The organism is uncultured Frigoribacterium sp. (genome assembly GCF_963515265.1).
Taxonomy (GTDB): domain Bacteria; phylum Actinomycetota; class Actinomycetes; order Actinomycetales; family Microbacteriaceae; genus Frigoribacterium.
In genome coordinates, this window is record NZ_CAUPYL010000004.1 from 1 (window position 1) to 55,704 (window position 55,704).

The 55,704-nt window shown below is 70.0% G+C and carries 46 protein-coding genes; 20 read left to right on the forward strand and 26 right to left on the reverse strand.

Annotated features, from left to right (window positions below; genetic code table 11):
• Window positions 1-1,436: DEAD/DEAH box helicase (locus tag RWM17_RS01015; RefSeq protein WP_314100682.1), on the forward strand; the 1,436-nt coding region annotated here is incomplete at its 5' end.
• A 144-nt stretch (window positions 1,437-1,580) separates the two neighbouring features.
• Here the strand turns inward: RWM17_RS01015 and RWM17_RS01020 are convergent.
• Together RWM17_RS01020 and RWM17_RS01025 are read right to left on the reverse strand one after the other, a co-directional pair.
• On the reverse strand, window positions 1,581-2,087 hold the full coding sequence (locus RWM17_RS01020; protein WP_314100683.1) for a mycothiol transferase: 507 nt from the start codon (window positions 2,085-2,087) through the stop codon (window positions 1,581-1,583).
• Between the two features lie 63 nt (window positions 2,088-2,150).
• Window positions 2,151-2,666 carry a MarR family transcriptional regulator gene (locus RWM17_RS01025; protein ID WP_314100684.1) on the reverse strand — a complete coding sequence of 172 codons (516 nt, stop codon included), beginning with the start codon at window positions 2,664-2,666 and terminating at the stop codon, window positions 2,151-2,153.
• A gap of 319 nt (window positions 2,667-2,985) precedes the next feature.
• Here RWM17_RS01025 and RWM17_RS01030 point away from each other — a divergent pair, with 319 nt between their 5' ends.
• The 3 genes from RWM17_RS01030 (at window position 2,986) to RWM17_RS01040 (ending at window position 6,613) form a co-directional block, all read left to right on the forward strand.
• Entirely contained in the window at window positions 2,986-3,603 is a 618-nt protein-coding gene (locus tag RWM17_RS01030) for a hypothetical protein (protein ID WP_123548784.1), read from the forward strand.
• Between the two features lie 327 nt (window positions 3,604-3,930).
• Window positions 3,931-5,571: a signal peptidase I gene (locus RWM17_RS01035; RefSeq protein WP_314100685.1), complete on the forward strand. Its 1,641-nt coding sequence runs from the start codon at window positions 3,931-3,933 to the stop codon at window positions 5,569-5,571.
• Between the two features lie 58 nt (window positions 5,572-5,629).
• Window positions 5,630-6,613, forward strand: a complete 984-nt coding sequence (locus RWM17_RS01040; RefSeq protein WP_314100686.1) for a magnesium and cobalt transport protein CorA — start codon at window positions 5,630-5,632, stop codon at window positions 6,611-6,613.
• 398 nt (window positions 6,614-7,011) lie between these two features.
• Here the strand turns inward: RWM17_RS01040 and RWM17_RS01045 are convergent, their stop codons facing one another.
• The 5 genes from RWM17_RS01045 to RWM17_RS01065 form a co-directional block, all read right to left on the reverse strand.
• Entirely contained in the window at window positions 7,012-8,679 is a 1,668-nt protein-coding gene (locus tag RWM17_RS01045; protein ID WP_314100687.1) for an alpha-glucosidase, read from the reverse strand.
• 95 nt (window positions 8,680-8,774) lie between these two features.
• The gene (locus tag RWM17_RS01050) at window positions 8,775-9,728 is read right to left on the reverse strand and encodes a carbohydrate ABC transporter permease (protein WP_314100688.1); all 954 of its coding nucleotides are present in this window, start codon (window positions 9,726-9,728) and stop codon (window positions 8,775-8,777) included.
• Window positions 9,728-10,681 (reverse strand): sugar ABC transporter permease, encoded by a 954-nt coding sequence (locus tag RWM17_RS01055; RefSeq protein WP_314100689.1) that lies wholly within the window; start codon window positions 10,679-10,681, stop codon window positions 9,728-9,730. Before RWM17_RS01055 ends, RWM17_RS01050 begins: the two co-directional genes overlap by 1 nt.
• Complete coding sequence (locus RWM17_RS01060) at window positions 10,681-12,072, reverse strand: extracellular solute-binding protein (RefSeq protein WP_314100690.1); 1,392 nt, start codon at window positions 12,070-12,072, stop codon at window positions 10,681-10,683. Before RWM17_RS01060 ends, RWM17_RS01055 begins: the two co-directional genes overlap by 1 nt.
• Before the next feature lie 200 nt (window positions 12,073-12,272).
• The gene (locus tag RWM17_RS01065) at window positions 12,273-14,591 is read right to left on the reverse strand and encodes an alpha-galactosidase (protein WP_314100691.1); all 2,319 of its coding nucleotides are present in this window, start codon (window positions 14,589-14,591) and stop codon (window positions 12,273-12,275) included.
• Window positions 14,592-14,688: 97 nt separating this feature from the next.
• Between RWM17_RS01065 and RWM17_RS01070 the strand changes: the two genes are divergently transcribed.
• Window positions 14,689-15,993 (forward strand): ROK family transcriptional regulator, encoded by a 1,305-nt coding sequence (locus RWM17_RS01070; RefSeq protein ID WP_314100692.1) that lies wholly within the window; start codon window positions 14,689-14,691, stop codon window positions 15,991-15,993.
• Window positions 15,994-16,074: 81 nt separating this feature from the next.
• Here RWM17_RS01070 and RWM17_RS01075 read toward each other — a convergent pair whose 3' ends face one another.
• Window positions 16,075-19,938 carry a P-loop NTPase fold protein gene (locus RWM17_RS01075; RefSeq protein WP_314100693.1) on the reverse strand — a complete coding sequence of 1,288 codons (3,864 nt, stop codon included), beginning with the start codon at window positions 19,936-19,938 and terminating at the stop codon, window positions 16,075-16,077.
• A 450-nt stretch (window positions 19,939-20,388) separates the two neighbouring features.
• Here RWM17_RS01075 and RWM17_RS01080 point away from each other — a divergent pair, with 450 nt between their 5' ends.
• Window positions 20,389-22,290, forward strand: a complete 1,902-nt coding sequence (locus RWM17_RS01080; protein WP_314100694.1) for an ABC transporter ATP-binding protein — start codon at window positions 20,389-20,391, stop codon at window positions 22,288-22,290.
• A 54-nt stretch (window positions 22,291-22,344) separates the two neighbouring features.
• Here RWM17_RS01080 and RWM17_RS01085 read toward each other — a convergent pair whose 3' ends face one another.
• From RWM17_RS01085 to RWM17_RS01120, 8 genes are all read right to left on the reverse strand, one after another.
• On the reverse strand, window positions 22,345-22,521 hold the full coding sequence (locus RWM17_RS01085) for a hypothetical protein (protein WP_314100695.1): 177 nt from the start codon (window positions 22,519-22,521) through the stop codon (window positions 22,345-22,347).
• 89 nt (window positions 22,522-22,610) lie between these two features.
• Window positions 22,611-22,859 (reverse strand): DUF4287 domain-containing protein, encoded by a 249-nt coding sequence (locus RWM17_RS01090; RefSeq protein WP_314100696.1) that lies wholly within the window; start codon window positions 22,857-22,859, stop codon window positions 22,611-22,613.
• 130 nt (window positions 22,860-22,989) lie between these two features.
• A complete protein-coding gene (locus RWM17_RS01095) occupies window positions 22,990-23,433 on the reverse strand; it encodes a hypothetical protein (protein WP_314100697.1) in 444 nt (147 codons plus the stop codon).
• A gap of 132 nt (window positions 23,434-23,565) precedes the next feature.
• Complete coding sequence (locus tag RWM17_RS01100; protein WP_314100698.1) at window positions 23,566-25,290, reverse strand: CBM35 domain-containing protein; 1,725 nt, start codon at window positions 25,288-25,290, stop codon at window positions 23,566-23,568.
• A gap of 142 nt (window positions 25,291-25,432) precedes the next feature.
• The gene (locus RWM17_RS01105) at window positions 25,433-27,406 is read right to left on the reverse strand and encodes a beta-L-arabinofuranosidase domain-containing protein (protein ID WP_314100699.1); all 1,974 of its coding nucleotides are present in this window, start codon (window positions 27,404-27,406) and stop codon (window positions 25,433-25,435) included.
• Between the two features lie 69 nt (window positions 27,407-27,475).
• A complete protein-coding gene (locus tag RWM17_RS01110) occupies window positions 27,476-28,237 on the reverse strand; it encodes a carbohydrate ABC transporter permease (protein ID WP_399539866.1) in 762 nt (253 codons plus the stop codon).
• A gap of 116 nt (window positions 28,238-28,353) precedes the next feature.
• Window positions 28,354-29,340: a sugar ABC transporter permease gene (locus tag RWM17_RS01115; RefSeq protein WP_314100701.1), complete on the reverse strand. Its 987-nt coding sequence runs from the start codon at window positions 29,338-29,340 to the stop codon at window positions 28,354-28,356.
• 68 nt (window positions 29,341-29,408) lie between these two features.
• Window positions 29,409-30,665 (reverse strand): extracellular solute-binding protein, encoded by a 1,257-nt coding sequence (locus RWM17_RS01120; RefSeq protein ID WP_314100702.1) that lies wholly within the window; start codon window positions 30,663-30,665, stop codon window positions 29,409-29,411.
• Between the two features lie 163 nt (window positions 30,666-30,828).
• On the opposite strand from RWM17_RS01120, the gene RWM17_RS01125 reads away from it, so the two are divergent.
• Window positions 30,829-31,848 (forward strand): LacI family DNA-binding transcriptional regulator, encoded by a 1,020-nt coding sequence (locus RWM17_RS01125; protein ID WP_314100703.1) that lies wholly within the window; start codon window positions 30,829-30,831, stop codon window positions 31,846-31,848.
• Between the two features lie 41 nt (window positions 31,849-31,889).
• Here the strand turns inward: RWM17_RS01125 and RWM17_RS01130 are convergent, their stop codons facing one another.
• The 8 genes from RWM17_RS01130 to RWM17_RS01160 form a co-directional block, all read right to left on the reverse strand.
• Window positions 31,890-32,606 (reverse strand): phenylalanine--tRNA ligase beta subunit-related protein, encoded by a 717-nt coding sequence (locus tag RWM17_RS01130; RefSeq protein ID WP_314100704.1) that lies wholly within the window; start codon window positions 32,604-32,606, stop codon window positions 31,890-31,892.
• Window positions 32,603-32,878: a helix-turn-helix domain-containing protein gene (locus tag RWM17_RS14050; RefSeq protein WP_399539858.1), complete on the reverse strand. Its 276-nt coding sequence runs from the start codon at window positions 32,876-32,878 to the stop codon at window positions 32,603-32,605. Before RWM17_RS14050 ends, RWM17_RS01130 begins: the two co-directional genes overlap by 4 nt.
• Before the next feature lie 26 nt (window positions 32,879-32,904).
• Entirely contained in the window at window positions 32,905-33,063 is a 159-nt protein-coding gene (locus tag RWM17_RS01135; RefSeq protein WP_314100705.1) for a Rid family hydrolase, read from the reverse strand.
• Complete coding sequence (locus RWM17_RS01140; protein WP_314100706.1) at window positions 33,060-34,124, reverse strand: LacI family DNA-binding transcriptional regulator; 1,065 nt, start codon at window positions 34,122-34,124, stop codon at window positions 33,060-33,062. Before RWM17_RS01140 ends, RWM17_RS01135 begins: the two co-directional genes overlap by 4 nt.
• Before the next feature lie 24 nt (window positions 34,125-34,148).
• On the reverse strand, window positions 34,149-36,104 hold the full coding sequence (locus RWM17_RS01145; protein WP_314100707.1) for a beta-L-arabinofuranosidase domain-containing protein: 1,956 nt from the start codon (window positions 36,102-36,104) through the stop codon (window positions 34,149-34,151).
• Between the two features lie 3 nt (window positions 36,105-36,107).
• Entirely contained in the window at window positions 36,108-36,929 is an 822-nt protein-coding gene (locus RWM17_RS01150; protein WP_314100708.1) for a carbohydrate ABC transporter permease, read from the reverse strand.
• A 10-nt stretch (window positions 36,930-36,939) separates the two neighbouring features.
• A complete protein-coding gene (locus RWM17_RS01155) occupies window positions 36,940-37,875 on the reverse strand; it encodes a sugar ABC transporter permease (RefSeq protein ID WP_314100709.1) in 936 nt (311 codons plus the stop codon).
• A gap of 77 nt (window positions 37,876-37,952) precedes the next feature.
• Window positions 37,953-39,245 carry a sugar ABC transporter substrate-binding protein gene (locus tag RWM17_RS01160; protein WP_314100710.1) on the reverse strand — a complete coding sequence of 431 codons (1,293 nt, stop codon included), beginning with the start codon at window positions 39,243-39,245 and terminating at the stop codon, window positions 37,953-37,955.
• Between the two features lie 121 nt (window positions 39,246-39,366).
• On the opposite strand from RWM17_RS01160, the gene RWM17_RS01165 reads away from it, so the two are divergent.
• From RWM17_RS01165 to RWM17_RS01220, 12 genes are all read left to right on the forward strand, one after another.
• The gene (locus RWM17_RS01165; RefSeq protein WP_314100711.1) at window positions 39,367-40,356 is read left to right on the forward strand and encodes a LacI family DNA-binding transcriptional regulator; all 990 of its coding nucleotides are present in this window, start codon (window positions 39,367-39,369) and stop codon (window positions 40,354-40,356) included.
• Between the two features lie 153 nt (window positions 40,357-40,509).
• Complete coding sequence (locus tag RWM17_RS01170) at window positions 40,510-41,955, forward strand: sugar porter family MFS transporter (RefSeq protein ID WP_314100712.1); 1,446 nt, start codon at window positions 40,510-40,512, stop codon at window positions 41,953-41,955.
• Entirely contained in the window at window positions 41,952-42,923 is a 972-nt protein-coding gene (gene iolC, locus RWM17_RS01175) for a 5-dehydro-2-deoxygluconokinase (protein WP_314100713.1), read from the forward strand. Before RWM17_RS01170 ends, iolC begins: the two co-directional genes overlap by 4 nt.
• The gene (locus RWM17_RS01180) at window positions 42,916-43,845 is read left to right on the forward strand and encodes a deoxyribose-phosphate aldolase (RefSeq protein ID WP_314100714.1); all 930 of its coding nucleotides are present in this window, start codon (window positions 42,916-42,918) and stop codon (window positions 43,843-43,845) included. The genes iolC and RWM17_RS01180 overlap by 8 nt, the downstream gene beginning before the upstream one ends.
• A gap of 35 nt (window positions 43,846-43,880) precedes the next feature.
• Window positions 43,881-45,422 carry a CoA-acylating methylmalonate-semialdehyde dehydrogenase gene (locus tag RWM17_RS01185; RefSeq protein WP_314100715.1) on the forward strand — a complete coding sequence of 514 codons (1,542 nt, stop codon included), beginning with the start codon at window positions 43,881-43,883 and terminating at the stop codon, window positions 45,420-45,422.
• Between the two features lie 75 nt (window positions 45,423-45,497).
• Entirely contained in the window at window positions 45,498-46,424 is a 927-nt protein-coding gene (gene iolB / locus RWM17_RS01190; RefSeq protein WP_314100716.1) for a 5-deoxy-glucuronate isomerase, read from the forward strand.
• On the forward strand, window positions 46,421-48,319 hold the full coding sequence (iolD, locus tag RWM17_RS01195; protein ID WP_314100717.1) for a 3D-(3,5/4)-trihydroxycyclohexane-1,2-dione acylhydrolase (decyclizing): 1,899 nt from the start codon (window positions 46,421-46,423) through the stop codon (window positions 48,317-48,319). The genes iolB and iolD overlap by 4 nt, the downstream gene beginning before the upstream one ends.
• Before the next feature lie 46 nt (window positions 48,320-48,365).
• The gene (locus RWM17_RS01200) at window positions 48,366-49,334 is read left to right on the forward strand and encodes a sugar phosphate isomerase/epimerase (RefSeq protein ID WP_314100718.1); all 969 of its coding nucleotides are present in this window, start codon (window positions 48,366-48,368) and stop codon (window positions 49,332-49,334) included.
• A gap of 28 nt (window positions 49,335-49,362) precedes the next feature.
• Window positions 49,363-50,424 (forward strand): Gfo/Idh/MocA family oxidoreductase, encoded by a 1,062-nt coding sequence (locus RWM17_RS01205; RefSeq protein ID WP_314100719.1) that lies wholly within the window; start codon window positions 49,363-49,365, stop codon window positions 50,422-50,424.
• A gap of 6 nt (window positions 50,425-50,430) precedes the next feature.
• Window positions 50,431-51,309: a sugar phosphate isomerase/epimerase family protein gene (locus RWM17_RS01210; protein WP_314100725.1), complete on the forward strand. Its 879-nt coding sequence runs from the start codon at window positions 50,431-50,433 to the stop codon at window positions 51,307-51,309.
• Between the two features lie 42 nt (window positions 51,310-51,351).
• Window positions 51,352-52,464 (forward strand): transaldolase family protein, encoded by a 1,113-nt coding sequence (locus RWM17_RS01215; protein ID WP_314100720.1) that lies wholly within the window; start codon window positions 51,352-51,354, stop codon window positions 52,462-52,464.
• Between the two features lie 130 nt (window positions 52,465-52,594).
• Window positions 52,595-53,014, forward strand: a complete 420-nt coding sequence (locus RWM17_RS01220) for a tautomerase family protein (RefSeq protein ID WP_314100721.1) — start codon at window positions 52,595-52,597, stop codon at window positions 53,012-53,014.
• A gap of 21 nt (window positions 53,015-53,035) precedes the next feature.
• Here the strand turns inward: RWM17_RS01220 and RWM17_RS01225 are convergent, their stop codons facing one another.
• Together RWM17_RS01225 and RWM17_RS01230 are read right to left on the reverse strand one after the other, a co-directional pair.
• Window positions 53,036-53,791: a GntR family transcriptional regulator gene (locus RWM17_RS01225; RefSeq protein ID WP_314100722.1), complete on the reverse strand. Its 756-nt coding sequence runs from the start codon at window positions 53,789-53,791 to the stop codon at window positions 53,036-53,038.
• Window positions 53,792-53,908: 117 nt separating this feature from the next.
• Complete coding sequence (locus RWM17_RS01230) at window positions 53,909-54,880, reverse strand: WYL domain-containing protein (RefSeq protein WP_314100723.1); 972 nt, start codon at window positions 54,878-54,880, stop codon at window positions 53,909-53,911.
• Window positions 54,881-54,989: 109 nt separating this feature from the next.
• On the opposite strand from RWM17_RS01230, the gene RWM17_RS01235 reads away from it, so the two are divergent.
• A complete protein-coding gene (locus RWM17_RS01235; protein ID WP_314100724.1) occupies window positions 54,990-55,415 on the forward strand; it encodes a VOC family protein in 426 nt (141 codons plus the stop codon).
• Window positions 55,416-55,704: the final 289 nt, after the last annotated feature.

Below are 55,704 nucleotides of genomic sequence, written 5' to 3' on the forward strand. Positions count from 1 at the left end.
GCTCGTACGACCGCGACGCCCGTGGCGGCCGCGACGATCGTGCGCCCCGCAGCTTCGACCGCGACAGCCGTGGCGGCCGCGACGATCGCGCCCCCCGCAGCTTCGACCGCGGCGACCGCGGCCCCGGCGCTGCCGAGCGCAACGATCGATCTGACTTCTACCCGAAGCGCGACCAGGGCACGCACTACTCGCCCGAGGACGACGTCAAGCTCGAGAAGCTCCAGGCGGAGGTGCTCACGGCGCAGGACGTCGAGGGCGTCAGCTTCGGCGACCTGGGCCTCGGCGACAACATCGAGCGCCAGCTGGCCTCGATGGGCGCCGCCGCCCCGTTCGCGATCCAGGCCGCGACGATCCCCGACGTGCTCGCGGGTCGTGACGTCCTCGGCCGCGGTCGCACCGGCTCCGGCAAGACCATCGCCTTCGGCGCGCCGCTCGTCGAGAAGCTGATGGAGAACAACGGCGCGAAGAACCGCAAGATGGGCCGTCGGCCCCGTGCGCTGATCCTCGCCCCGACGCGCGAGCTCGCGATGCAGATCGACCGCACCGTGCAGCCCATCGCCCGCTCGGTCGGCCTGTTCACCACGCAGGTCTACGGAGGCGTGCCCCAGGCCCGCCAGGTCGGCGCGCTGAACCGCGGCGTCGACATCGTGATCGGCACCCCCGGCCGCATCGAGGACCTGATCGACCAGGGCCGACTCGACCTCAGCGAGGTCGTCATCACCGTGCTCGACGAGGCCGACCACATGTGCGACCTCGGGTTCCTCGAGCCGGTGCAGCGCATCATCCGCGAGACCGCCCAGGTCAAGCCCAACGGCGACCGTGCCCAGAAGCTGCTCTTCAGCGCGACCCTCGACAAGGGCGTGGCGAAGCTCGTCGACGAGTTCCTCGTGAAGCCCGCCGTGCACGAGGTCGCCGGCGAGGACCAGGCCAGCTCGACGATCGACCACCGCGTGCTCGTCATCGAGCAGCGCGACAAGACGGCCGTCATCGAGCAGCTCGCGTCGGGCCCCGGCAAGACGCTCGTCTTCGCGCGCACCCGTGCGTTCGCCGAGCAGCTCACCGACCAGCTCGAGGACGCGGGCATCCGCGCCACCAGCCTGCACGGCGACCTGAACCAGGCCCGCCGCACGCGCAACCTCGGCCTGCTCACCAGCGGCAAGGTCAACGTGCTCGTCGCGACCGACGTCGCCGCGCGGGGCATCCACGTCGACGACATCGAGCTCGTCGTCCAGGCCGACATGCCCGACGAGTACAAGACGTACCTGCACCGCTCGGGCCGCACCGGCCGTGCCGGCAAGGAGGGCACCGTCGTCACGCTGATCACGCGTCCCCGTCGCCGCCGCATGGAGGAGCTGCTCGACCGCGCCGAGATCGAGGCCGAGATGATCGACGCCCGCTCGGGCGACGCCCTCGTCGACCAGCTGGCCGGCGTCTAGGCCGCACCGCACCTCCTTCGGGGCCCTGACGGGCGCTGAGCGACTCGACAGCGACGAACCTCCGTGGAACATCACGGAGGTTCGTCGCTTTCGCGTCGGTACGGGGCAGCCAGCCGCGCGGGCATGCGCGGACGTGCACGGGGGCTAGCGGCGGTCGAGCAGCCCGCGCACGTACGACGCCTGGCCGAGGTGCTGCATGCAGTCGCCGAGGATGCTCACGAGGCGCGAGCCAGCGGTGACGGGCGGGTCCCACGCGTCGTCGACGACGTCCGTGTACGAGGCGGCGTCCAGCCCCTCGAGGTAGCCGCGGGTGCGCAGCGTGACGGCCTCGAGGTAGGCGACGAGGAGGTGCGGCTCGGCACGCACCTCGCCCACCTCCGAGGGCGACTGGCCGTAGCCCATCTCGGCGTCGTCGAAGGGGAGCGCGAAGCGGTCGGCCCAGCCGTCGGTGGTCCACACCTGGTCGGAGGCGGCGAGGTCGGCGATCTGCACGTCCTGCCCGCGGGCGGTGTGCCAGACGAGCCAGGCGATGGTGTTCGCCTCGGAGTCCGGGCGCCAGGCCAGGTCGTCGACCGAGAGGCCGTCCACGGCGGCGGAGGCGATGGCGGGGAGGCGGTCGAACGCCTCGATGAGCACGTCGGAGGGAGTCATCGCGCCACCCTACGACCGGGCACGCGCAGGCGACCCAGATGAGGGCCGCGTACGGCCTGCCCGTCAGCTCGAGGCCTGCGCGCCCGTCGTGCCGTCGTCGACTGCCCGGCGCGTGAGGGAGTCGCCGATCGCACGCATCACCGACGCGAGGAAGTCGAGCTGGCGCGGGTCGATCGCGTCGCGGAAGGCGCTGCGGTAGAACTCACCCGTCTCGGCGACGGCGGCCTGGCCCTCGGGGGCCAGCTCGAGCACGACGCTGCGGCGGTCGGTGGGGTGCGCACGACGGGAGACGAAGCCGGCCTTCTCGAGCCGGTCGATGAGGCTGGTGGTCGCCCCGGTCGACAGCTCGAGCGCCTCGGCGGCGAGCTTCGGGGTGCTCTCGGGGTTGTTCGCGACGAAGACGAGGCAGGTGAGGTCGGTCGTCCCGATGCCGAAGTGGGTCGCGACGAGCCGCTCGACACGGGCGTTCTGCGCGAGGAGCGTCGAGAAGGCGCCGAGGACGTCGTCGACGTCGACGAGGCCGTCGTCGCCGAGGGGAGGAGCGGTGCCGGCGGCCGGCTGGGGAGAGATGTCGGTCATGCGTGCGCTCCAGAGGGGGAGGAGGTGCGGCGGAAGAAGAAGGGATCGCGTGCGGTCGGTGAGTCCGAGCGATGGTCGTCGCCTCACTATAGCTCGGTCGTCGAGCAACACGACAGAAAAGGTACCCCCCACCACTGGGGGCATCCCTCGGCTTGCAAGCTACTCGACACCCGAATAACTTGATTGTCGTACCACTTGGGCACCGAGCCACACGGACACCGAACCTCTCGACAACCGGGAAACACGGAGATCGAGATGCTCAGCCCCCACGAACTTCCCGAACTGACTCACCACCACTTCTCACCCCCTGGAGCCCACGATGTCCCGTCCCACCCCCCGCGCCGCTCGCCTCGCCGCCTGGATCGCCATCCCCGCCGCCCTCGTCGCCAGCGGCGTCGTCGTCTCGCAGGCTTCGTACTCGGCCTTCTCCTCGACCACGGTCAACCCGACCAGCAACTGGACCGCCGGCTCCGTCGCCCTGACCGACGACGACTCGAACACCGCGCTGTTCACGGCCACCAACCTCAAGCCCGGCTCGACCGGCACCAACTGCATCGCCGTCACCTCGACCGGCACGCTCGCCTCGACCGTCAAGCTCTACGGCACCGCCGCCGCGACGACGAACAACCTCGCCTCGAACATCACGCTCAGCGTCGTGCAGGGCACCGGCGGCGGCTTCGGCTCCTGCTCGGGCTTCACCCCCCTCGCCGCCGGCTCGTCGCTGTACAACGGCACGCTCGCCGGCTTCGGCACGAGCTACACGAACTTCAGCAACGGCGTCGGCAACTGGGCCCCCACGGGCACCACCGGCACCCAGACCACGACCTCGGAGACCCGCGTCTACCAGGTCTCGTACACGGTCTCGAACGCTGCGCCCAACACGACGCAGTCCGGCACCGCCTCGCTCGGCCTCACCTGGGAAGCCCAGAACAGCTAGAGCCGCCTCGACTCCCGTCGCCTCCCTCCCCCCGGGCGGCGACGGGGCACGACCCCGTCGCCGCCTTCCTCCCCCGTGGGCGTCGACGGGCCAGCTCCGCCGGCTTCCCGAACCCGCCGGCGGGCCACCTGCCCGGTCACCAGCCGGGCGCGCACCACGACGGCCCGGACCGTCGACGCAGGGGTCCGTGGGTCGCCCGATGACCCGCGGCCCCCTGGGGCGCAGCGCACCACCAGCCCCGCCAGCACCAGCCCAGCCCAGCCCCGCCAGCACCGCTCCCGCGCCCCACCAGCGCCGGCACCCGCACCGACCAGACAGGAGGACGCCATGACCACGTACGACGTCCCCCGTCACCCGGCCACCGCCTCCGTCGCGGCCGTCGGCGCCCGCGGCCACGAGACCAGCACCAGCGGCACCGCCAGCGCCCGCCTCGGCTGGCTCCGCATCGTCGTCGGCATCCTCTCGCGCACCGTGCTCGGCACCCTGGTCGGCCTGCTGCTCTGGGCCGCCGTCCCCGCCGTGATCGGCTGGACCCCCACCACCGTCATGACCGGCTCGATGGAGCCGCGCATCCACCCCGGGGACGTCGTCGTCGCCCGTCCGGTCGCGGAGTCGTCCATCCACCGCGGCCAGGTGCTCCTGTTCCAGGACCCCGACCACGCCGACCACCTTCGCCTGCACCGCTACGACGACAACGGCCAGGGCACGCAGATCGTCACCAAGGGCGACGCGAACCCCACCGCGGACTCGACCCCGATCGACCGCAGCGCCGTCGTCGGCGTCGGCTACCTCCGCGTGCCGTACATCGGCACCCCCTTCGTCTGGGCCGCCGGCCACCAGTGGGGCCACCTGCTCGTCACGGGCAGCGCGCTGATGCTCCTCGTGCTCGGCGCGCAGGCCGACCGCTCGCTGCGCCGCGAGCTGAAGGGCGAGGGCCGGGGCGAAGGAGGCGCCGCCAGCGCTCCCGAGGACGTGACCGGCACCTCCTCCGCGACCGGCACCTCCGGCGCCTCGGTCTCGGGCACCTCCACGGTCACCGTCTCCACGGGGCTCGTCCTCGCCTCCGTCGCTGCCGTCGACCCGGCCTCGCGTCGCAGCCTCCGCCTCGCCCACCGGCGTGAGCGCCACCTCCACCGCCTGCGCGGCGCCGCCGGCACCTTCGCCGTCGCCGGCCTCGTCGGCGGGCTCGCCCTCACGCTCGTCGTCTCGGGCGGGGCCGGTGCGGCCTTCTCGTCGCAGGCCGCGAACAAGACGAGCAGCTTCGCCGCGGCCTCGGCCTACGACTGCCTGATGCCCGCGGTCACCGACTCGCCCGTCTTCTCGTACGGCTACAACGAGGGATCCGGCACCGCCATCGTCGACAGCTCGTCCGCGGGCCGTGCCGGCACCCTGTCGGCCGGCGTCACCCGCGTCGCCGGAGCCTGCGGCTCCAGCCCCTACGTGACGCTGAACGGCACCTCCGGCCAGGTCACCACCAACGCCCCCGCCGTGCAGGCCCCGACCGCCTTCACCGTCGAGTCGTGGATCAACCTGCCCACGAACAGCACCGGCGGCAAGATCATCGGCTTCGGCAACCAGGCCAGCGGCCTGTCTGGCTCGTACGACCGCCAGCTGTGGGTCTCGGGCACCGGCGTGATCACCTTCGGCACCTACAACGGCGGCACCAAGACCGTCAGCACCACCAAGACCTACCGCGACGGAGCCTGGCACCACGTCGCCGGCACCGTCACCGCGGCGGGCGTGCTGACCCTCTACGTCGACGGCGCGGTCGTGGGCACCCTGTCGAACGCGCCGGGCGAGCCGAACACCGGCTACTGGCGCGTCGGCTACGACAACCTCGCCGGCTGGCCGAACATCCCCGCGAGCTCCGCGAACTACTTCTTCGGCGGCAGCCTCGACGACACGGCCGCGTACAACACGGCCCTTTCGGCCGCGACGATCGCGCAGCACGTCAAGAACGGCCGCTGAGCCGCCTCCGTCCCCTTCCCGTCCCGACCCCGGCCCGCCGGGCTGCGACACTGGCTGGATGCCCCTGCTGATCAACGACGTCTACGTCGACGGACGAGTCGCCGCGAGCCCCGACACGCTCGACGAGACCTACGCGGCGCTCGCCGAGACGCACGGCACCGCCTGGATGGTGCTGAGCGAGCCCGACGAGGCCGAGCTCGCCTCCTTGGCCGCCCGGTTCGACCTGCACGAGCTCGCCGTCGAGGACGCCGGCCACGGCCACCAGCGCGCCAAGCTCGAGCGCTACGGCACGACCCTGTTCGTCGTCGTGCGCCCGGCGGTGTACGTCGACGCCGAGGAGAGGGTCGCGTTCGGCGAGATCCACTTCTTCGTCGGGCCCGACTTCCTGATCGGCATCAACCACGTCTCGGACATCGACTCCCGGTACCTGGCGCGCAGCGTGTCGAGGCTGCGCGCCAAGCCCGACCTGCTGCGGGTGGGCCCGCAGGCGATCCTCTGGGCGGTGCTCGACGCGATCGTGGACGCGTACGCGCCGGTCGTCGAAGGGCTCGAGAACGACATCGACGAGATCGAGCAGCAGCTGTTCGCCGGTGAGGCCGGGGTCTCGCGCCGCATCTACGAGCTGTTCGGCGAGGTCGCGGACTTCCAGAAGGCCACCCGCCCGCTCGTCGGCATGCTCGACGGGCTGCTGCGCGGAGGCGAGAAGTACCAGGTCGGCACCGAGCTCGAGCGCCGGCTGCGCGACGTGCAGGACCACGTCATCCGCGTCGTCGACCGTGCCGACACGTTCCGCGCGGTGCTTCAGAACGCGCTGTCGCTGAACGCCACGCTCGTCGCCCAGGTGCAGAACGACGTCACCAAGCGCATCTCGGCCTGGGCCGCCATCCTCTTCGCCCCGACGCTGATCGGCGCGATCTACGGCATGAACTTCGACGTGATGCCCGAGCTGCACTGGGAGTACGGCTACCCGTTCGCCCTCGCGCTGATGGTGGGCATCGGCGGCGGGCTCTGGGGCGCGTTCAAGCTGAAGCGCTGGCTGTAGGCCGCGCCGCCGGAGCGCTGCTGTGGGAGGCGCGTCCGCGCTGGCGGCAGGCACTGCGACCGCGTCGCCGCGGGGTCGCACCCCTTCGAACCCGCGCGCACCCCGCTGCGCGCACGAGGGGGTCGCGCGACCCCTCGTGCACCCCACTGCGCGCACGAGGGATCGCGCGGCTTCGCCGGGTGCGGACGAGCTGCACCTCCGACCCGGCGCTGCCCCCTCGGAACGTGGGGTGCAGCGCTGGACGGGGGGTGTAGCTCGCGGTGGGAGACCCGCGCCTGCGAATTCCGGAACCCCGGCCCCGGGGTTCCTGAACCGTGCACGGATCAGGAACCCCGTGCCCCCTGTTGCGCGGATCAGGACGGATCTTCCTGAATGAGGAGGGGGCGAGGAGGCGGGGGTCAGGCGCGCAGGACTCGCACCTCCCAGGGCGCGAGCGTGAGCGACCCGGGGCCGTGCGGCACGTTGCTGACGAGCGCCTCGGGGACCGACCGGCGCCGCAGCACCGGGTCGAGCCCGGGGTCGAGGTCGTACGGCTCGCCCGACCAGTTCGCGAGCACGAGCAGGCGCTCGTCGCCGAGCGTGCGCGTGAACGCGTAGAGCCGCTCGTCGTCGGGCGCGAGCATCGCGAAGTCGCCGAGCTGCACCACCGGCAGCTCGTGCCGCAGCGCGATCAGCCGCCGGTAGAACTCGAAGACGCTGCGGTCGCCGGAGGCGCGGTCGGCCTCGACGTTCAGCTCGGCCGAGTTCGGGTTCACGCCGATCCACGGGGTCCCCGTCGTGAAGCCCGCGGAGGCGCCCGCCGACCACTGCACCGGCGTGCGGGCGTTGTCGCGGCTGCGGAAGCGGAGCGCCTCGAGGACGTCGGCCTCGGAGGCTCCGGCGGCCAGCGCCTCCTCGTGCCAGTTCAGCGTCTCGATGTCGCGGTACTGGTCGATCGAGGTGAAGCCGGCGTTCGTCATGCCGATCTCGTCGCCCTGGTAGACGTACGGAGTGCCGCGGTGGAGGTGCAGCACGGCGGCCAGCATCGTCGCCGACTCGTACCGGTGGGCACCGTCGTCGCCGAAGCGCGAGACGCTGCGGGGCTGGTCGTGGTTGCCGAGGTAGAGGCTGTTCCAGCCGCGCTCGGCGAGGCCCTCCTGCCAGCGGCCGAGCGACCGCTTCAGGTCGGTCAGCGCGAGCGGCACGTTGTCGAACTTCGAGTCGGGGCCGCGGTCGAGGTCGACGTGCTCGAACTGGAACACCATGTCGAGCTCGCTGCGCGCCTGGTCGGTGAAGAGCGCGGCGTCGTCGACCGTCACGCCGGGCATCTCGCCGACCGTGATGAGCTGGCGGTCGCCGCGGTGGGCGAAGACCTCGCGGTGCATCTCCTGCAGGTGCTCGTGGATCGCCGGGTCCATCACGAACGCCGGCGAGCCGGCCGCGAGCGACTCGGGGGTCTTGGCGATGAAGTTGATGACGTCCATCCGGAAGCCGTCGACGCCGCGGTCGAGCCAGCGGTTCATCATCGCGTAGACGGCCGCGCGCATGTCCGCGTTCTGCCAGTTGAGGTCGGGCTGCTTCGTCGCGAACATGTGCAGGTACCACTCGCCGGTCGCCTCGTCGAGCTGCCAGGCAGGGCCGCTGAAGGCGCTGCGCCACTCGGTCGGCAGCGACCCGTCGTCCGACTGCGGACGCCAGACGTACCAGTCGCGCTTGGGGCTGTCGACGGACGACCGCGACTCGGTGAACCAGGCGTGCTCGTCGCTCGTGTGGTTGACGACGAGGTCCATCACGAGCTTCATGCCGAGCCCGTGCACCTCGGCCAGCAGCTCGTCGAACTCGTCGAGCGTGCCGAACAGCGGGTCGATGTCGTCGTAGTCGCTGATGTCGTAGCCGGCGTCGGCCTGCGGCGAGCGGTAGATCGGCGACAGCCAGATCACGTCGACGCCGAGGTCGTGCAGGTGCCCCAGCTTGCTGCGGATGCCCCCCAGATCGCCCACGCCGTCGCCGTCGCCGTCGGCGAAGCTGCGGGGCCAGATCTGGTAGACGGTGGCGGACGTCCACCAGGGTGCGTCGGTGTGCGGCACCGCTCCTCCTTCGGTCGTGCCCCCGGCAGGGGACGGGGTCGTGTCTCGAGTGTGGTCTCGGCCGCCGTCATCGGCCTGCGGCGTGCGTGCGTCGGTCACTTGGTCGACCCCCGCATCACGCCGCTGACGACCCACTTCTGCGCCACGATGTAGACGACCAGCAGCGGCGCCAGGGCCATCAGGTACGAGGCGAAGGCGACCGTGTAGTTCGTGTTGAACTGGCCCTGGAAGATGAACTGCGCCAGGGGCAGCGTGCGCGCCGACGGGTCGGAGAGGATCACGAGCGGCAGCAGGAAGTCGTTCCACGCCCAGACGCAGGTGAGGATGCCGACCGTGGCGTTCATCGGCGCCAGCAGCGGGAACACGACCTTCCAGAAGACGCCCCAGGTGCTGGCGCCGTCCATGCGCGCCGCCTCCTCGAGCTCGATCGGGATCGAGTTGATGTAGGCGGTGAAGATGAAGATGTTGAACGACAGCCCATAGACGGTATAGAGCAGCACGAGCCCGACGGGGGTGTCGAGGCCGAGCAGCGCCGTCTCCTTCACCACCGGCAGCATGATGATCGGGAACGGCACGAAGATCGCGGCCAGGAAGTAGAAGTACAGCCCGCGGAAGAACTTCTTGTGCATGTTGCGCGCGATGGCGTAGGCCACCAGCGAGTTCGTGAAGAGCGTCAGCACGACGGCCCCGACGGTGATGAGCGCCGTGTTCAACAGCGCCTGCGGGAAGTTCGTCAGCTGGTACGCGTCGACGAAGTTCTGCCAGCGGATCTCGGTCGGCAGCTCGAAGCCGGTGCCGCCCAGCTGGTCGGGCGTCTTCAGCGACGTCACGATCGTGAAGTACAGGGGGAGGAGCACCGTCAGCGAGCAGACGACGATCAGTGCGGTGAGCCACCAGTTGGTGCCTCCCGTGCCGCCGTCGAGGCGACGCCGGCGACGCGACCTCGGGGGCGTGCCTGCCGGCCCCGTGCCGACGCCGTCGGAGCTGCCGGGGTCGACGGGGCTGGTGGTGGTCTGGAGGGCCTCAGCGCCCTGGATCGTCGAGCTCATCAGAACGACGCCTCTCTGCGCTGGAGGAAGCGCAACTGGATGAACGACACGAGGATGATGACGGCGAGGTACAGCACGGCGTTGGCCATCTGGTAGCCGTACTCGCCGCCCTGGAACCCGCCGCGGAAGATGACGAGCGCGATCGACTCGGTCGACGTGCCGGGGCCGCCGTTCGTCAGGGCGACGATCTGGTCGAACACCTGCAGGAACGACTTGAACGAGAGCACCATGTTGATGGTGAAGTAGGCGCCGATCAGCGGGAACGTGATCGAGCGGAACTGCCGCCACGACGACGCGCCGTCGATGCCGGCCGCTTCGTACAGCTCGGCGGGGATGGTCTGCAGCCCCGCCAGGTAGAGGATCACGTTGAACGCGCACGCCTGCCACACCGTCGTGATGACGATGCCGACCCAGGCCCACTGCGGGTCGGCCAGGATGTTGGCGCCCGGCAGCCCGATCGACTGCAGGATCGTCGGGAACGAGTTCGCGAACAGGTAGTTGAAGACGTAGCCGATGATGAGGATCGCCAGCACGTAGGGGATGAAGAAGATGCCCCGGAACGCGGTGCGGAACTTGATCCGCGAGTTGAGGCCGAGCGCGATGGCGAGCGAGATCACGTTGACGGCGATCGTCGACACGATGGCGAACCCGAACGTGAACAGGTACGACGCGATCACCCGGTCGTCGCGGAACAGGTTGAGGTAGTTCGAGAGCCCGACGAAGCTCCACGTGCCGTAGCCCGCGTAGTTGGTGAGGCTGAAGAACATGCCCGTGACGACGGGGATCGTGTGCAGGCCGAAGAAGATGACGACGGCCGGCACGACCATCCAGTAGAAGGCGCGGGGCGTCTTGCCCTGGCCGGCGCGGCGCGTGGGGGCGTGCTTCCCGGAGGAGGCGCGGCTCGGCCCCTCGGGGCCGGCGTCGGTCGTCGGCCGCGGTGCGGTGGCGGTCATCACTTGCCTTCTCTCTGTGTGGTGGTGCGGGCGGCCACCTTGCTCCACTCGTCGTCGAGGTCGGTGAGGAACTCGTCCACGTCGCCGGTGATGACCAGGGTCTGCAGCATGTTGACCAGCGGGATCGACGCGGGCACCTGGTGGTCGATGAAGCCGATGATCCGGCCGCTCGTGAAGTACGGCTCGAGCCCCGCGAGGGCAGGGTCGGTGTTGGGCTCGGCGTCGACGAGGGGCGAGAAGGTGGACTGCGACTCCGAGTAGGCCTGCACCACCTCGGGCGACATGAGGTAGTCGACGAAGCGCTGCGCCTCCTCCTTGTTGTCGCTGTCCCGGCCGATCGAGAGGCCGACGTCGACGCCGGACACGGCGATGCGGTCGTCGGCGTTCTCGGTCACCGGGTAGGGGAAGGTGCCGATGGAGGCGTCGGGCGCGTTGGCGCGGATCGCCGGGATCGCGTACGAGCCCTGCAGGTACATCGCCGACTCGCCCTTCGCGAAGGCGAGGTTGCCGGCGTTGTAGTCGCGGCTGGCGAAGTCGTCCTGGCAGTACGAGAAGAGCTGGGTCTGCTTCTCCATGGCGGGGCCGAAGTCCTTGCTGAACGACACGGCGCCGTCCTGCACGTCGGAGCCCTCGGCACGGAGGTCGTCGAAGAAGCCGTCGGGCATCAGCGCGCCGCCGAGGTTGACGAAGGCGGGGCCGGCCGTCCACGCGTCCTTCATCGTGCAGTAGAACGGCGCGATGCCGGCCTGCTCGAAGGTGTCGGCGGCGGCGATCAGCTCGGTCCACGTCGTGGGGACCTCGACGCCCTGCGCCGCGAAGATGTCGGGGTTGTAGATGATGCCCGAGGCGTTGTTGGCGAAGGGGAGGGCGTTGACCTCCTGGCCGCTGCCCTGGTCGCAGCTGCCGAGGTCCTGCACGATCTCCTGCACGGCGGGGTTCACCGTGTCGGCGGAGGGCTCGTCGCTGAGGTCGGCGAAGACGCAGGCCCGCGCCAGCTCGGCGAAGTTGCCGCTGACGTTGAGCGTCAGCACGTCGGGCACCTTGTTCTTGACGAGCAGGGTGCGGATCGCCGTGTCGGCGTCGGGCACGGCGTTCTGCACCACGCGGATGTCGGGGTTCTCGGCCTCGAAGTCGGTGATGATGTCGGCGAAGTCCTGCACCGCCTCCGGCTTGAACTGGAAGAAGTCGAGCGTCGTGACGCCGTCGGCGTCGGGGCCGCTGCTCGGCGCACAGCCGGTGAGGCCGGCGAGGACGACGGCGGTGCCGAGCGCGGCTGCGGCGAGGCGGCCGCGGTGCGGGCGCGTGCTGTGGTGCTGCCCGCGTGGGCCGTCGTGCTGCGCGCGCCTGCGGTCGCCGTGGCTCTGGCCGGGGGAGTGGGATCGGGGACTCACTGTGCGCCTCCTTGCGCTGGGGGTGCGGCCGGGGCCGCGTGGGTCGTGCTGGTGCTGGGTCGTGCGGGGCGCCTCCTCGGAATTCAGGAGGTGCCGGTCGGGGAGTCCTGAATGGTGCACGGATCAGGACGATCGGTCTCCCCCTCGCGAGGATCAGGCTTGATGTTCCTGAATGAGGAGAGGAGAGGAGAGGAGCGGGGCTAGAGGGCGGTGGCCTCGAGCAGGACGAGCTGCTCGGGGAAGAGGACCGGGGCCTGCACGCCGCCGAGACGGAGGGCGCGACCGGTGAGGACGACCCCGTCGAGGGCCCAGGCGAGCGGGGACTGGCCGGGGCCGCCGACGGAGGCGGTCGGCGCCACGAGGGCGACGCGGTACTCGCGGTCGTCGTCGAGGCCCGGCAGTGTGACCGGGCCGGCCGGGTACATCGCGCTCGTCGCGACCTGCGTGAACGTGTAGAGCGCGCGGCTGCGGTCGGCGGCGACGACCCCGCGCAGGTCCATGCCGGGGTCGGGCAGGTCGGCGTGGACGACGACTCCCGTGTGGAGGAGCGACCGGTTCGCCTTGTGCACCGCGATCCAGGCGGCGAGCTCGTCGAGGGTCGCGTCGTCGACGTCGGGCGAGCTGATGTCCCACTCGACGCCGAAGTGGCCGGGCAGGGCGACTCCCGCACGGAACGAGAGGTCGTGACGACGTCCGGTCGAGTGCGAGCGCGGCCCGCTGACGTGGGCGCCCATCAGCTCGTAGGGCACGAGCAGGCCTGTGTGCTTCTGGTTCACGAGGCGCTCCATCGGGTCGATGCAGTCGCTCGTCCAGATGCGGTCGGTGTGGTCGAGGATCCCCAGGTCGACCCGGGCCCCGCCGGAGGCGCAGCTCTCGATCTCGACGCCGGGGTGACGGCTGCGCAGCTCGTCGAGCAGGCGGTAGAGCGCGACGACGTTCTCGTGGACCGCCGGTCGTGCCGGGGCGCCGGCGCCCGCCTCCAGCAGGTCGCGGTTGTGGTCCCACTTCAGGTAGGCGATGTCGTGGTCGCTGAGCAGCGCGTCGAGCTTGCCGAGGATGTACGCGAACGCGTCGGGGTTCGAGAGGTCGAGCACCTGCTGCTGGCGGGCGATCGCGGGCAGGCGCCCTTCGCCGGGCCCGAGGATCCACTCGGGGTGCGCCCGGGCGAGCTCGCTGTCGGGGCTGACCATCTCGGGCTCGACCCAGATGCCGAACTGCATGCCGAGGTCGGTGACGTGGTCGATGATCGGCGCGAGCCCGTCGGGCCAGACCGTCTCGTCGACCCACCAGTCGCCGAGGCTCGTGGTGTCGTCACGGCGGCCGTGGAACCAGCCGTCGTCGAGCACGAAGCGCTCGATCCCGACGCGGGCTCCCGCGTCGGCGAGGGCGCTGAGGCGGCCGAGGTCGTGGTCGAAGTAGACGGCCTCCCACGTGTTGAGGGTCACGGGACGCGGCGTCGCCGGGTGGTTCGGGCGGGAGCGGAGGAGGCGGTGGAACCGTGCCGAGAGCTCGGTGAGTCCGTCTCCCCACGAGCCGAGCGCCTCCGGCGTCTCGTAGCTCTCGCCGGGCCCGAGCCGGATCTCGCCCGGGGCGAGCAGTTCGGCCACGCGGGTGTGGGTGGCGCCGGTGACGATGCGCTCGACGCTGACGCGGTGGTTGCCGCTCCAGGCGAGGTGGGCGGCGTGGACGAGTCCGCGCTCGAAGCCGAAGCCGGGGGTGCCGGTGGCGACGAGCAGGGTGGCGTCGGCTCCGGGGCGGCCGCGGCGGCTCTCGCGGTCGTAGCGGCCGATCGTGAGGTCGTGGCGCTGGGGGGTGCGCTCCCGGAGGTGGCGACCGGTGGTGTCGAGCACCTCGCCGGCGGTGTGCGGCAGGGGGAAGCTCGCCGCGAGCTCGCCGAGCTCGTAGGTGGCGGCGGTGTCGAGTGCGGCGGCGGCGGAGGCGTCGAGCTCGCGGGCGTCGTCGCCGGTCGAGCCGGCCGCGGTGTTGGTGAGGCGGAGGCGCTGGTGCAGCAGGCCGTGGGGGTCGAGACGCAGGGTGATCGTGATGCGGAGTTCGGCGGCGGTGTCGTCGGCCGTGATGGTGACGACTGTGCCGGAGGTGCCCGTGACGCCGGTGCCGCTGTCGCTGCTGGGGGTGACACCGGTCTCGGTGGTGTCGTGCGCCTCCTGCGTGGTGCCTTCGACGTCGGTGCCGTTCTCGGCGACGTCGAGGTCGGTGACGGTGAAGGCGGGCGAGAAGGAGGCGCCGGCACGGCTGCCGAGGAGTCCGGGGGTGCCCTGCCAACCGTCGGACTCGAGGGGGAGGAGCGTGAGGCGGGCGGGCTCGTCGATGGCGCCGGAGGTGCGCTGGGGGCGGGAGGCGAGGACGACCCCGGCGAGGGCGGCGGCGCTGAGCTCGCCGAGGTCAGGGCCCCAGTGGGCGATGCTCGGAAGGCCGGGGCCGGAGGTGTCGAGGACGACGCTCGTGCCTCCCTGGCGGAGGTGGAGCTCTGTCGTGCGGACTTCGGTGCGACGCTGCATGGGTTAGTTCTACGACGGAAGTAATAGGGCTGTCAAGTGCTTGCGGAAAGCCGGATGGCGCCTCCTTTTCGTTCGGCCTGGAAGATATGCTCGGCGCATGACGACGACCACGGAGCCGGTGCTGGGCGAGTCCGGGCGTGAGCTGGTGCGCGAGGTGCTGATCCACGGGCCGATCGCGCGGGCGGAGTTGGGGCGTCGGCTGGGCCTGTCACCGGCGAGCCTCACGCGGTTGAGCAAGCCGTTCTTGGACCGCGGCCTCTTCGTCGAGGGAGCCGTCGAGCTCGCCGGAGCCGTCGGCCGCCCCGCCAAGCCGCTCGACGTGCGGGTCGACCTGCAGCGCTTCGTCGGCATCAAGCTGACCGGTGACCAGGCCCTCGGCGTGCTGACCGACCTGCGGGCCAAGACGCTGGGCGAGCACGTCGCCGACCTCGCCGGGCACTCGCCCGAGGAGGTGGTGGAGGCGCTGGCTGCGGTGGTGGAGGCGCTCGCCGGGTCGGGTGGTGACGGTCGCGCTGTCGGGGGCGGTGTTGTCGTTGCCGCTGGCGGCGGCAGCGGGGGTGGTGTTGCTGCTGAGCCTGATCCGTCACGTGACGGATCAGCCGAGGCGAGCGTTGCTGGCGCTGGCGCTGGCGCTGGCGCTGACGCTGGCGGCGTCGTGGAGCTCGCGGGTGTCGGGGTGAGCATCGGCGGGAAGGTGACCGGGCAGCAGGTGGTGCTGCGCGCGCCGTTCCTCGAGTGGCGTGAGGTGGACCTCGGCGGGATGCTGTCGCGGCGGCTCGGGCTGCCGGTCGTCGTCGAGAACGACGTGGTGGCGCTGACGGAGGCCGAGCGCTGGTTCGGTCTCGGACGGGGGATCGACGACTTCGCCGTCGTGACGACCGGTGCCGGTGTCGGCTACGGGCTGGTGATCCACGGGAGGCAGGTCATCACGCCCGACACGGGGCTCGGTCTCGGTGGGCACTTCCCCCTCGACCCCACTGGTCCGATCTGTGCCGACGGGCACCGGGGCTGCTCGACGGCGATGCTCTCGACGACGAGCATGTGCGCCTCGGCGGCCGTCGGCCTCGGCCGGCTGGTCAGCTACGAGGAGCTGCTCGAGCTCGCCGCCTCCGGCAACGCGGTCGCGGTGCAGGTCGTCGGCACGGCCGGCCGGTCGCTCGGCCGGATGATCGCCGCGGTCGCGAACCTCACGATGGTCGGGACGGTCGTGCTCTCGGGCGAGGGCATCGGCCTGGTCGACGTCCCCGTCGCGGCGTCGGAGCTGCGTGCCGGCATCGCCGCCGACCGAGACCCCGACGCGTCGGAGGTGCGCGTCCTCACCGGGGACGCCGACTTCGGTGCCTGGGCGCGGGGTGCTGCGGCGGTGGCGGTACAGGCGCGGATCGGCGCCCTCGGGGGCTGACGCTCCAACCAGCGCGATACACATGCGATTCAAGCCAAGGCTTCATTAGTAGCTGCCGGTGGCGTCACGCACCATCGACAGCTATCCACCAAGCCCAAAGGCCTTCTTGGCAATGCCAAATGCAACTCTTGCTGCGGCGTCTTTCCGCGGGCCCCGGCGGTCCAATTCGCGGTGTGCTGCCTCTCTCAACATCGGTCCCGATCTCGCCATAGCTCCCAACGCCTCGGCTGCGGAGTTGTTCGGGTTGCTTGTCGTCCATCGTGCTATAGCGGCGACAACATGGGGGGCTAGATGCTCGTCAAAGGACGGGGTCGCGTCTGCGGCTGCAACTAGAGGGCCAGTGGCGACTGAATCGCTGGCTGAGCCATGTGCCCAAGCGCTGATGACGATATCTGCTAGCGAACGAGTGGCCTCAGCATCAAGAACGGTGAGGACAGACGTCCATGCACGTGCGGGAAGGGCATCTATGTGTTCGCTGATCTGCTCCTGGGCTATTAATATCGCCTGCTCGGCAAAAATTGAACCAAGGGTGCTTGCGTAAGTTGTCAAAAGGCGGTGCACTGTTGAGTCCTTATACGCCTTAGCGCCAACCTCCATTAGCATGGCATACGCGGCCTCGTCGGGTGAGTCGACGATTCGCAGCCACGCAACAATTGCCTCGTCCAACGTTCGGTTTGTTGATAGTGCAACCTCGGCCGTGAGCGCCCCAGAGACGTTGCCGATCGCATCGGCAGCTGTGTCCGCCTCGTCTGCGCTCAGAGCGTCCTTAACAGCCGCTTCGATCATCAGTTGGAACGATGCGGGTGCGCTTCCAGGAAGGAGTCCTGCTGCGAATCGTATGACTTCTACATGCATGAGCTCGGCGCCCGAGGTGGCGAGGTGGGCCGCCACGTCAGGTCTCGCCTCCGGTCCCCAGTTGATCTTCATCAGGGCAGCCAGCGAAACATCTCGTGTTGACGAGTAGGGCACCAGGGTGTTGGCGATCCGCGAAGCGGCTGATTTCTGCCGGGAAGTACTCACGCCAGGGCCAGAAAGAAGCACGACCAGCGCGTCGAGAGGATCGCTGTTCGACCTACTAAGCTCCCCCTCGACAGTCTCTATTATACGCTCGACAGATGAAGCCCCATACTTCGTTGATGTAAATGCTGTGACTTTAGCGACAGCTGCACTTCTGGTCTCATCATCAACAGAAACAAGCATTACGGCCAACGTATCGGCTAGTCGCGTCTGATCCTCCTCCAGAAGATCATCGACCATAGACACAAGCAAGTCCCACTCGCGTTGCACGTCTGCCTGCGTCGCGTAGTTCTCGAAGGACTTGAGTACGGCCGACACCACGGGTGTCAGTGCTTCAGGGAATGGTTTTAAGGCCCGCGCTAGCGGCTCTGTGAAGTCGTCGATCCAGCTGAACTGATCGCAACTCAGGGCCAGCAAGTTTCCTATGGATTGTCGAAGGGTTATCTTGTTGCCATCGACAACCCGGTGCCAAGATTGGCTGTTCTGCAAGGCAAGCAAGAGCAGAGGTTTGCTCTCTGCCAAGTAGTCCTCATCCGCTCCTGTGACAAATTTGCCAGCCGATATTGATTTGCTGGTTACATCAAATGCCAACGAAGCCAAGGCCTTCGCATTTGTCAGCCGCATGTTTGCGATGACATCGAACGCGATGGCCGCGCTCACAGATCCGTGCGACCCAATCAGCTGCTTCAGGGTGGGCAACACGCTTTCGATTTCAAGTTGAGGTGCAGACTGCCTCGCAAGCAGTGCAACCGTCGCCCTGATTTCCGGGCTGGCGTCTTGATCAACCCTCCCCAATATTTCAAGGTGCGTCCAAAGTGCCAAAGCCCTGACCTCGGCGTTGACGTTGTGGAGAAGGGCTGGGCCAACGTCGGCCAGTTGATGTAGGTCTGCCTCTGTGCCTAATAAGGCGATCGCAAGCTCGATTCGCGTTCGCATTTCAGCCGATGAGGCAAGGGCCGAAACCATATTAGGCCGCGCTTGAATTAGGGCAATACTCCAATCCAAGTCGCTTATTCCTTGCTCGAGTAGCGCTTGTTCCAGTGTTCTTTCGTGGGGCGCACTAGCCGCGCCAGCGAGACGGGATAGACCCTCGGCAGTAAATTCGGGATTGGTGCTGCGTCGCATGGATATAGCCATGGCTTCGGCAAAACCATTAAGCCACCGCTGATCGCTTGTAGCTGACGCCGCTGTGATGAGAACAGACAGGGCATTATCTAATTCAGGCCCGGACAGGGAGTCGACGGTCGTCCTGATTAAGCTTAGAGCCTTGCTAACATCGGGCCCATCGCTTGCCTCGCGCACATATGCCAGGAAGTCTCCCGACAAACCGTTCGCGAGCATTGACTTGACTTTTCGGACAGTGGCACTTCCCACGGAGCGGTCAATTTCGTCTTGGCCCAGGTATATGAACGGCAGTAGATCGTCGACACCTTCAACCCAGCCTGCGGTGCGAGATGCAAAGGCTTGCAGCGCTTTGAAGTCAGGGCTGGCGTCGTCCTTGTACCCAAGTGAAGATGCCAAGCTGACGTCCTCGAATATTTCTTTCCCCATCCGAGCGGATGCCTCAAGCGTCGCCAATAATTCGGTGTCGGTTGAGAACGCACGATAAAACTTTGGGAAGTCGAGTCGGAGGACGGCCAATCTTGCAAGAGTCAAAGGGAAGTTGGTAACGGTTCCCTTTGCCATGGACTGGACTCCCGGACGGGCCTCTCTAAGCAAGGCAAGCCGGTAGTCGGCGAGAAATGCGTTCAGAAGTCGAATCACGTGTCTTGGATTGGCCACCCCGTCATAAATGAGGACCTGAACGACGGATTCCAAATGCAGCTCGAGGTTGGCGAGGGACGGGTGCTTAGCTGCAGTGAGAAGGTCCCGCGCATAGGCCTTCAGATCGGCGAAAGCATGGGGTGGCATCTGCTGACGATGGGTGAATAGCCGGCTGAGGTATTCGGAGATCACTCCATCGTCGTCTTTGCTAAGTCCAGCCAGGGACGGGCTCGAATTCTTGATGGCACGCGCTATGACATCTTCGTCGGCGCTTACGATAAACGCTGGCTGGCGTGAGCACGTGAGTTGAAAGCTTCGAACAGCATTAAGCGCGGGTAAGACGTCGTGGTCCCCGAGGCGGTCAATGTCGTCGATTGCCACAACAATATCATCGTCAATGAGCTCGACTAGGCGAGCGAAAACGCGCTCATACTCGTCGGCCGCTTCGACGCGTGGCCGTAGGCGATTAACGAGGCCGGGCTTGAATGCGGCACCGAGGACGCTTGGCGCGTGGGTCGCGCTCAAGCTGATAACGGTCGAGATGACAGGTGTGGCTGCCGCAATGGCTACGCCCGCCACTGTCCAGGTCCAAAAGTCTTCAGCGACGGGAACGCCAGATAACAGCGCCAAGCAGAATGCGAGGGCGAGTAGAACGAGTGCGACAACTGTCAGCATCAGGGCCCGCCTAGCTAGGGATTGCCCCACCTGGCTCACCCAACGAGTTGTTGCGCGAACGGCCGGGCTAAGCCGCCAGTCTGTGGTCTGCTGGGCCGTTGAAAAGCTCAACAGTTCTAACTCATCTTCGATTTGTCCCCGACGCAGCAGCCTTGACCGTTCAACCGCTTCGGCGAAGGCAAAGACGAAGGCACGGTGAAACTCTGAAATTTCATGCCGCTCGGCAGAGATGCGGAGGACGACCCGTTGTCCCGCGAGCCTCTCCTCTAGAAGCTCAATAACACTGCTCTTGCCTACCCCAAAGCCGCCAAGAAGGCCGATCATAACTCGGCCTCGGTTTGACCGAATGGCCGTCTCGAGATTGTTGGCTAGGTCGCGGTGGCCAAAGGAATCGTGCGATTCGGTCGACACTGGCACATCGGAGAAAAACCAAGGCGTGCTCTCGCGAGCTTCATTGGGCATGTGAGACATAGTCTCATTCTGAGACATGCCTGCTGCCTCTAGGCGGAGGTTCGGGCCGGTTGTTTGCTTTATGGCTGCTTAGGCTCTAGCCGTGTCACGGCGTTAGCTGTGCCGGGCCGCACGTTGTCGCTGTGGGCCGCGGAGCTGAGTCAGGGTTGCTCTCGACGTCGGCGTCCACGTCTGTTGCCACAACATGCCCAAGGCTGCCGGGGCCCGTGATCACGACTGACCCTTAGCGCCTGAACGCGGTCAACGGCCCTAGCGAAGCGAACAACTCACCTCGAAGGCGCTCGGCTAGTGGCTCCAGAACAGACACGCCGGGGGCTCTCGGCAACTGCGCCCCCACCACCGCCCACACATCCGCCCCCACCCGAGTTGACTCGTGGTGCCCCCTCACGCCGCCCAGGGGGAGAACCCGCGAACCCCGGGACGGCCCGCCGCAGACGTCGGGCCTGCACCCCACGGAAGGAACCACCCATGAGCATGGAAGGCGCGGCCTGGAGCTCGCTCTACAAGATCTCGTCCGCGAGGGACGGCAAGCACGGCATCTCCCGCGAGTCCGTCAAGCGGATCATGACGTTCGCCGTGCCCTACCGGACGAAGCTCGTCATCTTCATCGCGCTCTCCGTCGTGGGAGCGTTCCTCGCCGTCGCGACACCGGTGCTGGCCGGCCGCGTGGTCGACGTCATCGTCGCGAAGGGCGAGGTGTCGATGATCGTCCGGCTCGCCGGCCTCATCGCCGTCGTGGCCGTGGCCGACGCCGGCGTCTCGCTCCTGACCCGCTGGTTCTCGGCCCGGATCGGCGAGGGCGTCATCCTCGACCTCCGCACCGCCGTCTTCAACCACGTCCAGAAGATGCCGATCGCGTTCTTCACCCGCACCCGCACGGGCGCCCTCGTCAGCCGCCTCAACAACGACGTCATCGGCGCCCAACAGGCCTTCAGCGGCACGCTCTCCGGCGTCGTCACCAACGTCGTCGCACTGGTCCTCACCCTCATCGTCATGCTCAGCACCTCCTGGCTGGTGACGGTGCTCGCCGTCATCATGCTGCCGATCTTCCTGATCCCCGCCCGGCGCATGGGCAGCCGCCTCGCGGCCCTCCGCCGCGAGGCCGCCGACCACAACTCCGCGATGAGCACCCAGATGACCGAGCGCTTCTCGGCCCCGGGCGCCACCCTCGTCAAGCTCTTCGGCCGTCCCGACGAGGAGGCGGAGGAGTTCCGCGTGCGCGCCGCCCGTGTCCGAGACATCGGGGTCCGCAGCGCACTGCTGCAGTTCGTCTTCGTCACTGCGCTGACGCTCGTCTCCGCCCTGGCCCTCGCCCTCGTCTACGGCCTCGGCGGCTTCCTCGCCCTCGCCGGCCAGCTCGACACCGGCGAGGTCGTCACCCTGGCGCTCCTCCTCACCCGCCTCTACGTGCCGCTCACCGGCCTCGCGAGCGCCCGGGTCGAGATCATGAGCGCCGTCGTCAGCTTCGAGCGCGTCTTCGAGGTGCTCGACCTGAAGCCGCTGATCCAGGAGAAGCCGGCCGCCGCCTCCGTCCCCGAGGGCCCGGTGAGCGTCGAGTTCGACGACGTCCGGTTCGCGTACCCGTCCGCGGACAAGGTGTCGCTCGCCTCCTTGGAGGAGGTCTCGACCCTCGACACCCGCGGCGGCGAGGAGGTGCTGCACGGCGTCTCGTTCCGCATCGAGCCGGGGCAGACCGTCGCCCTCGTGGGCACGTCGGGTGCCGGCAAGTCCACGATCGCCCAGCTGCTCTCGCGCCTGTACGACGTCGACAGCGGTGCCGTGCGCCTCGCCGGCGCCGACGTGCGCGACGTGACCTTCGCCTCCATGCGCCACACCCTGGGCATGGTGACGCAGGACGGCCACCTGTTCCACGAGACCATCCTGAGCAACCTGCGCCTGGCGAGGCCGGAGGCGACCGAGGACGAGGTGTGGGACGCCGTCCGACGGGCGCGGCTCGAGCCGCTGATCCGTTCGCTGCCGGACCAGCTCGACACGATGGTGGGGGAGCGGGGCTACCGGCTCTCGGGAGGCGAACGCCAGCGCATGACGATCGCCCGCCTCCTGCTGGCCCAGCCTCGCGTCGTCATCCTCGACGAGGCGACCGCGGCGCTCGACTCGACCTCGGAGGCCGCCGTGCAGGCGGCGCTGAGCGAGGCGCTCGAGGGGCGGACGGCGATGGTGATCGCCCACCGCCTCTCCACCATCCGCAGCGCCGATCTGATCCTCGTGGTCGAGGACGGCTCCATCGTCGAGCGCGGCACGCACGACGAGCTGCTCGCCGCGGCCGGCCGCTACGAGGAGCTGCACCGCACCCAGTTCGCCGTGCAGAAGGACGTCGCGCCCGACGAGGAGGCGGCGGTCCGGCCGTAGGACCGGCTCGGCCCGGTTCGGGTCAGCGGTCGCGCTCTGACCTCAGCAAGGGCGTCAGAGCACGGCGTAGGCGATGACGGCGGCCGCGACCACGCCCGCTGCGCAGTACGCCGACAGCGTTCGGCGTGACATGGACCGGTCTGCGCGGATGTCCCTCACGCCCAGCACGATCGCCACGACGGCGATGACGACCGCCACCGCGACGCCCACGAGGATCACCGTTCGCATCACGGGTCGACCGTAGTGCTCCCTTCCCCGTGGCGGCCGATCACGTCTCGTGCAACCAGCAGGTCGGGGCGTCGGGTCGCCCGCGCACCGGGTCAGGCGCGGGCGGTTCGCACGTAGGCGACGATCGCGTTCGCGTGGCCGTGGCCCAGGCCGTGCTCGGACTTCAGCCAGGTGACGACCTGCATGTGGGAGTCGCTGTCGAGCCGCTCGTTCACGAGGTCGAGCCACTCCTGGATCGGGCGCCCGTAGGTCTTCTCGATGCTCGGGAAGTACGACGCGGGGCCCTTCGGCTTGGCGCCGTCGGCGGGCGGCTCGGGCGCGAGGACGCGGTCTGCGGTCATGGCACAGAGGGTAGCGGCCGGGTCGGCCGAGTGCGTCGTGTCCCGTCCTGTTCCGAGCATCCCGTCCCGCCAGGACGCGACGGGATGCTCGGAACGAGACGGGACACCTCCCCGTCCGACGAGCGGCGCCTCAGCCGAGGCGGGGGCTGTGCTCGCGCTGCCGGCCTGCGCGCGGGCGGCCTGCCCGCTGCGTGACGGCCGACAGGACGTAGGCCGCGGCGAGGGCGGCATGGACCAGCGCCGAGACGACCGCGACGGCCGCCCCGGCGTCGTCGGTGACCAGGGCGAGGACCGTGCTCAGCCCCTGGACCGTGAAGAACACCGCCATGACGACGCTGGAGGTCACCCCGCCGGTGAGGCGCCAGGCCGGACGAGGAGGCGCGGTCGGCTCGTCGTCCGCCCGGAAGGTCCGCCCGCAGAAGACGACCGTCGCGACCGTGACGGCCAGGAGCGTGAGGGCCCCTGCGGTGGGGCCGAGCACGAACGCGGCGAGGAACCCGAGGGCGAGGCCGAGGATCACTGCCACCAGGACGACGCCGAACTTCGTGGTGGCCGCGGTGATGCGGAGTGCCATGTCGCTCCCGTCGTGAGGGGACGTGTCGGTCACTCGACTCTAGGGGCCGACCAGGTCGACGTCCCGAGCGGGAGCCCCCGGAGGACACGGGGACTCCCACTCGTTCCTGTCAGCACCCTCGGGCGCGGGGCCTCAGCGGGGCCGCACCGTGATCGAGTCGATCTCGGCGAAGCCCGAGCCGCCGGCGTAGTTCGGCGAGCCCTTGGCGAGCCGGATCACGTTGTAGCCGGCCTTGAGCGTGACCGGGGTCGCGGCCGAGTCGGCGAAGCGGCCCCAGGCGCCGGTCGGCGCGTAGGAGACGTCCCGGAACGCGCTGCCGTTCGTCGCCAGCCCCTGGGTGGAGGTCGCCGCGCCGCCGTTGGCGTAGCGGGTGGTGAGCGCGTAGCTGCCCGCGGCGGGGACCTCGACGATGAAGTCGACGAAGCTGTTCGAGCGGCCGTCGCCCAGTCCGTCGATCCGGCCGACGTACCCTCCGTTGGACGCACCGGTCGAGGTCAGCCGCTGAGCGTTGACGACCGTCGCGTTCTCCGCCTCGTAGACCTGCTGGTAGGGCGTGGCCGGGCCGGCGGCCGGAGTGACCACCACCTGGTAGGCGCCGAGGTAGTCCTGGTTCGTGATCGGGACCGTGACGGCGCCGTTCACGATCGGGACGGTCGTGCTCGAGACCTGGGTCGGTGCGGAGACGTTGGTCATGCGCCCGGATCGCGGGGTGTAGTTGACCGTCACCCTGGCCTGCGTGCCGAAGCCGGCGAGGCCCTTGACCTGCACCGCGTTGTCGCCGAAGGTGCCGCCGAGGGCGACGTTGACGACCTTGCGGGTCGAGTCGTAGGAGGCGAAGCCGTCGAGATCGCCGGAGGGCGTCACCGCCAGCATGTTGCCGGCCATCTCGCCGTACCACTTGTACAGCCAGTACGAGCCGGTGGGGCGGTTGTTCCACACGAGCCCGCCCACGGTGCCGGACTCGTACCAGTAGGCCCGCTCGGCGTCGTTGATGCCGGTGCGCTCGAACTGGGCGATGTAGTGCGCCGCGACGCTGGGGGTGTCGATCTGGCTGGGGGAGCCGTACTCGTTGATCGAGATGGGTCGCGGGCTGATGCCGAGCGAACGCTCGATGGCCCGGTAGTCGGCGACGTGCTCGTCGACGGTGTTGTAGGTCTCGTCCTCGAGCTCGTGCCAGACGACGACGTCGGGCAGGGTGCCGTCGGCCTTGGCCCGGGCCATGAAGTCGCGCATCAGGTCGGGGTAGTAGCGGCTGTAGCTCGGGCCGACGATCGGCGTGGTCGTGTCCTGCAGCTTCACCTGTCGGTAGGTGCGCGTCCAGCCGTCGAGGAACGGACCGGCCTTGGCGGTGTCCCACGTGCCGTCAGGCTCGTTCCACAGCTCCCAGCCGTTGATGTTCGTGGTCGACCCCGCGTCGACGCGCGCCTTGACCATCGTGTCGATCTTCTGGGTCCAGTCCTCCCAGCTGATCCAGCGGTAGGGGAAGTTCGGGTAGACGTCGGGCATCCGCGCGTAGGACTGGGCGCCGTCGCGGGTGAACGCCGGGGCGGTCTTGAGGATGTCGCCCGACGGGACCGTGGCGCCGTTGCCGAGTTGCTGCACTCCGGGTGCGGGCTGGGTGTGCTGCTTGAGCTTCAGCGGCGTCAGGAGGCCGGGTGCGGGGTCGGTGTCGGTCGCGACCGCGTAGAGCCCGCCCGCCCCCACGTACGTGACCGGCCTGATGCTGGTCGCCGCGTCGACGACGAGCGTGTTCCCGGCCGCGCTGGCGGTCGCTCCCGGGGTGAGGAGCGCTGCGACCACCGCTGCGCTCAGGCCGAGGCCGAGAGCGGCCCCTGTCGACTTCTTCTTCGTTCTCATCCTGTGCTCCTTTGCGTGGACGAGCGGCGCCGTCGAGGACGGCATTGTCCGAAACCGCTTTCAGTAAGACTCACACGAGCTTGCAATTTAAGCAATGTGGGCACCTGAAGTGATTTCAGTGGGCGGGCGCCTTCGCTCGCCGTCAGGCCTCGAGGTCGTCCACGGGCAACCACACGCGCATCGTCGACGGGCCTCGGTTGCCCCACGCGGCGTACGGCAGGAGCTCCACGCTCCCGAGCGACCCGGCGGTCGACGCAGCACGGCCGTAGGGCCACCCGCTCGCGGGCGTGCGGCTGCGCGAGAGCTCGACCCTGGCGCCGACGGACGTGGTGACCGGGTCGACGGTCGTGTCGACGAGCACGTCGTTGACGCTGCCGGTCGGCAGGTCGACCGACTCGAGCGCGAGCACGAGCGGGCCCCGCTGGACGGCGACCTGGCCGCGGACCGCGTCGATCCGGGGATCGGGCAGCACCCACTCGGCGACGACGGGCAGCTCGAGCACGACGACGTCGCCCGCCGAGAAGCGGCGGCGGACGACGGTCGTCGAGCCCTGGGCCTGCCTGACCTCCCCGTCCGGCAGGACCACCGTGGCCGGGGCGCCGTCGGCCCACGAGGGGACACGGAGCGTCAGCTCCACCTCGCGCTCGACGTCGCCGCGCCACGTCACCTCGACGCGCCCGTCGAGGGGGTATCCGCTCGCGACGGACAGCGCCAGCGGCGTGCCGTCGTCGAGCACGGTGTCGACGTCGTAGCTCCCGTACTGGTGCAGCTGCACCCCGTCCGAGCTGCGGGTCGCGAAGAACTGCTCCACGCTGGCCAGGGTGCGCGCCACGTTGGTCGGGCAGCAGGACACCTCGAACCAGGGCGCCCGGAGGCTCGAGAGCGCGCGCGCGTTCAGCTCGTCCTCGTCCGGCTCGACGCCCTCGGACCGCTGGTGCAGCGTGTTCGTGTAGAAGAACGCGCGCCCGTCGTCGCGGGGCGACGCGAGCACGACGTTGAGGAGGGTCCGCTCGATGAGGTCGGCGTACCGGGCCTGGCCGTCCGCGAGCAGGAGGCGCCAGGAGAGCATCGTCGACGCGATGCCCGCGCAGGTCTCCGAGTAGGCGCGGTCCGGCGGCAGCTCGTGGTCGGCGCCGAACGCCTCGTCCTGGTGGTGCGAGCCCATCCCGCCCGTGACGTACGTGCGGGTGGCGACCGTCGCCTCCCACTGACGGCGCACCGCGTCGGCGAGCTCGTCGTCGCGTGTCTCGACGGCGACGTCGAGGGCGCCGGCGGCCAGGTACAGGGCGCGGACGGCGTGCCCGCGCAGCACGCCGGCGTCGCGCACCGGCACGTCGTCCTGGAAGTACTCGGCGCCGTACTCGATCTGGCCGAGCAGGCCCCGTCCGCGGCGGTCGACGAAGAGTCGGGCGAGCTCGATCCAGCGCGGCTCGTCGAGGGCGCGGCCGAGCTCGGCCAGGGCGACCTCCACCTCCGGGTGGCCGCAGATCGCGACCCGGCCCTCGGGGCCGAAGACGGTCCACAGGTGCTCGGCGAGACGCCGACCGACCTCGACCAGGCGGGGCGAGGCGCCGGTGCGCTCGGCGGCGACCACGGCCTGCAGCAGGTGGCCCATCGAGTACAGCTCGTGGCCCCACTCGAGGTCGCTCCACCGGGGTCGCTGCCAGGCACGGCCGAAGCTCGTGTGCAGGTAGCCGTCGCCCTCCTGCGCCGCGGCCACGCGGTCGACGAGGGCGTCGTAGCGTGCCTGCAGGGCCGTGTCGTGCTCCCGCCCCAGCTCCCACGCCATGCCCTCGAGGAGCTTGTAGACCTCGGAGTCGACGAACTCGATGCCGGAGTGCTCCCACGGCGTGCCGGGGTCGCTGAGGCCGGCGGCGGCGCGGTCGAAGTTGCCCGTCCAGCCGATGCGCTCCATCCAGTCCTCGCAGTGCCGCAGCACCACGTCGGCGTTCAGGGCCTGCTTCTCGGCCCAGAAGCCGTCGGTGAGCCGGATCTCGGTCGCGTCGAGCGGGGTGAGGGTCGAGGTGGACGGCGAGACGGCACCGGCGAAGCGACGGGCGTGGTCGCCCCGGGAAGCGGCAGGAGCGGTGTGGGCGTGTGGCGCGGTGGTGGTCACGAGGTTCTCCGGGTGGTGAGGGAGGGGAGCGAGTCGGGGGAGGAGCGGCTGGTGTCCGCGGTGCAGGCGTCAGTCCTTGACGGCCCCGGCGGTGACGCCGGCCGCGACGTAGCGCTGGGCGACGACGAGCAGCACCGTCGCCGGGATCGACGCGACCACGGCGGTCGCCATGATCGAGTTCCACTCCTGGTTGTTGTTGCCGATGTAGCGGTAGATGCCGAGCGTGATGGTCTGCGCGTCGCCGCCGCTGTTGAGGGTCGACGAGAAGACGAAGTCGGACCACGCCCAGAGGAAGGCGAAGAGGCCGACGGTGACGGCGGAGTTGCGGCTCACGGGCAGGACAACCGAACGGAACGTGCGCCACGCGCTGGCTCCGTCGAGCTTCGCGGCGCTCATCAGCTCGTCGGGGATGCCCCGCATGAACGCCGTGAAGATCAGCACCCCGAAGGGCACGGCCAGCGTCGAGTCGGCGATGACGAGGCCCCACCACTGGTCGAGGATGCCGAGGTTCAGGTAGATCGCGTAGAACCCCATCGCCATGATCACCTGGGGGATCATCTGCGCGACGATCATCACGAAGCTCAGCGCGCCTCCTCCGACCGGCCGCAGCTTGGCCAGGGAGTACGCGGCCGGTGCCGACAGGGCGACGGTGACGACGACGGTCCCGAGGCCGACCAGCAGGCTGGTGCCGAGGAACGGCAGCTGCTCGGCGACGACGGCACGGTAGCCGTCGAGCGTCGGGGCGGAGGGGAACCACGACGGCGGGCTCTGCCGCATCTGCGCGGTCGGGGTCAACGAGACGTTGATCATCCAGTAGATCGGGAACAGCATGATCGCGGTCAGCACGACCCCGATCACGGTGGTGGCGAGGCTGCGGCGGCCGGCGCGGCTCGAGGAGGCGCGGCGGGCGGCGGACGTGGGGGCCGCGGCGGGCCGGACGGTGGCGCTCACGACTGGTCCTGCTTCCTCTGCACTCGCAGGTAGACGAACCCGCAGACGAGCGCCATGACGATCAGCAGGTTGCCGACCGCGGCGGCGGGTCCGAAGGAGGGGAGGGTCGAGCCGAAGCCGAGCTGGTACGACCAGATGGCGAAGGTGGTGGAGGCGTCGCCGGGCCCGCCGCGCGTCATGATCCAGATGATGTCGAAGACCTTGAGCGTGTAGACGAGGCCCAGCAGGATCGTGATGGCCGAGACCGGGCGCAGCAGGGGGAACGTGATGCGCCAGAAGACCTGCCAGGCGTTCGCGCCGTCGAGCGCCGCCGCCTCGTAGATGTCGCCGGGGATGTTCTGCAGCCCGCTGTAGAGGATGACGAGGTTGAACGGGATGCCGATCCAGATGTTGGCGATGATCACGCTGGTGAGGGCCCACTGCGGCGAGGTGAGCCAGTTGACCTGATCGCCGCCGAGCGTGCGGATGACGGAGTTGACGACGCCGCTCTCGCTGTTGAGCATCCACGACCAGGTGGAGGCGCTGACGATCAACGGGAGCAGCCACGGCACGAGGAACAGGGCCCTGAGGGTCGACGACAGCGGGAACTTCTGGAAGAAGAAGACCGCCAGGGCCATGCCGATCGAGAACTGGAAGGCGATCGAGACGCCGGTGAAGAGCAGGGTGTTCACCAGGGCCGGCCCGAAGGTCGGGCTGGAGAAGACGTCGGTGAAGTTCTCGAGCCCGATGAAGGGCGCCGTCCCGTCGATGAACGACCGGACCGTGTAGTCGTGCGTCGACAGGTCGACGTTGCGGACCAGCGGCCAGACGTAGAAGACGGCGAGGTAGGCGACGACCGGGGCGAGGAACGCCCAGGCGGTGAGCTGGGAGGCCCCCGGTCCGCGTCGTCGCGGGCGTCGAGGCCCCCCGCCGGGGAGGTCGGGGCTCAGGGCCGACCTCCCCCCGGGCGGTGCCTCGCGACGTTCGATCGTGTCGGTGCTCATGGTGCTGCTCCTCGTCGTCCGGCGGTGCCCGGTGCGGTGGGTGGGGTGATGCGGTGGCGGTGCGGGGACTACTCGGTGGCGGACGCGGCGGCCTGCTGCGCCTCCTGCAGGGCTGCCTCGGGGTCGGACGACCCGCTGAGGCTGTTCTGCACGGCCTTCCAGAGCTGCTCCGAGATCTTCGGGTAGTCGGTGCCGAGGTCGTCGCTGGTGCGGCCCTTGGCGTCGGCGACCGCGGTGACCCACGGCTCGAGGTCGGGGTCGGTGGCGACCTGCTCTGCCTGGGCGTCCTTCGTGGGGGCCACGTAGGACAGCGTCGTGTCGGTGGCGATCAGGTTGTCGGTGCTCGTCAGGCACGACTGGATCTTCTCGCTCACCTCGTAGCGGGCGTCGTCGCTCTGGACGGGGACGGTGAGGAACTCGCCGCCGGTCGGTGCGGGGGCTGCGCCGCCGTCCTTCGAGGGGATGGAGATGATGCCGTAGTCGATGCCCGACTCCTTGACGCCGGCGAGCTGCCACGTGCCGTTCTCGCTGAAGGCGTACTCGCCGGTCAGGAACTCCTGCCAGCTCGTCGTCTGCGTGTTGTTGATGACCGAGTTGGGGGCGTAGCCCTTCTCGACCCAGTCGGTCCAGAGGGCCAGCGCCGAGACGGCGTCGTCCGAGTCGAGCTCGGTGAGGTCGGCGCCCGAGCCCCAGTACCAGGGCAGGAACTGGAAGCTGCCTTCTTCCGTCCCGATGCCCGAGAAGGTGATGCCCTTGCCGCCGGAGGCGGAGACCGCCTCGAGAGCGGAGGTCAGGCTGTCCCAGTCGGTGATCGACGCAGGGTCCACGCCTGCGGCGTCGAGGACGGTCTTGTTGTAGTAGAGCGCGAGGGTGTTGGCGCCGATGGGGACGCCGTAGGTCTTCCCGTCGAGCTGGCCGGCGGCCAGGATGTTCGCCTCGATCTCCGAGGTGTCGGCGCCCGTCTCGTCCGTGTCGGTCAGCAGGCCTGCCTCGGCGAGGGTCGAGACGACCGGGTTGTCGACGAGCAGGAGGTCGGGCGAGTTGCCCTGCTGGCCGGCGAGCAGCGCCTTGCTGGTGAGGTCGGACGTGTCGTAGCCGGTGCGCTCGACCGTCACGCCCGCCTCCGTGCCGCACTTCTCGATGAGCTTCGCCCAGTCGCTCGAGTCGTCGAACTGGGGGTACGGGTCCCAGAACGTGTAGGTGCCGGTCGCGGCGTCGGTCGAGCCGCCGCCTGCTCCGCCGGAACAGCCGGTCAGGGCGAGGGTCGCGGCGGCCAGGCCGACGACCGCGACGGCGGTGCGCTTGCTGCGGATGAACGAGATCACAGGAGGTTCCTCTCTGAACTGCTGCGGATGCTCTGTCAGAGAGCCCGGCAGGTGCAGCACAGGGCGCTCATCGTCGAGAGCAAAGAGACCGAAACTGGTTTCGGGTGCGAAGTTACACGGGCATGACTTGCTGGTCAATCACTTTGTGAACTATTTTCGGCACATGACCACTGCAGGAGGCGGCAAGGCGGCGGCCCCCGTCACGCTGGCTGACGTCGCCCGAGCTGCCGGGGTGTCGGTCGCGACCGCCTCCAAGGCCCTGAACGGCCGGGCGCAGGTGCGGGAATCCACCCGGGTCAAGGTGCAGGAGGCCGCTGCGGCGCTCTCGTTCACGCCCAACTTCTTCGCGCAGGCGCTGAACTCGGCCCGGACCGGCACGATCGGGATGGTGACGAGCGACCTCGACAACCGGTTCGTCCTGCCCGTGCTGCTGGGCGCCGAGGACGCGTTCGGCTCGGGCTCGTTGTCGGTGCTGCTCGCCGACGCCCGGGACGACGCGCTGCGCGAGCAGCTGCACCTGCAGACGCTGCTCACGCGTCGGGTCGACGGCCTGCTGATCGTCGGTCGGACGACGAACCCGCGTCCGCCGGTCCCCCTGCTCGCGGACGTCCCGGTCGTCTACGTCTACGCACCCTCCAGCGACCCCGCGGACGCCTCGTTCACCCCCGACAACGTCCAGGCCGGACGGCTGGCCGCCGAGCACCTCATCGAGAAGGGGCGGACGCGGATCGCCCTCGTCAACGGCGAGGCCTCCTACGCCGCGGCTCGCGACCGGGCCGTGGGCGTCCAGCAGGCCCTGTCCGCAGCCGGGCTCGAGCTGGTCGGGGGGACGTCCCTCTTCGGGCAGTGGGGCGAGGGGTGGGGCAGGGACTGCGCGCGCCTCCTCGTCCGGGGCAGCGAGCCCGTCGACGCGATCATCGGCGGCAGCGACCACATCGCCCGCGGTGCGATCGACGCGTTGCGCGACGAGGGCGTGAGCGTCCCGGGCGACATCTCCGTGATCGGCTTCGACAACTGGGACCTCCTGGTCCGCGAGTCGCGGCCGCCCCTGACGAGCGTCGACATGTCGCTCGAGCAGCTGGGCCGCTCTGCTGCTCAGCACCTCGTCGACGCCATCGGCGGGGCGCCCTCTCCCGGCGTCGTCGCCGGCCCGGTCCGCCTCGTCGTCCGGGACTCGGCCTAGTCGCGTCGAGGTCCAATGGGCAGGTCCTGCGCCGGAGCCCGTCAGGCGGTCGCCGTGCCGCCGAGGGTGCGGGACGCGACGAGCACGTCGGGCACGAGCCTCGACAGGTGGGTGGCGAGGTCGTCCGTCGCGGCTCGGAGCTGCTCGTCGGTCATGGGTGCGAGGGCGTCGAGGATGAACAGGGCGCTCGTGGTGCTGTCGCGCAGCTGCGTCCGCCGACCCTGGCGCCAGTTCCAGCGACGGCAGGTGACGCCGGCGTCGTCGCGCCAGACGACCTCACCGGTGTCGGGGTGCTCGGTCACGTCGGCGCCGCCGGCGGTCGTGTCGAAGTCCTCGTCGCCGGAGGCGCGGGTCAGGTGGGGTGCGCCGACGTAGTGGTCGAGGTCCTCACCGCCCAGGGGAACCTGGTGCAGGACGGAGATCGCGTTGTAGATGTCGGTCAGCCTGTTCACCCGCGGCAGGCCGCCTTCGGCGCGGCGGAGGAGCGCCTCGAGGCTGTTCCGGGTGCGCTGGGGCTTGGCCCCGAAGCTGCGGTAGGCGTCTCGCCAGGCTGCGACGTGCGCCAGCTCCTCCACAGGCGAGGTGGCGAGCAGCGCACGAGCTCGCTCCTCGGCGGCGCTCAGGAGATCATCGGTCGCCTGGTCGCTGTCGCCGGGCGTGAGACCCGACAGGGCGAGGAGGGACACCCGGTAGTCGGGCCGCAGCGCCAGGACGCCGTCGTCGATCCGGGCCTGGTCGAGCAGGGCGAAGGTGGTCATGGTCGTTCCTCTCGGGGTTCTCCTGACGGGGGTGGGGTGATCAGCTCGTCCAACCTGCCCAGTTCGAGTCCCAGCTCGCGGAACAGACGCACGACGACGAAGACACTAGGCCCTGTGCCCTGGCCGGTCTCGATGCGCCGCAGCGTCGCGGTCGCGATCTCACAGCGCCTCGCGACGTCCTCCTGCCGGAGGCCCATGGCGATCCGGGCGTGCCTGACGAGCCGACCCAGCCGACCAGCCGGGCCGGGGTCCGAGAACAGCGGGCTCGGCACGGGATCCTCCTGAGGACGCCACCACGTCAGATCGACGCGGTGGCCTCGATCTCGATCCGCGCCCCGAGCGGCAGGCCGGCCACGGCCACCGTCGTCCGCGCGGGGTACGGGGCCTCGAAGACAGAGGCGTAGACGCAGTTCACGGCGTCGGGAGCGCCGGGAGCGTCAAGAGAGGTCCGTGTCATGGTCGCCGTCCTGTCGCGGGCAGCTGGACCTCCGGTGCCGGAGCGGGTGCGGTGGAGCCCCTGACCACGAGGCGAGTCGGCACGACGTGCACGCCGGCCCCGCCCCCGCCGTCGATCGCGGTGAAGAGGAGGCGGGCCGCCAGCCGCCCGAGTTCCTCCAGGTCCATGCTGATGGACGAGAGCGGCGGACGCGCCTGGGTGGCGATGTGGCGCCAGTCGTCGTGGCCCATCACGGCGATGTCGGTCGGAACTCGCCTTCCCGTCTCACGAAGTGCGTCCAGGACTCCCCGTGCGAGCTGGTCGGCACCACACGCGATCGCATCGATCTCCGTGTCGCTCGCCAACAGGCGGCGCGTCTCGCGACGGCCCCACGCCTCCGTCCAGTCCCCGAAGAACGGACCCCCGCCGACGAACTGCAGGCCGCGGCTCGCCATCGCCTCACCGGCTCCGGCGGCACGATCCACGGCCGCAGCGAAGCTGGGGTCTCCTGCCACGTAGGCGATGCGGCGTCGACCGGAGTCCAGCAGGTGCTCGATCGCCAGGCGTCCTGCTCCGTAGCCGTCGCTCACCACGCTGATGTCGGTCGGGTCGGCGCTGGGGGAGTAGGCGTAGACCACGGGCACCCTGAGGTCACGGCCCAGGCTGGGGCGGGGGTTGGTGGTGTCGCCCACGACGATGAAGCCGTCGACCCTCCTCGCGAGCAGGGCCCTGACCTGCTCTCTCTCCTTCTTCGCGTCTCCACGGGCATCGCAGAGGAAGGCCTGTATGCCGCCGGTCCCGAAGGCGTCCTCGGCGCCCATCATGACGGGGATCGAGAACCGCCCCTCGAGATCGTGAGTGATCAGCCCCACGGTTCCCGAGCGCCCGTGGGGGCGGTTCGCGTCGAGCCGGGTGGGCGTGAAGCGGAGTGCCGCGGCTGCACGCTCGACCCGCCCGCGCGTGTCCGCCCTGACCTTGTATCCGCCTCGCAGCGCCTTGGACGCCGTCGCGATCGAGACGCCGGCGGCCGCGGCGACGTCCTTGAGCGTCGCCGGGCGGTCTGGAGGACGACGGTCAGCCATCTCGGCCGCCGTCCCGTCCCGTCCTCATCGCCCGTCACGCACCCACACGCGCATCTCGCCCTCGCCGCGGTTGGCCCAGCTGAAGTAGGGCACGAAGACGAGCTCGGCGGGCTCCTCGACCGGATCGACGCTGCGGTAGAGCCCCGTGCCGGGGATCTGCGTCCGGATGCCGGCCGCCTGCACCGTGTCCACGTCACCGAGGCGGCCCGTCCTCAGCTCCGCGTCTCGGGGGAGCGCCAGCATCTGCAGCTCGGCCCCGTTGTCGACCTCCTCCAGGGCGTAGACGAGGGGGCCGCGCGCGACGGCGACCTGACCGGCGTGATCGGCCAGCCGGGCGTCGGGACGCAGGCGGCGCGGCGTCGTGTCGAGCTGCAGCACGACGCGGTCGCCGGCCGTCCAGCTGCGAGTGACGCTGACGTAGCCGTCGTCGCCGAGGATCGCCTCGTCGGCGAGGTCCACGTCCTCGCCGGCGACCGTGAGCGTGGAGGCCGCCGACCAGGCAGGCACCCTGAGGGTCACGGTGAACGGCGACGACGAGGGGTGCTCGACGCTCAGCTCGACGCGCCCGCTGCCGAGCACGTCCGCGTCGATCGTCACGCGCGCCTCCTCGCCCCCCACCGGCACGCGCACCTCGCCCGAGACGGCGACGTGCACCACGAGCTCGTCGTCGCCGAAGGCGTAGGCGTAGGAGCCCAGGGAGGTCAGCAGGCGCGCGACGTTGGGCGGGCAGCAAGCCACCTCGAACCACTCGTGGCGTCCGACGCCGCCCCGGCTGGACAGGGGGTTGTCGTAGAAGAAGCACCGCCCGTCGTGCGAGAGCCCCGCGAGCACGCCGTTGTGGAGGACCAGCTCGAGCACGTCGCCGTAGCGACGGTGGCGGTCGATGCGGAGCAGGCGCTGGGCCCACATGGCCAGGCCGATGGCGGCGCAGGTCTCGGCGTACGCCGTGGCGTCGGGCAGGTCGAAGTCCTCGGTGAAGCCCTCGTTGACCGCGCTCGTCCCGATCCCGCCGGTGACGTAGGTGCGACGCGAGAGGAGGTGGTCCCACAGCCGACGGCACGCCTCGAGCAGCGAGTCGTCGCCCTGCTCGCGTGCCAGGTCGGCCATCGCCGAGTACAGGTACATAGCCCGGACGGAGTGGCCCACCGCCTCCGACTGCTCGCGGACCGGGGCGTGGGCCTGGAGGTACTCACGGCTGCGGCCAGGGTGGTCGGGGCCGGGGAAGTGGTCGCCGAACCAGCCGGGCGTACCTCGGCGCTCGGCCTCGAGGTCGAAGAAGTAGGGCTCACGCCCGCGTTCCTCGACGAAGTAGGAGGCGAGGTCGAGGTACCGCTGCTCGCCCGTCGCTCCGGCGAGCTTGACCAGGGCCAGCTCGATCTCCTCGTGGCCGTCGTATCCGCGGAGCTGCCCGTCGCCGCGCCCGAACACCGCCTCGATGAGGTCGGCGTAGCGGCGCACCACGTCCAGGAGGCTGGTCTTGCCGGTCGCGGCGTGGTGCGCGACGGCAGCCTCGATGAGGTGCCCGGCGCAGTACAGCTCGTGGGCGTCACGGAGGTCGGTGAAGCGGCCCGCGGGGTCGATGGTCTGGAAGTAGGTGTTGAGGTAGCCGTCGTCTTCCTGCGCGGCGGCGAGGAGAGCGATGACGTCGTCGAGCTGGGCGTCGAGGTCGGCGTCGGGGTGGTCGACCAGGCTGTTGCTCGCGGCCTCGATCCACTTGGCGACGTCGCTGTCCCAGAAGATGTGCGGCACCGGGTCGCCGACCAGTTCTTCGTGGCGGAGCGCGTGCAGGTGCCCCACCGTGTCGAGCTGGTGGCGCTGGAACGGGATCGTCTCGGCGACGACCGTCTCGATGCGGGGCGACCAGAACGTGTCGTCGACGGTGACGGCGTCCAGCGGCGCAGGGCGCGAGGGACGGCCGCGGCCAGCGGCCGCGATCGCGTCGGCCTGGTGGTCCGTGGTGTGGTTGATGGTGTCGGTCATGGCTCAGCCCTTCAGAGCGCCGGAGGTGAATCCGCGGACGTAGTACCGCTGGAGGAGGAGGAAGAGGAACAAGCACGGGATCGCCGAGACGATGACGCCGGCCTGGAGCGCTCCGTAGTCGACCTGGCCGAGGCTGCCGCTGCGGAGGCTGACGAGGGCGACGGGCAGCGTGAAGCGAGATCCGTCGGTGAGGAAGATCAGCGGTGCGATGAACTCGTTCCAGGAGGCGAGGAACGCGTACAGGCAGACGGTGACGACGCCGGGGACGGTGCCCGGCAGGAGCACCTTGAGGAAAGCGGTCCGGCTGGTGCAGCCGTCGACGTAGGCGGCCTCGTCGAGTTCCCTGGGCAGGGACTCGAACGAGTTGCGCATCATGAACAGGCTGAAGGGCAGCTGCAGCATCACCAGCACGAGGGCGAGGCCCACGAGGCTGTCCTGCAGGCCGATCCAGCCGAGCAGGACGTACAGGGGGATGAGGATCGTCGCGTACGGCACCATCAGGATCGCCAGGGCCAGGACGAAGAGCACGTTCTTGCCCGGGAAGGTGAGCCGGGCGAAGGCGTAGCCGGCGGGCACGGAGACGACGAGCACGCCCGCGACGGTCATGAGGGCGACGGCGCCGGTGTTGAGCACGTACGTGCCGAGGCCGCTGCCGTAGTCCACGACCCGGCTGTAGTTGGCGAACCCGAAGCCGCCGTCGGGCGAGGCGCCCGAGTCGGTGAGGGAAGACCAGAGGGTCCAGGCGAGGGGCAACAGGAAGGCCACGGCGATGACGATCGAGACGACGTGCCAGGCGGTGGCGCCGAGAGTGCGTCGGAGTTTCACGGTCGGCCGCCTACTTGGTGTTGTCGCGCCGGAGGAGCGCGAACTGGGCGAGGTTGAGGACGAGGAGGAACGCGAGCACGACGACAGACAGGGCGGCGGCGGTCCCGAGGTCGTACTGCACGAAGGCCTTGCGGTACAGGGCGATCACGAGGGTCACCGTCGAGTTGTCGGGCCCGCCGCTCGTGAGGACGTAGAACTGGTCGAACGCCAGCACGCTGCCCGTGACCGAGAGGATGAGCATCAACGCCAGGGACGGGCGCAGCAGCGGCACGGTGACGGACCAGAAGGTCCGCATCGGCCCCGCGCCGTCGACACGCGCCGCTTCGTAGACCTCGTCGGGGATCGCCTGCAGCCCTGTGAGCAGGATCAGCATGAAGAACCCCGAGAATCTCCAGATCACGAGCAGGAGGGTCGACCAGAACGCGCCCGCCGGGGTCGCGATCCAGGCCACCGGCCCGATCCCGAAGGTCGCGAGCAGCTCGTTGAGGCCGCTCGTCGGCTGCGTGTAGAGACCGTAGAAGATCAGGGCGCTCGACGAGATGCCGATGGCGGCGGGGATGAAGAACGCGGTGCGGTACAGCGCGGTCCCGGGTCGAGCTTGCTGGATGAGCAGTGCCAGGCCGAGGGCGATCGCGCTGAGCACGACGGTCGTCACGATCGTGTAGACGAGCGTGAACCCGGCAGCCTTCACGAAGAGAGGGTCGGAGAGGCCCGCGAAGTTGGCTCCCCAGTTCGGCTTCGAGACGCCGATGAGGGGCCAGTCGTTCAGCGACATCCAGAAGAGCAGCCCCAGCGGGAGGACGAAGACCACCCCGACGACGAGAGCGGTGGGGGCGGCGAAGAGGAGCCCGGTGCGTCGCTGCTCGGCGAGGTGGGCTGAGGTGCCTGCCCGGGAGCGTCGTGTGGTTCTGGGGGTGGCGTCTGGTGGCGCGGCGAGAGTGACCATGGTCGTCCTTGACTTGTGGTGGGGGTGGCGTACGAGGGCCGGCGGGGCCCAGGATGCTGGGCCCCGCCGGCTGGTGCTCACTGGCTCAGTGCTGCGGAGATGGCGTCGTTGTCGGCGCCTCGCTCGGAGGCGTCACCGAAGACCTGGTTCCGGACGTACGCGGTCCAGGGGCCGTTTGCGTCGTTGAAGGTCGAGCCGAACGCGGCCGAGACGGGGGTCTGGCCGACGGAGACGAGGCGTGACAACTCGGCGACGTTGGGGTCGGCCTCGGAGTACTCGTTGTCAGCGAGGTCGGTACGAGAAGGCAAGGCGCCGCTCTTCGCCACGACGTCGATCTGGGCCTCGTCGCCGATGGTCCAGGACAAGAAGTCCCAGGCAGCTGCCGCCTTCTCGCTGGTCGACGCGATGCTCAGCGTGTCGCCGCCGAGGAACGTGCTCTCACCGCCGTCGACGCCGGGCACCGGGGCGATGCCGACGTCGAGGGTGTCGGACTTCGGGTAGGTCCCGTACGCGGTGGCGCCGAGGACCTGCCAGCCGATCTGGCCGGTGCCGAACGCCGTGCCGAAGGTGGCGCCGGTCTCGGTCTGGGCCGCTTCGGGAGCGAGACCGTCTTCCCATGCCGTGCGGTACTGGTCGTAGACCGAGCCGGCTGTGTCGGTGTCGAGATCGGCTTCGGTTCCGTCGTCGTTGAGGACTTCTCCGCCGTCGGCCCAGATGCTCGGCCAGGTGGTGAAGAGCATGCAGCCGCCGCAGTTGCCGCCGAAGTAGAAGCCGTCAGCGCCCTCGACCCCGTCGATCGCCTTGGCCGCCTCGAACCAGCCGGGGAGGTCGGTGGGCGGGGAGTCGGGGTCGAGTCCCGCCTTCTCGAAGAGCACCTTGTTGTAGAACACCGCGGAGAGGTCGATGTCGTGCGGGACGGCGTACTTCTTGCCGTCGGCCGACGTGCCCACCGCGATGTGTCCCTCGGCGAGGTCGTCGGCGAAGGGGAGCGCGTCGATCTCCGCGGTCAGGTCGCGGAAGAGCCCCTTGGTGACGTAGTCGGGGGTGAAGACGACGTCGGACGAGACGATGTCGGGCAGCTGGCCGGCACCTGCAGCGCTCGCGACCTTCTGCTGGTAGGCGTCGAAAGGGACCACCGTCAGCTCGACCTGGTTCTCGTGGCTGTCGTTGTAGGCGTCGACCAGTGCCTGGGTGTAGTCGCTGGTGGCGGACCGGGTCCACATCGTGACGGTCGTGCCGTCGTCGGTGGCTTCGAGCTGACCGCCCGTCGAGGCGGCCGGGCCTGTCTGGCAGGCACTGAGGAGGAGCGCAGCGGCCACGGCGGACGCCGAGACCACCGCCAGACGGCGGGGCGCGAGAGGACGTTGCACGAGATCTCCTTTGATCGATCGAGGTCGTTCCTCGATGCCGAAAACGTTGTAGTGAAAGTACGGTCGGGCTACAGTTTTCGTCAAGGAACGAAAACGAAAATTCTACGAATAAGGATTCGCCATGGACCGCGTGCGCATCGTCGACCTCGCCGCCGACCTCCAGGTCTCGATCTCGACGGTCTCGAAGGCGCTCGCCGGCAGCTCGGAGATCAGCGAAGCGACCCGCAGTCGTGTCCAGGGCCGCGCGTCAGAACTCGGCTACCGTCCGAACGGCGCTGCACGGCGCCTCCGCACAGGGCGGACGCGGGCGATCGGGCTCCTCAGCCACGACAGCATCGGCTGGCAGAGCCTGCCCGTGCTCCTCGGCGCGGAAGAGGCCTTCGGCGCCGAGGAGACAGCCGTCCTCCTGAGCGACGGGCGAGGCGACCCCGTCCGCACCCGGCACCACATCCGCACCCTCCTGGACCACGGCATCGACGGCATCATCGCCCTGTCGCACAGCACCGACGACCAGGCCTCCCTCGGCCAGGTGGGAGTGCCCGTCGTCTACGCCTACGGCGCCTCCGACGACCCTGACGACTTCTCCGTCGTGCCCGACGAGTCCGAGGGTGCCCGGCGAGCTGTCGAGCTGCTCATCGGACTCGGCCGGACCCGCATCGGCCACGTGGCCGGACCGAGCTCCTACGCGGCCACGAAGCGCCGGGCCAAGGCGGCAGACCAGGCCCTGCGTGCGCGTGGGCTCCAGTTCGCCGGCGGTCGGCCGCTCTCCGGCGAGTGGTCGGAGCACTGGGGCAGGGTCGGGACCGAGATGCTCCTCGAGCGGGAGCCGGAGCTCGACGCCCTCTTCTGCGGGAACGACACGATCGCCCGGGGTGCTCTCGACGCGCTGGCCCGGCGTGGTCGGAGCGTGCCCGGCGACGTCGCCGTCATCGGGTACGACAACTGGGAAGCGATCGCCGCGGGGAGCAGTCCGGCGTTGTCCACGGTCGACATGAACCTGCGCGAGGTCGGGAAGACGGCGGCGCAGAGCCTGGCGAGCCTCATCGGGGGCCAGCAGCTCCGAGGCACGAGGCGTCTGGAGACCAGCCTCGTCGTCCGCCAGTCGACCTGACGACGTGGCAGTGTCGTCTCGCCGATCTTCGTCGCGTCCACTATGAGTGATTGACAGGACATTACGGCATGGTTAGTCTCATTCTGTCGCTGGCACCAGGGCGATGCACCCGCACCGATGCGCGGCGCAGTCACCACAACCAATGGAGGAATCGTGGTCACCAACACGTCCGGGAGCAGCCCTCGCACGGCGCTCCCCGCCCTGGTCTCAGGGCCGCACACGAAGAGACTGGGCACGGTCGCGGTCATCGCCACCTTCGGCGGCCTCCTCTTCGGCTACGACACCGGCGTCATCAACGGTGCGCTCGACTCGATGGAGGAGAGCCTGGGGCTGACCCCTGCCAGTGAGGGCATCATGGTTTCGGCCATCCTCATCGGCGCCGCCGTGGGCGCGTTCTTCATCGGTCGCATCTCCGACGCCTTCGGTCGCAAGCCCACGATCAACACCCTCGCGATCCTCTTCTTCTTCGCCGCTCTGGCGTGCGTCCTCGCCCCTACGTGGGAGTTCCTGACGGGAGCGCGGTTCTTCCTCGGCATCGCCGTCGGCGGGGCCTCGGTCACCGTCCCGGTGTTCCTCGCCGAGCTGGCGCCGACCGAGCAGCGCGGCGGGCTCGTCAGCCGCAACGAGCTCATGATCGTCTCCGGTCAGCTGGCCGCGTTCACCATCAACGCCGTCATCGGCAGCATCTGGGGCGAGCACGACAACGTGTGGCGCTACATGCTGTCCATCGCGGTCCTGCCGGCCATCGCGTTGTTCATCGGCATGTTCCGGGTGCCCGAGAGCCCGCGTTGGCTGATCGCCAAGGGCCGCGACGACGACGCGCTCGCCGTGCTCAAGCAGATCCGTGCCGACGACAGGGCCGTCGCCGAGATGGCCGAGGTCCGCCTGCTCGCCGAGGAGGAGAAGGAGGCCAAGAGCGCCCGTCTCGCCGACCTCGTGGCCGAGCCCTGGCTCCGCAAGATCCTGTTCATCGGGATCGGGCTGGCCGTCGCCCAGCAGCTGACCGGCATCAACTCGATCATGTACTACGGCACCCAGGTGCTGCAGCAGTCCGGCTTCTCGCAGAGCGGTGCGCTGATCGCCAACGTCGGTGCCGGCGTCATCGCGGTCGTCGCCATGCTCGTCGCCCTGCGCGTGATCAACAAGGTCGGCCGACGCAACATGCTCATGTTCGGCTTCGCCGGCGTGACCGTCTTCCACCTGCTGATCGGCCTGTCGTCCCTGCTCATCCCCGAGGGCCTCGGCCGGGCGATCGTCGTGCTCGTGTTCGTCATCTGCTTCGTCGGCACCATGCAGGGCACCATCGGCCCGCTGGTCTGGCTGATGCTCTCCGAGATCTTCCCGCTGAAGCTGCGCGGCGTCGGGATGGGCCTGACCGTGCTCATCCTGTGGCTGACCAACTTCGCTGTGAGCCTGCTGTTCCCCATCCTCGTGGCGGGCATCGGCATCTCGACGACCTTCTTCATCTTCGCGGTGCTGAACGCCGCCTCCCTCGTCTTCGCCGCCACTCGCGTGCCCGAGACGAACGGACGCTCGCTCGAGCAGCTGGAGGAGGACTTCAGCACCGGAGCCATCTACGTCGTGAAGGACAAGAAGTGACGACCGACGAGACCACCACGACCCCGCTCGACGTCCTCACCATGGGGCGGATCGGCGTCGACATCTACCCGCAGCAGTCCGGGGTCCCGCTCGAGCAGGTCGAGACGTTCAGCAAGTCGGTGGGCGGCAGCGCGACGAACGTGGCCATCGCCGCCGCGCGGTACGGTCGCCGGGCAGCCGTCCTCACGCGGACCGGCAACGACCCGTTCGGCCGGTACGCCGTGCAGGAGCTCGAGAGGCTCGGCGTCTCGACCCGGCTGATCTCGACGGTGGAGGGCCTCCCCACGCCCGTCACGTTCTGCGAGATCTTCCCGCCCGACGACTTCCCGCTCTACTTCTACCGCCAGCCCAAGGCCCCCGACCTCATGATCAGCGCCGGCAAGCTCGACCTCGCGGCCATCGAGCAGGCAGGTGTCTTCTGGACCACCGTCACCGGCCTCAGCGAGGAGCCGAGCCGCCAGGCGCACCACGTGGCGTGGCAGACCCGGGCGCGTCGGCCGCTGACGATCCTCGACCTCGACTACCGGCCGATGTTCTGGAGCAGCCCCGAGGTCGCCCACCGCGAGGTCGAGCGAGCGCTCGAGCACGTCACGGTCGCCGTCGGCAACCGCGAGGAGTGCGAGGTCGCCGTCGGCGAGACCGACCCCGACCGGGCCGCCGACGCGCTGCTCGAGCGTGGCGTCGAGCTCGCCGTCGTGAAGCAGGGGCCGAAGGGCGTGCTGGCCAAGACCCGGGACGAGCGCGTCGAGGTGCCCGCGCACCTCGTCGAGGTCATCAACGGGCTCGGCTCGGGCGACGGCTTCGGCGGCGCCCTCTGCCACGGCCTGCTCGAGGGCTGGTCGCTCGACCGCACCCTCCGCTTCGCGAACGCGGCCGGCGGCATCGTCGCCACCCGCTTCGAGTGCTCCACCGCCATGCCGACGACCGCCGAGGTCGAGGCCGTCCTCGAGGAGGCGCACCGTGCCTGAGCAGACCACCGGCGTCGACGAGGCGGTCAGCGCCTCGCAGTTCGACCGCCTCCGCGAGATCCGGGCCACCGAGCCGGAGCGTCTCGGCGAGGTCCTCGCCTCCCGCACGCGTCGTCCCCCGCTCGAGGGCGACGGCAAGCTCTTCATCGTCGCCGCCGACCACCCGGCGCGTGGCGCCCTCGGCGTCCGGTCCGACACGACCGCGATGGCCGACCGCTACGACCTCCTCCGCCGCCTCGTCGTGGCTCTCGGTCGTCCCGGCGTCGACGGAGTCCTCGGCACGCCGGACATCGTCGAGGATCTCGCGCTGCTCGGCGCCCTCGACGGCAAGGTCGTCGTCGGCAGCATGAACCGGGGTGGCCTGCAGGGCGCCTCGTTCGAGCTCGACGACCGCTTCACCGCCTACTCGGCCGGGTCGATCGTCGCCTCGCGCCTCGACTTCGCCAAGCTGCTCGTGCGGATCGGCCTCGGCGACCCGGGCACCGCGGCGACCCTCGAGGCGACCGCGCGCGCCGTCACGGAGTCGGCGGCGCTGCGCCTGCCGATCATGCTCGAGCCCTTCATGAGCGAGTGGCGCGACGGTCGGGTCGTCAACGACCTCACCGCCGACGCCGTCATCAAGTCGGTCGCCGTCGCCTCCGGCCTCGGAGAATCGTCGGCCTACAGCTGGCTCAAGCTGCCCGTCGTCGACGAGATGGAGCGGGTGATGGCGTCGACCACGCTGCCGACCCTCCTGCTCGGGGGCGACCCGACCGGCCACCCCGACGAGACCTACGCCCGCTGGGGCGACGCTCTCGCCCTCCCCGGCGTCCGCGGCCTCGTCGTCGGCCGCACCCTGCTCTACCCCGCCGACGGCGACGTCGCCGCGGCGGTCGACGTGGCCGCCGGCCTCGTGCACCCCGCCGAGCCCGCCCGACGCTGACCGCGCCTCCTCTCGAGATCCGGAACGGAACCACCATGACCACCACCACCAGCACCACGCCCGCCGACGGCACCGTCGCCGCCGACGGCCGCCCCCTCGTCGCGCACTGGATCGACAACGCCGAGGTGCCCGGCACGAGCGGCCGCACCGCCCCCGTGTACGACCCGGCCCTCGGCGTCGTCACGAAGGACGTCTCGCTCGCCGACCAGTCGGAGATCGACGCCGCCGTCGCCTCCGCCGCTCGCGCTTTCCCTGCCTGGCGCGACCTCTCCGTCACGAAGCGGCAGCAGATCATGTTCCGCTTCCGCGAGCTGCTGAACGAGCGCAAGGGCGAGCTCGCCGAGATCCTCACGTCCGAGCACGGCAAGGTGCTCAGCGACGCCCTCGGCGAGATCACCCGCGGCCTCGAGGTCGTCGAGCTCGCGACCGGGTTCCCGCACCTGATCAAGGGCGAGTTCTCGCAGCAGGTCTCGACCGGGGTCGACGTCTACTCGACGAAGGCGCCGCTCGGCGTCGTCGGGATCATCAGCCCGTTCAACTTCCCCGCCATGGTGCCGATGTGGTTCTTCCCCATCGCGATCGCCGTCGGCAACACCGTCGTCCTCAAGCCCAGCGAGAAGGACCCGTCCAGCGCGATGTTCCTCGCTCGCCTCTTCGCCGAGGCGGGCTTGCCCGAGGGTGTCTTCAACGTCCTCCACGGCGACAAGGAGGCGGTCGACGGTCTGCTCACCCACCCCGAGGTCAAGAGCATCTCGTTCGTCGGCTCGACCCCGATCGCGCAGTACATCTACGAGACCGCCGCCAAGCACGGCAAGCGCGTCCAGGCGCTCGGCGGCGCGAAGAACCACATGCTCGTGCTGCCCGACGCCGACCTCGACCTCGTCGCCGACAGCGCGATCAACGCCGGCTTCGGGTCGGCCGGCGAGCGCTGCATGGCGATCAGCGTCGTCGTCGCGGTCGAGCCCGTGGCCGACGAGCTGATCGAGAAGATCACCGCCCGCATGTCGGGCCTCACCGTGGGCGACGGGCGCCGCAGCTGCGACATGGGCCCGCTCGTCACCGAGCAGCACCGTGACAAGGTCGCCAGCTACATCGACATCGCCCTCGAGGACGGCGCCGACGTCGTCGTCGACGGCCGCGGAGTCGAGGTCGACGGCGAGGCCGACGGCTTCTGGCTCGGCCCCACCCTGATCGACAAGGTGCCGCTGACCAGCCGCGTCTACACGGAGGAGATCTTCGGGCCCGTCCTCTCGGTCGTGAGGGTCGCCTCCTACGAGGAAGGCGTCGCACTGATCAACGCCGGCGCGTACGGCAACGGCACCGCGATCTTCACCAACGACGGAGGCGCGGCGCGGCGCTTCCAGGCCGAGATCGAGGTCGGGATGATCGGCATCAACGTGCCCATCCCCGTGCCCGTCGCCTACTACTCGTTCGGCGGCTTCAAGGACAGCATCTTCGGCTCGGACAAGGCCTACGGGATGCAGGGCTTCGAGTTCTTCACCCGCGAGAAGGCGATCACGTCGCGTTGGCTCGACCCGAGCCACGGCGGCGTCGACCTGGGGTTCCCCCAGAACTGACCGACCTGCAGGATTCTCCCCAGGCTGCTCGCTCGCGACCCCACGGTCGCGGCACTCGATGATGAGGTGGACGACATGAACGACGAGACGCGCTGGTTCTTCCCGCGAGGGGACCTGGCACGAGGTGGCTGGCAGACCGTCGTCGACGGCGAGGTCGACGGCTGGCAGTACACCGGCCTCCGCGTCGGAGAGCTGGCAGGCGGCGCCGAGCTCCGCCTCCCGGCACGACAGGTCGAGCGCATGGTCGTGCCGCTCTCGGGCGACGTCGTCGTCGAGTGGAGCGACGGCCGCGGCGGCTCGGGAACGGTCGAGCTCGCAGGGCGCCGATCGGTCTTCGACGGCCCCGCCGACGTCGTGTACCTGGGCATCCACACGGAGGCGCGGGTCACCGGGTCGGGTCGCGTCGCGGTCGCCGAGGCGCCCGCCGACCAGGTGCTCGACGTGCAGGTGCTGCGCGCGGCCGACATCCCGGTCGAGATCCGGGGGGCAGGTCGCTCCACCCGACAGGTGCACAACTTCGGCACGCCGGCCGGGCTGCACGCCCAGAAGCTGATCGTCTGCGAGGTGGTGACCCCGGCCGAGAACTGGTCGTCGTACCCGCCGCACAAGCACGACGAGTCGGTGCCGGGGGTCGAGTCCCGGCTCGAGGAGATCTACTACTTCGAGTCCGACGTCAGCCGTGGTCTCGAGGCCCCCGGGCAGGCCGACCCGTTCGGCATGTTCGCCACCTACGGCTCACCTGCCGGGCAGATCCAGGTGGACCAGCTCGTCCGCACCGGCGACGTCGCCCTCGTTCCCTTCGGCTACCACGGGCCCGCCGTCGCCGCCCCCGGGTACGACCTCTACTACCTGAACGTCATGGCAGGCCCCGACCCTGAACGAGCGTGGCTCATCACCGACGACCCGGCCCACGGCTGGGTGCGCACCCAGTGGGAATCGCAGGACCCTGACCCCCGCTTGCCCTACCTCCCCACCGCAGCACCGAAAGGACCGCGTCGATGACGACGAAGCGACTCACCGTCGGCCAGGCCCTGGTCGAGTTCCTCGCCAACCAGTGGACCGTCGACGGCGACGTGCGTGAGCGCACGATCCCCGGGATGTTCGGCATCTTCGGCCACGGCAACGTCGCCGGCGTCGGCCAGGCCCTGAAGCAGTACCACGTCGACCGCCCCGGCCTGATGCCCTACCTGCAGGCTCGGAACGAACAGGCCATGGTCCACGAGGCCGTCGGCTACGCCCGCATGCACCGGAGGCGCGCCACCTACGCGAGCACCGCCTCCGTCGGTCCGGGGGCCGCCAACATGCTCACCGCCGCCGCCCTGGCGACGACCAACCGCCTCCCCGCGCTGCTGCTGCCGAGCGACACCTTCGCGACGCGGGTCAGCGACCCGGTGCTGCAGCAGATCGAGATGCCGCACGACACCTCGCTGCAGGTGACCGACGCGTTCCGGCCGTTGTCGCGCTTCTTCGACCGGGTCGACAGGCCCGAGCAGCTGTTCTCGATCGCCCTCGCCGCCCTGCGGGTGCTGACCGATCCTGCCGAGACCGGTGCCGTCACGATCGCCCTCCCCGAGGACGTCCAGGCCGAGTGGCTCGACGTGCCCGAGGAGTTCCTGCAGCCGAGGGAGTGGCACATCCGCCGTCCGGTCCCCGAGCGCGGGCCCCTCGAACGAGCAGCGGCCGCGATCCGGTCCGCGAAGCGCCCGGTCATCGTCGCCGGCGGGGGAGTGCTCTACTCCGGCGCCGAGCAGCAGCTCGACGCCCTCGCCCGTGCGACCGGCATCCCCGTCGGGACCACGCAGGCCGGCGGCGGGTCGCTCGCCTGGGACCACCCCCAGTACCTCGGCGGCATCGGAGCCACGGGCACGACCGCCGCGAACCGCATCGCCGCCGAGGCGGACGTCGTCATCGGCATCGGGACCCGGTACAGCGACTTCACCACCGCGTCCCGCACCGCCTTCCAGGACGCGGACGTGCAGTTCGTGAACGTCAACATCGCCTCGTTCGACGCCTACAAGCACGGCTCGCAGCTGCCCGTGGTGGCCGATGCCCGCGAAGCGATCGACGCCCTCGGCGCAGCGCTGGCAGAGCACGCGGTCCCCGCCGAGCACTCGACGCGCGTCGCCGCCGAGAAGGCGGCGTGGGACGACCTGGTCGACGAGGCGTTCCTGCCGTCCGGGCTCGCACTGCCCGGTCAGCCGGAGATCATCGGCGCCGTCCAGGCCGCCAGCGACCCCACCGACGTCGTCGTCCAGGCAGCCGGGTCGCTCCCCGGCGACCTGCACAAGCTCTGGCGCGTCCGCGACCCGCTCGGCTACCACGTCGAGTACGCGTTCTCGTGCATGGGGTACGAGATCGCGGGCGGCCTCGGCGTCAAGCGGGGCGCACCCGACCGCGACGTCATCGTCATGATCGGCGACGGCTCGTACCTCATGCTCCACACCGAGCTCGTCACCGCCGTGGCCGAGGGCATCAAGATCATCGTCGTGCTCATCCAGAACCACGGCTACGCCTCGATCGGGCACCTGTCCGAGACGGTCGGCGCCGACCGCTTCGGCACCCTGTACCGCAAGCTCGACCCCGACGCCCTCGACTTCCAGGGCACGGAGGTCCTCCCGGTCGACCTGGCGATGAACGCCCGCAGCTACGGGGTCGACGTCATCGAGGTCGAGCCGTCGGAGAACTCCGTCGCCGACCTGAGCGCGGCGATGGCGGCGGCGAAGGCATCGTCGACGACCACCCTCATCCACATCAACAGCGACCCGCTCGTCTACGCCCCCGACGGCGAGGGCTGGTGGGACGTCCCCGTCGCCCAGGTCTCCACCCTCGCGGCGACCGAGGAGGCGCTCGCCGAGTATCGCGAGCACCGCTCGGCCCAGCGCCCGCTCCTGGGCTGACCCCTCAGCTCGATCTCACGACTCACTCTCGAAAGGCATCGCCGCCATGACCGACACCGTCACCGATCCCGACGCCACACCCGTCGAGACCTCCTCCGCGCCGAACGACCGCGGGCTGCGCATCGGCACCGCACCCGACTCGTGGGGGGTGTGGTTCCCCGAGCACCCCAGCCAGATCCCGTGGCCGCGGTTCCTCGACGAGGTGCAGCAGGCCGGCTACCGGTGGATCGAGCTCGGCCCGTACGGCTACCTCCCCACCGACCCCCACCAGCTCGAGGACGAACTCGGCAAGCGCGACCTGCTGCTCTCGGCCGGGACCGTCTTCACCGGCTTCCACAAGGGCGACGACCAGTGGCAGCGCGCCTGGGACCAGGCGCTCGCCGTCGCGGGGCTCGCCTCGGCGCTCGGCGCCGAGCACCTCGTCGTCATCCCCGACCTCTGGCGCAGCGACGCCACCACCGAGGTCCTCGAGGCCCGCACCCTCAGCGACGACCAGTGGGCGAAGCTCGGCGCGGGGCACGACAAGCTCGGCAAGGCCCTGCTCGAGGAGTTCGGGGTGAAGCAGCAGTTCCACACCCACGCCGACAGCCACGTCGGGACCTACCAGGAGACCGAGCGGTTCCTGGCCGAGACCGACGCCCGCTACACGAACCTCTGCCTCGACACCGGCCACTTCGCCTACTACGGCGGCGACAACGTCCGACTCATCGAGGCCCACCCCGACCGGATCGGCTACCTGCACCTCAAGCAGGTCGACTCCGACCTCCGATTCACCGTCCTGAAGAACGACGTGCCCTTCGGCGACGCCGTCGCGATGGGAGTGATGGTCGAGCCCCCGAAGGGCGTGCCCGAGCTGGCGCCCGTGCTCGAGGCCGTGAGCCGGATCGACCCCGACATCTTCGCCATCGTCGAGCAGGACATGTTCCCGGTGGAGTCGATCGACCTGCCCCTCGGCATCGCCACCCGCACCCGCGAGCACATCTTCAGCTGCTCGCCCCGCGCCCGCCTCGTCTGACGACACCGCACCGGAAAGAGAACCGACCATGACCCCCACCTCCCAGGACCTCCGCGTCGCCGTCGTCGGCGCCGGCATGATGGGCGCCGACCACGTCGCCCGGATCACCTCGACCATCAGCGGCGCGAGGGTCGTGGCCGTCGTCGACCCCGACACGGCACGAGCGACCGCCGCCGCGGCGACCGCGCCGGGCGCCGTCACGGCCGCCGACTTCGAGGAAGCCCTCGCCACGACGGAGATCGACGCGGTCATCATCGCCACGCCCGGGTTCCTGCACGAGGCCGTGCTGATGCCCGCCCTCGAGCGCGGACTGGCGATCCTCTGCGAGAAGCCCCTCACGACCGACGAAGCGGCGTCCCTGCGCGTCCTCGAGGCGGAGCAGAAGCTCGACCGGCCCCACATCCAGGTCGGGTTCATGCGCCGCTTCGACCAGGGCTACCAGGACCTCCGCGCCCTCGTCGCGTCCGGTGACAACGGAGCCCTGCTCGCCCTGCACTGCGCCCACCGCAACGCGACGACCCCGCCGAGCTACTCGGAGGAGATGCTGATCCTCGACTCCGTCATCCACGAGATCGACGCCGTCCCCTTCATCGCGGGCGAGCCGATCGTGGCCGTCGAGGTGAAGAAGCCCCGCCGCAACTCGCTGGCGCCCGACGGGCTCCGCGACCCGCAGTTCGTCCTCCTGGAGACTGCGTCGGGCACTCTGGCCGTCGTCGAGATCAACGTCAACATCCAGTTCGGCTACCAGGTCACGACCGACGCTGTCTTCGAGAGCGGCGTCGCGTCGATCGGTCGCGAAACGGGCCTGCAGCTGACGAGCGCCGGCCGCGCGGGCGTGGCCGTCCCGCCGAGCTTCAAGGAGCGCTTCGGCGCCGCCTACGACACGCAGGTGCAGCGCTGGGTCGACGCGGCACACCGGGGCACCATCGACGGGCCGAGCGCCTGGGACGGCTACCTCGCCAGCGTGGTCGCGACCGCAGGCGTGGAGGCGCAGAAGAGCGGTCGCCGTGTCGAGGTCGACTACGCGATGGCCAAGCCGGCCTTCTACGACCTGGACGCCCGCGCCGACGCCGTCCCGTCGGAGGCGTGACCGATGGTGAAGATCGCCCTCGATCCGACGCCGCTGCACCACAGCCACTCCCTGCTCGAGATCCCGGCGAAGGTCCGCGAGCTCGGCTACGACCACCTGCAGCTGACCCCCCACGCCGACTTCATCCCCTTCTTCCGGCACCCGAAGGCGGACGACGACCTGGTCGACGCCTTCGCGGCCGCCTGCCGCGACGCGGACGTGCAGATCGCGTCGGTGCTGCCCGTGCTCCGCTGGTCGGGACCGGACGAGGAGTCGCGGCGAGCGGCGGTCAAGCAGTGGAAGCGCGTGATCGAGATCACCGCGCGACTCGGGGTCGGCGTCGTCAACACCGAGTTCAGCGGACGCCCCGAGCTGCAGGAGGAATCGGAGCGACAGTTCTACTGGTCTATGGAGGAGCTGCTCCCGATCATCGAGCGCGAGGGCATCCAGGTGTTCATCGACCCGCACCCCGACGACTTCGTCGAGGACGGCCTCGAGGCGCTCCGCGTGATCCGCGGGCTGAACTCCTCGAACGTCGGGCTCGCCTACGTGGCCTGCCACACCTTCCACTACGGCGGCAACACGGCCGAGATCATGGCGGCCGCAGGTCAGTCACTCGGGCTCGTCCACATCGCCGACACCTTCGACCACCGCCGGTCGCACGGCCTGCGGTACATCACCAACCCGCCCGGCAACGCCGCCCGCGTCCACCAGCACCTCAAGATCGGCGACGGCGACGTCGACTGGGACGACTTCTTCGGCGGCCTCGGTCAGCTCGGCTTCTTCGACCGCGACGACACCGTGGCCGTCTCGAGCGTCTTCGCCGAGGACGAGGACGTCGATGCCGTCAGCCGTTACCAGCGCGAGCAGATCCTGTCGCGGATCGCTTCCGCGCCTCGTCACTGAGCGTCGTCGCCCCGTGACGACCGACCCCTCCGGAGAACGACCATGACAACTCTCACCGACACGACCCCCACCCCGACCCCGGCCGACGAGCGGCCGACGCTGCTCCGCGCCGTGCAGGACACCCCCACCAGTCTCTGGAACGACTCGGCCGACCTCACCGAGCTCGCCGCCTCCATCGAGTTCGGGGCCGTGGGCGCGACCTGCAACCCGGTCATCGCCTACACGGTGATCAAGAACGACCTCGACACCTGGGCTCCCCGCCTCCGCGAGATCGCCGACGCGAACCCCATCGCCGGCGAGTCCGAGATCGGGTGGCTCGCCGTCGAGCAGCTCAGCATCGAGGCCGCAGCCCTGCTCGAGGCGGAGTTCGAGGCCTCGGGCGGCCGCAACGGACGTCTGTCGATGCAGACCGACCCGCGCCTGCACCGAGACGCCGCGGCGCTGGTCGAGCAGGCCGTTCACTTCTCGTCCTTGGCGAAGAACATCATCGTCAAGATCCCCGCCACCAAGACCGGCATCGAGGCGATGGAGGAGGCGACGTACCGGGGTGTGAGCATCAACGCGACGGTCTCGTTCACCGTCGCCCAGGCCGTCGCCGTCGGTGCCGCCATCGAGCGCGGACTCGACCGTCGCACCGCGGAGGGCATCGAGAACCACGAGTTCGGCTCGGTCGTCACCCTCATGGGCGGGCGGCTCGACGACTGGCTGAAGGCGGTCGTCAAGCGCGACCACGTCATGATCGACCCCGGTCACCTCGAGTGGGCGGGCGTCGCGGCCCTCAAGAAAGCGCACCACGAGTTCGTGGCCCGTGGCTATCGCTCACGAGTCCTCTCGGCCGCGTTCCGGAACCACCTGCAGTGGTCCGAGCTCGTCGGGGGAGACCTCGTGGTGTCGCCTCCGTTCTCATGGCAGGTCGACATCAACGCCGCTGCGCTCCCCGTCGAGAACCGCATCGACGTCCCCGTCGACCCCCGCATCCTCGAGTCGTTGGCCGAGAAGATCCCCGAGGAGTGGCACCGGGCCTACGACGTCGACGGCATGACCCTCGACGAGTTCGAGCGCTTCGGCGCGACCGTCAGGACCCTCCGCCAGTTCCTGGACGCGGACGCGCAGCTCGACGCCCTCGTCCGCGACGTGATCGTGCCCGCGATCTGATCTGCGGCTGAAGGGCGCAGGAGGCGCGGAGTCCGTTCTCGGGCTCCGCGCCTCCTCATGTCGGGCCTGGCGTCTCGGCCGTGATCTTGTTAGTATGTCCTTACATTTGACCGACAGTGAGGACCCCGCCATGCCCCTCGTCCGCATCGACCTGATGACCGGCCGCACGCCCGAGCAGATCACCGCGATCGCCGACGCGATCCACGAGGCGATCGTCGAGGTGTACGGCATCCCGGTCCGAGACCGTTTCCAGGTCGTCAACGAGCTGCCCGCAGGGCGCATCGTCGCCGAGGACGCGGGGCTCGGCTTCGAGCGCACCGGCGGCGTCGTGATGATCCAGATCTTCACCCAGCGCGGCCGCAGCGACGAGACGAAGCAGGCCCTCTACGCGCGCATCGCCAGCGGGCTCGAGGGGGCGGGCGTGGCCGGCGAGGACGTCTTCATCGGCTACGTCGAGAACGGGCCGCAGGACTGGTCGTTCGGCTTCGGCGTCGCCCAGTACATGAACGGCGAGCTGAAGGTCCCTGCCGCGGCCCCCGACCTCGGCTGACGCTCCACCTGGCCCGGGGCGCTACTTGTCGACGAGGGTGATCGAGAACGAGTAGAGGTCGGGCCGGTAGCAGTGGTGCCCGACCTCGACGGCTCGGCCCGAGGCGTCGTAAGCGGTGCGCGTCATCGTGAGGACGGCGCCCCTAGGTTCGATCTCCAGCAGCTGCGCCTCGTCCCCGTGGGCGGCCCGGGCGCCGATGTTCTGCTTCGCGACCCGCATCGTCACGCCGTGGGAGCGGAGGAGCTGATACAGCCCCCGGGCCGCGAGATCGGCATCGGAGAACGGGGCGAGGTCGAGCGGCAGGTAGTTCTCGAGGATCGCGACGGGCACGTCGTCGGCCAGGCGCAGCCGGCGGACGTGGCTCACCTGAGCGCCCACCTCGACGCCCAGCGCGGTCGCCGTCTTCTCGTCCGCGGGGGTGATGTCGTGCGTGAGGAGGCGTGTGGTCGGTGCCTGACCGCTCAGGGCGAGGTCCTCGAACAAGCTCGACAGCTCGACGTTCCGCGTGACGGGCCCGTGGACGACCTGCGTGCCGATGCCCCGTCGACGGACGACGAGGCCCTTGTCGACGAGCTCCTGGATCGCACGGCGGATGGTCGGGCGGGACAGGCCTAGCCGTTCGCCGAGCCCGACCTCGTTCTCGAGCCGCGCGCCGGCGGGCAGCCGACCACTCAGGATGGAGGCCTCGAGGCGAGTGGAGATCTGGTACCAGAGAGGCACCGGGCCGCCTCTGTCCAGGTCAGCGAAGAGGTCGTCGGGAAGAGTCGTGTCTGTCATCTGCTGCACCGCCCCAGGTCATGTCGTGACAACCCTACGGGTCGATCTCGGCTGCGCGGGCGGGCTGGCCGGGCGGGCCGATCTCGGGAGCCTGGCCGCGCCTCGACGTGCCGACGTTCACGGCCGCCGACCCGGGCCTCGCGAGTCGCGCAGCCGCCCCGCCAGCTCCTGCCCTGCCTCGACGAGCGCCGGTGGCCCCTCGAGCGTCAGGTCCGCGTCGAACCCGGCGAAGCGGGCCGCGAGGGCGCCCCACGACCACGAGCCCGTCGTGAGCCGCGCGCGGCCGTCGTCCCCCTGCTCGACGAGGGCGTCGGCATCGACGTAGGGCGCGACGTCGCTCGCCGGGAGGTCGAGCAGTGCCGTGCCGACGCAGGGCCAGGAGGCGTCGGTCGACCCCCGGAACCGCGCCGCGACGAAGGCGACCGGGTCGTCCCCGGGCACGGGGCGCCGACTGAACGACCGGCGCGTGGCCGCCCGCGGGTGCATCCGGTCGATTCGGTAGGTGCGCCAGTCGGCTGCGGCGGGCGCCCACGCCAGGAGGTACCAGCGGCCGTTGCTCGTGACGACCGCGTGCGGCTCGACCGAGAGCGGCGGGCCGACCTCGGTCTCTCCCCAGACGGGCACGTAGTCGAACCGGAGCACCTCGCGGGCGCTGGTCGCCTCGATCACCGCGACCAGCACCTCCGGGTCGACGACCACCGCCGAGGGCGTGCTGAGGACCTCGATCGAGTCCATCCGGTGCCGCAGCCGAGACGGCATCACCTGCCGCACGGTGGCCAGTGCACGGGCGGCCGCCTCGCCGATGGCGGTGCCGGAGGCGGGCGCCACGGCGAGGGCGAGCGCGACGGCCACGGCCTGGTCGTCGTCGAAGAGCAGGGGCGGCAGCTCGCTGCCCGCCGACAGGCGGTAGCCGCCGGCCGGCCCTCGCAGGGTCGTCACCGTGTAGCCCAGCTCGCGCAGGCGCTCGACATCACGGCGGACGGTCCGGGGGCTCACGCCGAGTCGCTCGGCCAGGAACGTCGCCGAGCTGTCCCGTCGCACCTGCAGCAGCGAGAGGAGCGTGAGGATCCGCGAGGAGGGGCTGGTCACGTTCTGATCGTCGCACCAGATGCGGTCACGATCTGACCGGATCGGGGAGGAGAGTCGCTCTCGACGCGGGCCTCACCACCGAGGACTGCGCGACGACGAGGAGACATTCATGACCATCTCGACCACCCCGCACCTCAACTTCGACGGAGACGCCCGCCAGGCCCTCGACTTCTGGGCCGCCGCGCTCGGCACCGAGGCGACCGCCATGACCTACGGACAGATGGGCGCCTCCGACGACCCGGCGTGGGCGGACCGGATCGTCTGGGGGCAGGTCGAGACCGCGAGCGGGGTCCGCGTCATGGCGTTCGACGTCTGGCCGCACCAGGAGTACGACCAGGGGGCGAACTCCTGCTACGTCTACCTCAGCGGCGACGACGCCACCGAGATCACGGCGGTGTGGGAGGGGCTCGTCGTCGGGGCCGAGATCCGGCAGCCGCTGGGCGCCTCCGCGTGGTCGCCGTTGGCGGGGCAGCTCCGCGACCGGTTCGGCGTCGTGTGGGCGCTCGACGTCCGGGCTCCGCAGCCGGGGGCGTGACGGGCGGCGGGCAGGCCCGGCACCCCTCGGTCGTGCGCCCCGTAGCCCGGCACCTCGAAGCCCGGCACCGCACTGTCTGACACCGCGAAGTGGGGGGTGGCACCCCCCGGTTGGGGGGGGGTCGGCCACCCACGGGGGTGCGGCGCGGGGCGGGGGGCGCCCGGCCCGCGGGGGCCGCGCGGCGGGGGGGCGCGCGCGGGGGGGGGCGCCCGCCCCCCCCCCCCCCCCCGGGGGGGGGGGGCCCCCCCCCCCCCCCCTCCTGCGCTCTCGAGGGCCTGCGCCCCTGACG

Coding starts and splice junctions, on each gene's coding strand:
- RWM17_RS01075 (WP_314100693.1), bottom strand. CDS start 19,938: ATGTCTCAGAATGAGACTATGTCTCACATGCCCAATGAAGCTCGCGAG.
- RWM17_RS01165 (WP_314100711.1), top strand. CDS start 39,367: ATGGACCGCGTGCGCATCGTCGACCTCGCCGCCGACCTCCAGGTCTCG.
- RWM17_RS01225 (WP_314100722.1), bottom strand. CDS start 53,791: ATGACAGACACGACTCTTCCCGACGACCTCTTCGCTGACCTGGACAGA.
- RWM17_RS01185 (WP_314100715.1), top strand. CDS start 43,881: ATGACCACCACCACCAGCACCACGCCCGCCGACGGCACCGTCGCCGCC.
- RWM17_RS01065 (WP_314100691.1), bottom strand. CDS start 14,591: ATGCAGCGTCGCACCGAAGTCCGCACGACAGAGCTCCACCTCCGCCAG.
- RWM17_RS01110 (WP_399539866.1), bottom strand. CDS start 28,237: ATGCTGTTCCCGATCTACTGGATGATCAACGTCTCGTTGACCCCGACC.
- RWM17_RS01055 (WP_314100689.1), bottom strand. CDS start 10,681: ATGACCGCCACCGCACCGCGGCCGACGACCGACGCCGGCCCCGAGGGG.
- RWM17_RS01090 (WP_314100696.1), bottom strand. CDS start 22,859: ATGACCGCAGACCGCGTCCTCGCGCCCGAGCCGCCCGCCGACGGCGCC.
- RWM17_RS01035 (WP_314100685.1), top strand. CDS start 3,931: ATGACCACGTACGACGTCCCCCGTCACCCGGCCACCGCCTCCGTCGCG.
- iolB (WP_314100716.1), top strand. CDS start 45,498: ATGAACGACGAGACGCGCTGGTTCTTCCCGCGAGGGGACCTGGCACGA.
- RWM17_RS01070 (WP_314100692.1), top strand. CDS start 14,689: ATGACGACGACCACGGAGCCGGTGCTGGGCGAGTCCGGGCGTGAGCTG.
- RWM17_RS01140 (WP_314100706.1), bottom strand. CDS start 34,124: ATGGCTGACCGTCGTCCTCCAGACCGCCCGGCGACGCTCAAGGACGTC.
- RWM17_RS01200 (WP_314100718.1), top strand. CDS start 48,366: ATGACCGACACCGTCACCGATCCCGACGCCACACCCGTCGAGACCTCC.
- RWM17_RS01020 (WP_314100683.1), bottom strand. CDS start 2,087: ATGACTCCCTCCGACGTGCTCATCGAGGCGTTCGACCGCCTCCCCGCC.
- RWM17_RS01205 (WP_314100719.1), top strand. CDS start 49,363: ATGACCCCCACCTCCCAGGACCTCCGCGTCGCCGTCGTCGGCGCCGGC.
- iolD (WP_314100717.1), top strand. CDS start 46,421: ATGACGACGAAGCGACTCACCGTCGGCCAGGCCCTGGTCGAGTTCCTC.
- RWM17_RS01040 (WP_314100686.1), top strand. CDS start 5,630: ATGCCCCTGCTGATCAACGACGTCTACGTCGACGGACGAGTCGCCGCG.
- RWM17_RS01145 (WP_314100707.1), bottom strand. CDS start 36,104: ATGACCGACACCATCAACCACACCACGGACCACCAGGCCGACGCGATC.
- RWM17_RS01050 (WP_314100688.1), bottom strand. CDS start 9,728: ATGAGCTCGACGATCCAGGGCGCTGAGGCCCTCCAGACCACCACCAGC.
- RWM17_RS01025 (WP_314100684.1), bottom strand. CDS start 2,666: ATGACCGACATCTCTCCCCAGCCGGCCGCCGGCACCGCTCCTCCCCTC.
- RWM17_RS01220 (WP_314100721.1), top strand. CDS start 52,595: ATGCCCCTCGTCCGCATCGACCTGATGACCGGCCGCACGCCCGAGCAG.
- RWM17_RS01095 (WP_314100697.1), bottom strand. CDS start 23,433: ATGGCACTCCGCATCACCGCGGCCACCACGAAGTTCGGCGTCGTCCTG.
- RWM17_RS01135 (WP_314100705.1), bottom strand. CDS start 33,063: ATGACACGGACCTCTCTTGACGCTCCCGGCGCTCCCGACGCCGTGAAC.
- RWM17_RS01100 (WP_314100698.1), bottom strand. CDS start 25,290: ATGAGAACGAAGAAGAAGTCGACAGGGGCCGCTCTCGGCCTCGGCCTG.
- RWM17_RS01030 (WP_123548784.1), top strand. CDS start 2,986: ATGTCCCGTCCCACCCCCCGCGCCGCTCGCCTCGCCGCCTGGATCGCC.
- RWM17_RS01155 (WP_314100709.1), bottom strand. CDS start 37,875: ATGGTCACTCTCGCCGCGCCACCAGACGCCACCCCCAGAACCACACGA.
- RWM17_RS01235 (WP_314100724.1), top strand. CDS start 54,990: ATGACCATCTCGACCACCCCGCACCTCAACTTCGACGGAGACGCCCGC.
- RWM17_RS01125 (WP_314100703.1), top strand. CDS start 30,829: ATGACCACTGCAGGAGGCGGCAAGGCGGCGGCCCCCGTCACGCTGGCT.
- RWM17_RS01215 (WP_314100720.1), top strand. CDS start 51,352: ATGACAACTCTCACCGACACGACCCCCACCCCGACCCCGGCCGACGAG.
- RWM17_RS01115 (WP_314100701.1), bottom strand. CDS start 29,340: ATGAGCACCGACACGATCGAACGTCGCGAGGCACCGCCCGGGGGGAGG.
- RWM17_RS01080 (WP_314100694.1), top strand. CDS start 20,389: ATGAGCATGGAAGGCGCGGCCTGGAGCTCGCTCTACAAGATCTCGTCC.
- RWM17_RS01130 (WP_314100704.1), bottom strand. CDS start 32,606: ATGACCACCTTCGCCCTGCTCGACCAGGCCCGGATCGACGACGGCGTC.